Below are 57671 nucleotides of genomic sequence, written 5' to 3'. Positions count from 1 at the left end.
AGGCGGCATTCGCCGCTTGCGCGCGGGGGATGCGCTTGTAGACCTCCAGCGCGTTCAGCCCCATGATCTTGTTCTTCCAGGCAGGAGGGATTTGTAGCGTGTTGGCATCGTCGTAGTCCCAATGCGGATAATCAGAGGCAAACATCAGCGTGTTTTCACCGTCCATCGCCTCGAGAGTGGACCAGAGATGCTGAATATTTGCGGGCTGCTCCAGCGGCTGTGTGGAAAAGCGGATGTTGCGCCGGCAATATTCGGAAGGCAGCATCTTCAGCCATGGCGTCTCTTTGCGTAGGGCTTTGTAATCTGCGTCCAGGCGCCACAATACCGACGGCACCCAGGCCACGCCGCATTCGATGATGACGAAGTAGAGGTCCGGCCATTTTTCGAAGACGCCATGCGCAATCATGCTTGCGACGTGCGAAATTGCCGACATGTGCAGGATAGCATGGGTCTCCCAGAAGAATGTCGTCGGCGCAGGAGCAATCGCAGTCGAATTCACGCCGCCATGGCCGCCCAGATGTATGGCAAAGGGCAGCCCCACCTCGGCGCATGCTTCATAGATCGGATGGTAAAACGGATCGCCATAGGGCTTGACGGAGCCTTGCGAGGCAAGAACCTGAACCATGCGCGGATGATTGCCCAGGCGGCGTATCTCGGCGGCCGCGAGCTTCGGATCCTGTGGCGCGATGACGATCGAGCCCATGAAGCGGTCGTCCTTCGGCAGCCATTGGTCGATCTGGTAGTCATTATAGGCGCTGACGAGGGCGCTGGCATAATAGGGATTGGCGAGAGTGGAAGCCTCGATCGGCTCATCGCCAGTCAGGATCGCCACATCGACCTTGTACTTGTCGAGGTGCTTCTCCTTCATGATGAGATAGTTGTCGGCTTCCGTCTTCGGACGGACGTCCTTGCGGGAGAAGTCCTGCGGATGAAACCAGGGACGATGGCCATGCGGGAAGGCGCCAACGGGACCTGTCTTCTCGCCTTCAACGAACATGTCCTTCCATAGGCCGGAAAGGTAAGGCTCCAACACGGTCGCGCTTGACCAGTAATTGTGACAATCGCAGTCGACTATGAACACGTTGCTCAGCTCCGTAGCTTCAGCCTGGTCGATCTGCCGGCCGATTTCACCGAGTGCAGCTTCGGCCTTGAGTATTGTTTGATCAAGCTTATGATCCTGCGCAATATGATCGACTTTTTCGATCGGAGGTCGCGTGCAGCTAGATCACATCGAAACCTTTCTCGACATCATCGAGTCGCGAAACTTCAACCGCACCGCTGATCGGTTGGGATTGACCCAGTCGACGATCAGCACCCGCATCAAGAATCTGGAGAGTGCGATCGGGTCGGAGCTCTTTCAGCGCGGGCGCGCCGGTGCTGAGCCGACAGCCGCAGGGCGGCGGTTCGAGGTCTACGCCAGGTCCTTGCTGTCGACCTGGTCGCAAGCTCGACACGACGTACGAGCGTTCAACCGTTTCGAGGGCACCTTGCGCATCGCCGCACAGGTGGGCATGACCCGCTCGGTCCTGCCCGGATGGGTCGAGACATTGTGCCAGGCGCTTCCAAAATCCTCGATCCATGTCGAGTCGGATTATTCGAACCAGATGGTCAGCGACCTAAGCATGGGAAATCTGGATATCGCCGTCCTTTATGCGCCTCGCTACCTGCCTGAGATCGCCTACGAACATTTGATGGTGGAGGAATATGTGATGGTTTCGACGGCTGCCAGAACGCTGTCCGACGTCGACCCTGAAACCTACATTCGCCCGGGCTACACCGCCGTGCTGGAAAAGACGCACGCAGAACTCCTGGCCCAACTGGCGATCTGCCGGCTTTCGACGGGATCGGAAACTCTTGCTGAGATCATGCTGCGGCGAACGGGCGGCACCTGCTACATGCGCAGCGATGATGCGCGCAGGTTCACAGCTGAACTTCCATCGTTCCTCGTCGAGGGAGCGCCGACGCTGCACCAGCCAGTCCATACGGCGATACTTGCGCGCCGCAAACACGAACCCATTATTCGCAAAGGCATCCGAGCTCTCCAGGTGGCTGTCATGTCACTGGAAGTTTAATCGAAATTGCCGATCATAAAGGTAGGATTGCGCGGCTGTTCAGCGGGTTTTGAAATGGCATCTTGGCTCGACTTCAAACCCGAGTTGAACGATGAACGCACACGCCGCCTTTGGGCCTTCCGGCTTCGTCCCGACGAAGCGTCATCGGCAGTGGGCCCAGAGCACGCCGCAACTTGTGCTCTGCCGGCGCGTGATCGACGAAACGCACGATGTGAAAACATTCGTTCTCACACCCGCTTCAGATCGAATGTTCTGCTTCAGCGCCGGCCAGTATGTTCTGGTGCACCTGAGGATCAACGGTGCCGCCGTGACGCGCTCCTACTCTGTTTCGTCACCACCGACGCGACCGCTCGACCTTCAGATTACCGTGAAACGGACGCCGGGCGGGCTGGTTTCGAATTGGCTCCATGACAATTTGCTGCCGGGCGATGGGATCGAGATCGAAGGGCCGCTCGGCTCGTTCAATCTCGATGATCTGCCGCATGGAAAGTCCCTCTTCCTTTCAGGTGGCAGCGGGATAACTCCCGTCATGTCGATGCTGCGCGCATTTACCGACCGCGCAGCCGACCAGGATATCCGCTTCATTCATAGTGCGAGAACGCCGGACGACATCATCTTTCGGCTCGAACTGGACGCACTTGCCGCTCGCTTTCCCAATGTTCAAGTGACTTGCATTTGCGGTCAGGAAGACCCGGCATGGACGGGTCCAACGGGGCGAATTAATAGTGAGATACTTCTGACCTTGGTTCCCGATCTCCACAGCCGCACGGTTTTTGCCTGTGGGCCGGAATCCTACATGAAGGCGGCGCGCGACTGCGTCGGCGCAATCGGCCTCGCCCCTTCACAGTATCATGAGGAGAGCTTCGGAGGCGGGAACGTTTCGCGTTCGGTATCGGATTCAAAAGTTTCGTCTTCAGTCCGCTTCGCCCGCTCCGGCATTGCGCATCACTGCGCGCCCGGAGAGACCCTGCTGGAAGCGGCGCGCCAATGTGGCGTCTACGTCCCCACCGCCTGCCAGCAGGGAGTTTGCGGTACGTGCCGGATCGCCAAGCTGTCGGGCGAAGTCGTCATGGATGACCTAGGTGGGCTGACCTTGGAGGACAAATCGGCAGGCTACATCCTGGCGTGCTGCAGCCGCCCACAAGGCGACGTTTTGCTTGATCTCTAACTGTACCGCATCGCGGGACGAAATCGGATCACGCCTTTGCGTTCCACGACCAAGCCATCCTAATGCGACCGCAAGTGGTTAGCGTTTCGGAACCTGTTTTCCGCCTACCACTTTCACTAGCGAGATCGTCTCGTGCACAATCGCTAGGGAATGAGTGCCCAACGGGCTGTCTTTGCAACCAAGACAAAGGGCAAGTGGTGGTCAGCCCAGCCGGCTTCGCAGCTACTCGGATGCGGTGGCGAACTCGGTGACTTACAGCATCAAACGATGTCTGCCCGACTCGTAAAGTTGTCCGAGCCGAAAGGTGACGTCCCGCCAAACTAATAGGAAGCCGATCTGACAACAGAAGGCAAGAGCTCCTGGATCATCCTTTGCCGGCGCGGTCCGCCTGCGGCCACCCGATGCTTCGCAATTGAATAGTCGCTTCCCTCAACTCGCAGGGGACTCCCGGCGTCGGATTGAGGCAGGCCTAAGTGTTGGTAGCGGCCTTAGTATAGAGGCAATGACTACGCTCTCAACTTGGAGCGCCCAAACAGAGCCACGGAAAAGCCGTTCATTAGAACCCGGATCTCATGAGATCCGGAGCGTCCACTCTCCGCCACCGCAATTGAAATCCGCTGTTTGTGAATATCCAAACCAACAAATCAGGTACCTCCATGAGGCACGTCTCCTATGCAAGAGCCCTGTGCCGGCCAGCCGGCTTAACTACTTGCCTTTTTTAAGGGTTCGGCGCCTCGATGTTCCGGCATAGGCGGGGCGCTCGGCTCCCAGGTCTTTTGCTGACTTGTCGTCGCGCAAACCTTTGAACGCAGCCTGCCTAACATTGCCACCGCGTGTCCAGCCCGCCATTTCGATTTCTGCAACAAGTTCCGGTCTGGTCCAAAATATGGCCGGATCTTCTTTTGGGGCTCCATTGCCGGCGAAGGGCGACGTCTTAGCCTCGGCAGCCTTTAGACGTGGGAGAAGCTGCTTGACCTTCGCCTTACTGTAGCCCGTCCCTACCCGGCCAATGTAGGCGAAATGGTCACCGCGATTGACGCCAACCAACAACGACCGAAACTTGCCGTTGGTGGATGACCACCCCCCGATAATCACTTCATGGCCAGACCGACATTTTGATTTCGCCCAGCCATCGCTTCTGCCCGACACGTACACCGCATCGATCTTCTTCGAGATGATGCCCGCAACTCGCAGGGCCGCATGACCGCTATTTGCGAAGTGTTCCACATAACGGACGAGCTGACTGCCCTCCCCATGATGAACATTGCTTAGCATCTGTTTCAGGCGCTCCTTCCGGGCGCAGAGCGGCATTTGCCGCAACTCGCCAGCGTCATCGAACAATATGTCAAAGGCAAAGAAGACAAGGTCATTGGTTCTCCTCAGCGACAAAGCGGCCTGTAGGGCGGAAAAATCCGGCGCTCCGTTTTCGCCATGCGCCACGATCTCGCCATCGATGATGACATCGGGAAGGCTTGACGCCTCTTTTGCAATTGCCGCAAACTTGTAGGTCCAATCCAGGCCTTTGCGCGTCTTCAGCGTGACGGCGCCGGCTTGAACACGCAGCTGGATTCGATAGCCGTCGAGCTTAATCTCGTGGACCCACTCGCGCCCACCAGGGGGTCGGGACAGGGTCTCGCACATTTGAGGGGCGATGAACTCCGGCATTCTTGCCTCGGCAGTGCGCGAGGCAGCTTTCCGGTGGGGCTGGGACGGCTTTGCTTTTTTGGTAGCACGCTTGTCCCTGGGGGCGCCCGGGTTACTGTCCCACACGACGCCGCCATTGCCTGCTGCGAAGCCGCTCATCGCAAAAGGTTTTGTGCCTGCACGCTTTCCGGCGCCCATCGTCGCCACAGTTCGGCCGGAGGCCTCCGCCAAGACCGCTTCGCCATCACCGTCGCGAGCTTGTTGATCGCTATGCTTGATCAGTAGCCAGTTTGATCGTTTTACTGCCATGGTGCGCCGAGCATGCGTCCTCGTGGCGGCAACGACGGCAAATGCGGTGAAGAAGAGAATGCCTGGATCGGCGCCGCCACCTGACACTGAGCCGGCAACTATGCTGGCGAGGGAAGCGTTTCTGACGCTCGTCACGACTGCATCGGTCTCCGGGTCCACCCATTTGCGTACCCGGCCCATTCCGCGGACGACGACACCGAGCATGATGGTCATCAGGAGCGATCCGAAGACGCCAAGCTGGGACAGAACTGCGATCGGCCAGCTCGATGCCCTCGAACTGCCGAAACCGACGCCAAGGCCACTGGTGTCCAGGAAGGATTGCAGGCTCTTGATGTTCCAGTAGGTGCGCTCCTCGCCGGAGGCAGAATCCGCCTTGTTGATAATGGTGGCGTTTATTAGCTTGACGAACGGTTCTAGGACCTCGGCATTGTAGAGGCTGATGCCTATTATGGCCACCACGCCTGTGGCCATTAGCGCGGTTATCAGTATCTCCTCGCGCTGAACCTTCCCCCTGAGGACCGAAAGCAACGTCGAGAAGGCGACCGGAATGCACAGGAGAATCAGACCAGCGTAGGCGGTCGATGATGTCGACAGAATGGTCAGGAAGAGCAGGACGCCTGCCAGCCACTGGGCAAGGCGTGATTTAGTCTTTCTCCAGTACGTGTAGCAGAATGCCAAGCAGGCGAGGGAAACGCCAGCGAAGGAAGAGGCCTCCGAAAAAGGTCCCGTGATCCGAACGAATCCTGCCTCGACCGCCTCCGTTATAAGGGCGTAGTTCGCGGTTCTGATCGGGGAGAGCAAATCTCCCGCCCCAGCGTTCTTGCCAATGAAATCGACCAGCCCCATGCCTGTGTGCAGACCGCACCACAGAAAGAAGCCGCGGCGGACCTGATCGATCCTGTTGGAGTGCAGCAGCAGCGCACAAAGCGCGATGGCGGTGAGCCCGCCAAGAATGAAGTAGCCCGTCTGGGAAACGTTGCCCGAAACCGGCGCGAGAGAAGCTTCGACGACGGCGCCGCGGGTTTTCGACTGTACGAAGACGGCGGTCTGTCCTGCGAAGAATCTTGGAAACAGCCATGCTCCGATGATTGCGTACGCTATGAGGCTCGTGAGAACCCAAACAGGGCGGATGCTTCCGAATACGCTGCCAAGGTCGAACCAGATGCGACGCCTTGCAGTAACCGCCATGACGAGCAGGGCCGCAAACATGGTGTAGATCAGTGGAGATGATCCACCTAAAAAGGTCAGGGTCATGAGGGCCGTCGCGCCGAACGCCTGGGAAGCTATCAGGCCTATGATCAGCATTCCCCTGGAATAGTAGGCAACGACCAAAATAGCCGCGCACACCAGCAAGCCCGGTAAAGAGACCTGCATTGTTGATCGGCCCTCCCGCTTGGTTTGGCCCTGGTGTGCGCACGCAGGACGCTGTCCGACGGCTCATCTTTCGGCAGGTGGGTATTCCGGGCAAGAGAGCCAAAGGGCGTAGCCTAAGATCCCGCAACTGCAGGACGCGGCAGGCACTCCTCCTTACGGTGGATACTCGGAGGCTTAACCGCCCTTGCAGCACCCCTAGCTAGACGCAGTTTACCTCATTCAAACAGACGAGGACAGTGGGCCAGCCTGCCCCTAGGGTAAGAGGTCGTTCTGTCGAAATTATCCGGGAGATAATGGAGATTACATTGAAGGTGATGGGAAATAGAAGCAACCTCGTGATACTCCATGCAAACATTATTGCAGTTCATAAGCTCTCATCCCATAGGGGGGACATTGTCAAAGAACGAGTGGGGGAACGACGATTTTCTCGGTGTTACCGCAAAAATCTACAAACCCCATTCGGTGATATGCCGCCAGGATGACGACAACAGCGAGATATTCATCGTAAAATCGGGTTGGGCCATCCTTTACCAGGGATTACTGGACGGAGAACGGCAGATCATCGACACTCCTCTTAGGGGGGACATTGTCGGTTTCCGTGGTGCGGACGGACCCCGTCTAGCGTCACTGGCGGCCATAACCGAACTAGCCGTTTATGAAATTTCCAGTAAGGAACTGGTAGAGGCGATCTTGTCGGACGGCCGCCTCGGCAAGAAGATCGCCTACTCCCTGGCCCGCCTGAACGCCATCCTTGCCGAACATCTTATGAATACCGGGCGGCGGAACGCGATGAGGCGCACGGCCCATTTCCTGCTCGAGTTGGAGGAGAGGCTCTCCATGGTTGGGCTGTCGGCCCATGGAAGATATGATTGTCCCCTTACCCAAAATGAACTGGCCGACATTCTTGGAATGACCACCGTTCACGTCAACCGAACATTAAGGGAACTTCGCAAGGCCGATCTCGTCTCTTTCAAGTCAGGCCATGTAGAGGTGATCAACCGCAAGAAGCTGGTTGAAACAGCCGGATTCGATAAAGAGTATCTCAGGTAACGGGTATCTCTGTTCGAGCGGCAGCGCATCGGCCATCAGTAAATTTTCCGCTGGGAGACACGACGTTTGCGGACAACTGGTCGTGCGCCGCATACCTGGCAGGGCCGCGTATGTCTCGACGGCGGCAGCCGCGACGGCAACACGGTCTGTCGCGAGGACCGGCGCACTGCCGAAATATCTGCAAGTGCCCACATAGTACGGGTAGACCAAGCGTTCTCGAGCTAAAGCGTTGGGCCGCTTGGCCATCGCCAGCAGGCAGTCGAACGTCGATCGCTAGTGCCTGCGGCGGTCCATGCCTGCGTCTTCAGCCAGATTGCAGTCCAGCTCGGCATGGGATTGTCTGAAAATTATGAAAAGACAACCTATGTTAGAGACTGCTTAATAATAAACCTTACACTTCCCAAGCTGGTCTCGCTGAGGGCGGAGAACTGCAAAAGGGTTTAGTGGGGTAATCGAGCCTCGACCTTTCACAAGGCGTGGTATCAAACCTTCAATGCTAGGGAATGAGGATACTATATCGGCCGCCGCAAGGCGGCTTGTTCGGGAAAGAGTGGGTATTGATATGGATTCCACAGCAGAACTGCATAACTACACTTCGGCCAATCGGTCAGGAGTTCCGTCCGACGGAACGGAAAGCGTCCGCGGGCAAGCAGGCAGGGAATGTCTCCTCATCCTAGACGGAAGAGCCTTAGACCGCGAGTGTCTCGCATCGGCTCTCGTGGACCACGATCTCGGCATGCAGGTCGTCGCCATGGGTTCGATCGGCGAATGGCGCGTGAAGAAGGGTTCGGCCCTTCCCCTTGCAGCCATACTCTTCAACCTTGGCGGCCGGAAGGTCACCGATCATGGCATCGCAGACGAGATCAGTCATATTTCGTCCGAGTTCAAATCAGTTCCTGTGGTCATCCTGGCCGACACCGAAGAGCTTGCACAGATACTGACCGCTCTCGAATGCGGCGCACGCGGCTACATTCCGACCTCAGTCGGTATCGACGTCTGTGTCGAGGCTATCAACCTTGCGGCAGCGGGCGGCATCTTCGTGCCAGCGAGCAGTGTCCTTTCCATGCGGCACCTGATAGATTCGGGCAGTCGCGACACGCAGCCTTTGACAGGCATGTTCACGCTCAGGCAGGCCGAGGTTGCCCAAGCGCTTCGGCGCGGCAAGGCGAACAAGATCATCGCCTACGAACTGAATCTGCGCGAAAGCACCGTGAAGGTCCACATCCGAAATATCATGAAGAAGCTGAAGGCGACCAACCGCACGGAAGTCGCCTACAAGGTCAACGATCTCCTCGCGGAAGGAACTCTGGCTCAAGAGTGACCCAGGCATAATGCTGCCTGCCTTGGGTCCCGGAAGTCGAAGGGCCTCCGTCATGGGTCTTCGGCACGATCGTCAGTTTGCCCAGTTGAGCGTAAGTCGGGTTAATTGCTGCCGCGGAATCGGCCGCTCAATCTGCAGTCTAAGCAGGCTCGGGATAGGTGTGTCTGCCAACCCATCGTATGGCCTCCTCGATCGTGTCGAAATTCTTGTGCTGCCCACTCAGCAGCCCGAATCCCGTCTCGAGAAACCATTTGCCTTTCGTGGAGTAGACTTCCTCGTCGATCTGGGTAAGGACCGCCACCAGTTGGTCGCGTTTCCACACCAGAACTCCGGCTTCTCCGCCCTCGACCGTTCCGATCCGGACTTCGCTGAACGACAATCCAGAAGCTATTTTTGCTTTGCCCATTTTGATGTGAACCCCTCAAATTCAAAATGGTAGTAAAAATTCGTTATATTTAATGTATGTATTCTTTTTCTTATCAACTCAGGCGGTGAATACAAGCTGTTTCACTCGATCAATTCGTGGATCCACCCTTATTCACAGGAGAATATGGGCCAACTGCTAAAGAATTTTGATCTTCCGGAGCGTGAAGGCCTCGGCGAAATGCTCTGGTGCTCGGCATTCCATTCCGCGCAACCTCGCAAGCCCGGCGAATGTCTCGCGGTCGAACCAGTCCTTGGAGCGCTGCGTCCCGAAATGTTCGTAGAGGAGCTCGATCTTGCGCTTCAGCACGTCGGCCGTGAGCGGCACGTAGGCATTGGGCTGGCAAAGGTCGCCATCCCATTTCGGGATCTCGTACTCGAGCACTAGATGATCGCGGAAGACGTTCCAGGTCAGTTGGTTAACCTCCCGGTGGTCCTGATGGGCGTCGAACCTGGCGTGGGTTAACACTACGTCGGGATCAACCCGTGATCTTACATCCGTCAGCCACTGCTTGATCGATCGGCTATGGGCAGGGAAGTAGCTGTCTTCGAAATCCGCAACGTCGACAGTGGACGAGCTCGATCCTTCGAGGAACGCTTCGGCCGAAGCCCTGGCTTCCGCGACCCGTCGACCGCCTGCGCTCAGCACGCACCAGCGGACGTCCAGTTTGACGCCCGACGCGATCAGGCCGAGTATCGTGCCTCCCGCACCGATTTCGATGTCATCGGAATGGGCACCAAGGCAGAGGATCGAGAGTTCCTCCCCGCGACGTGCGAGGCCAAGCCCCCTCATGATACGGCCAGCAGCACATTGCGCCTGTTTTTCTCGGCGGTGACCTTCATATTCCAGGGCATGTCGCCCTTTTCGACCATGTCTTCGAGTGATTGCCAATCGCGCAGCGTGTCCATCGAACGCCAGAACCCTTCGTGCTTGTACGCCATCAGCTTGTTGTCAGCGATGAGTCGTCCGAAGGGTTCGAGAACGAGTTCCTCGCCGTCGCGTATGTAGTCGAAGATTTCGGGGCGGAATACGAAGTAGCCGCCATTGATCCAGATCTCCGACGTTTCCGTCGTGCGGAACTCGCGCACGCGGCCGTCTTCCGCGATGTCGGCCAAGTGGTATGTCAGCGGCGCGTGCACGGCAAGGAAGCAGCCGATCTTGCCGCTGGCCTCGAACTTCGCGATCATATCGTCGAGGTCGACATCGGTCAGGCCGTCGGAGTAGTTGGCCAGGAACATCCTCTCGTTCCTGACGTGATCCCGCGCGGCCCAGAGGCGCTCTCCGATGTTGCGCCAGATGCCTGTGTCGAGCAGGGTAATGCTCCAGTCCTTGACGATGTCGCCAAGCAGCTTCACGTCTTGGCCACCATGGGTGACCACGCAATCGGAAAAGGTCTGTGGCCGGGTGTTCAGAAAGAAATCCTTAATGACGGTTGCCTTGTAGCCCAGGCACAAGACGAATTCGTCGTGTCCGTAATCGCTGTACCACTGCATGACGTGGCGCAGGATCGGCTGCTGGCCGAGCGGAATCATCGGCTTCGGTATGCTTTCGGAATAGTCCCGGATCCGGGTCCCGCGGCCTCCGCAGAAAAGGATGACTTTCATCTTGGTAACTCCGATGAATCGATCACTGTCACGAAAGGAATTGGCACCACGAATTTCGCGCCCCAAGCGGCGACATGGTGCATCTGCTGGACGATCTCGTCCTTCAGGTTCCACGGAAGGATTAGGATGTAATCTGGCTTGGCCTGGTCGATCGCGTCGATGGGCTTGATTGGGATGTGCATGCCCGGCGTGAAGCGGCCGTGCTTATATGGATTGCGGTCCACCGTGAAATCGAGGAAGTCGGTGCCGATAGCGCAGTAGTTGAGCAGCGTGTTGCCCTTGCCAGGCGCGCCGTACCCGCAGATCTTCTTGCCTTCGTTTTTAGCCGAAATCAGGAACGCTAGGAGATCTCGCTTCGCGCGCTGCGCCTTGTAGCCGAAGGAGGTGTAGGTCGTCATTACAGTCAGCCCGTGCCTCTTTTCACGGTCGAGGAGTTCGCCGACATTGTGATCCACGGCCCAGCTGCTGCCCTCGTTGGCGAGATAAACACGCAGCGAGCCGCCATGGGTGGGCAGTTCCTCGACATCAATGAGCCGCAACCGGTGGCGGGCCGCCATCAGATCGATCGTCAGCAGCGAGAAATATGAAAAATGCTCGTGGTAGATGGTATCGAACTGGTTCTCGGCCATCAGCCGCTCGATGTGCGGGAACTCGAGAGTGATTACGCCCTCTGGTTTGAGAAGGATTTTCATTCCCGCGACGAAGTCGTTGAGGTTCGGCACCTGCGCCAGGACGTTGTTGCCAATGATGAGATCGGCGTGAAGCCCTTCGGCCGCCATTTCATTTGCCAGCCGCGCTCCAAAAAAGTCGACTCGGGTAGGCACGCCCTTCTCGACCGCAGCGCGCGCAACGTTGGCCGCCGGCTCGACGCCAAGCACGGGAACGCCGAGCGGCAGGAAGTGCTGCAGCAGGTAACCGTCGTTGCTTGCCAGTTCCACCGCAAAGCTGTGAGTTCCAAGCCCAAGCCGCTTCGTGATCGCCTCGCAATAGGCTTTCGAGTGGGCTACCCAACTTGTCGAGAAAGAAGAGAAGTAGGCATATTCGCTGAAGATGGTCTCGGGGCTCATGTACTCCTTGAGTTGCACCAGGTAGCAGCTGTCGCAGACCAGTACTTTGAGCGGGTAATAGAGTTCCATCTGGTCGAGCTGGTCCGGCCGCAGGAAGCCCTCGCAAGGAGGCGACATGCCTAGATCAACTAGTGTGTGGCACAGGCGCGATCCGCAAAGTCTGCAGCTGGCAGTCCGGCGTGCCCCGTTATGGTCGCGAACGATTTCGACAGCCTGAATGTTCATTCCGTGCTCCTGTCCCGCCGGTTTGAAAAGACGGAGACGCATTGGCCTGACCAAGAACCTTTGCCGCCGCACTCCGCAGGAGGTGCTTCTTTTATGGCAGCGGCAGCTTAGGACGGTGCGCGCGCGGGTTCGATTTGCCAATCCGTTGGGTTGCCTTAATCCTAATAGGCAAACCGTAGGGGCAGTGAAGCCGCCAAGACCCTCGATCGGGTAAGCGACCGGCCCGGCATACCGCTATCGGAGAAGCCACCTAAGACTTAGGTAGCTCTTCCAGCCCGAGCGGGCGATGCCAACAATTGGACTGCCGGCCCTTACCCGGCAACTGGGGCTAAGGTTGACATGCAGTTTACCGAAACGGAGCTGAAGGGTGTCTGGCTGATCGAGCCGACGCCGGTGATTGACGACCGCGGTTCCTTCACCCGCCTGTTCTGCGAAAAAGAAATGGCTGATTGCGGGCTGGTGACGCGCTTTGTCCAGCACAGCCGCGCTCATTCGGTCGAAAAGGGAACCCTCCGGGGGCTGCATTATCAAGAGGATCCGTATGCCGAGGTAAAGCTTGTCTCCTGTGTCCGCGGCGCGATTTTTGATGTCGTCGTGGACTTGCGCCTGAACTCGCCGACGCGGCACAGCTGGCTGAGCTTCGAGTTGACGCCCGAAAACATGAAACAGGTCTACATCCCTGCCGGGTTCGCCCACGGGCTCCAGACCCTGACGAAGGACGCCGAGGTCTCGTATCTCATATCGCAGTTCTATACACCCCACGCATCGAAAGGCGTCCGCTACAGCGACCCCGCCATTTCGATAAACTGGCCTTTGATGCCGACCGCGATGTCGGAGAAGGACAGGACGTGGCCGCTGGTCAAGAAGCCGGTCCCCTAATGAACCGAAAGACTGGAAGCGAAAGGTTCAACAGCGCTCATGCGGGCCCCTCGGCCAGGAGACCGTGATCTGACAGTAATCTCGCGGCGGCGGCCAATTCCCTGAATGGCAGACCCGAGCACTCCGCCATCGAAAGAAGCGAATGCTGTCCGTCGGCGAGATTGAGCACCCAAAGCAGGGACATCGAGGTTGCTCCCGAAGACTTCTGCCCTCCCAGGGCTGCGTAGAGGCCGCGTCTGCCGAGCTGTGGTTCGCCCTTGGGAAAAAGGTTCGAAGGCGTCCAGTCCCCTTCGACGATGTCGATCACATCCGTCAGAATCCGGAAGGAGTCTTCCAGGTGCTCCGGGCCGATGAAGTCGAGATTGTCGGCCGACGTGTGGTATTCGGGGAAGGTGCCGTGGACGCTTCGCTGAAACATGCCGACTGGAAGATTGAAGCCCGGCGAACAATATTGCCTCTCGTCATAGCCGTAAGGGGAGAAATCCATCAACTTTGCCCCTGCTTCCTGCCCGAGCACATGGGCCATGGCACGGTCGATGAAGGCGTCGCCTTGACGACTGCGCTTGTATGCCGGGCTAGCGGCATCGCCAACGCATGACAGCACCAAACCGTGGTCGATCAGATGTGTCCGGTCCTCGTTGAGCGACAGCCATGCAATGGAGCCGATCGTACCCGGAGCGAACAGGAAGCGGTAGCTGTATCTTGTTTTCCTTGCCTTCAGGCTTCTAGCAAGGGTTGCCAGCAGGGCCAGGCCTGAACAGTTGTCGTTGGCCAGTGACGGGTGGCAGATGTGTGCCGAAAGAAAGAATTCCCGCTCCGTCTGCCCGCAGTGCAGGTATTCGCCGTAAGTGAGACTGCCGTCCTTGAGTTCAGCATCGATCTCCACCCGATAGAGGCCGTCGGGCATCTTGGCGACACATTCGTAGGCCACGCAGAAGCCCCATGCCGGGGCGTAATAGCAGGTGCGGTATGGGATCACCTCTGGCTGTTCAGGCAGCGTATGGATGTGCGGCCGCAGTTCGTCGAGCGGCAGGACTCCCTTGAAGGGTACGCTGTAGTTGACGACGTGCAAGTTGGAGTCGGCGAAATCCACGACCGTTTTCCCGTCCGGGCCTGTGATGCTCGCCGAGCGGATGTTCCACTCCCTCGGAACAGTCCAGTCGAGCACCTGCGTCCCGGTGGGCACTTCGTGCCTTTCCAAATCAACGTGTCCCGATAGGATATCCAGCGTTTGTCGCACCCCATCTCCGGTGATGCTCCTGCAGATCGGAAAGAGACGTTCGACCAAGGCATAGATTTCCTGGCCGACGCCGAAAGAAGACGGCGGCGGCCCGAGTCCGTAGGGGTTCAGGTGTTCCATTCCCATTACTCGGCTGCGACATCCAGCGTTGTCGAACGTTCAGCGACCCGCATGCGCCCGACTAAAAGTCCGTTGGCCAAAAGGTACCGGATATGGCCGATGCGCTGGAAGCGGGGCCCCTCGAATTCCTCGAGAGTAACATTCGACTTGCGGTAAGCTTGGTAAAGCTGCTCGGCACCCTTACGCGCATCCCATTGCGGTTTGAAGGCAGGCAGGGTACGCGCAATTTTGTCGAAGCTGACGCGATAGGATCGTTTGTCGGGTCCAGCATCGGACGCGAATTCGAGTCGGCAGCCCGGCACGACCTCGGCGACGATCTTGGCTATATCGCGGATCCTGTAATTGTGATCCGTCCGACCCACATTGAAGGCTTCATTGTGAATGATCTCGCGCGGTGCTTCCAGTCCGGCAATAAACGCCCTGGAAAAGTCCTCGATGTGGACGATCGGCCGCCACGGTGTCCCGTCGGATTTCAGGAGGATCACCCCTCTGGTAACGGCCCAGGCGACAAGATTGTTCAGCACAATGTCGAAGCGGAGCCGGGGCGACAGCCCGTAGGCCGTGGCGGGCCGGAAATAGGTCGGAGAGAAGCTGCTGTCGGCCAGTTCGGAAATATCCCGTTCGGAAAGCACCTTGGACCAGCCGTAGGGCGTAACCGGCTTGAGCTCGCCCGTTTCGTCGACCATTCCGTCGCCCGCCTGTCCGTAATTGCTGCACGATGACGCGAAGAGGAAGCGCGACACGCCCGCCTCCTTGGCCGCCTTCGCGAAGCGGACGCTACCCTTGTGATTGATCTCGTAGGTGATGTCTGGATCGAAGTCGGACAGCGGGTCGTTGGAAAGAGCCGCCAGGTGAATGACGGCGTCGAATCCTTCGAGGTCGCGCGCTTGCACGTCCCTGACGTCCTTTTGGATGGACGGGACGGAAGCCTGCTCTCCTCCCCAAGCAAAGGTGCAGCGCCGGTACAGGTCGCTATCGTAGCCTGTTACCGAATGCCCAGCACGGAGCAGCATCGTCACCATCACCGAGCCGATATAGCCTTGATGACCGGTTACTATGACTTTCATCGCACACCTCTTCTCGGGCGGATATGATCACGCAGAGGCTACGTGGGCTGAGAGGAGTGGGGGAGAACGCCAATGGGCGATCAGGATGCCCCGTTGGACGAAGCCTTACCGTCGGCTACCTCTTTCGGGCGGTGAGCCCCTAGTCCTTTCGACGGCTTTTCCGTCAAAGGATGGTCGAGAGCAGGAATTCGTGCTGGACTTCGAGGCTCTCCCTGAATTTTTCGACGCTGTTACGGACCCTGCGCGCATGTTCTTTCCCGATGCGCCACAAGCCACTGCCTGATCAAGATTTCGACATCGAAGCTTTCGACGCGCTGGCAAGATTCTGACGGAACCGCTCTGACCGGGCAATTGGTCGTTCTTCAGCGCATAGCCCAGTGATATCAGGGGCTTTCCCGCCATCAGGGCGGCCACAATACTGGAAGCGGATCGCCACCACGAGATCGGTCAGGGCGAGTTGGCCGAAGACGTCGCGAAGGGAATGGACGGGTGGGCACGAAAGCCCTTGGGTATCAGTTTCGCCCAGGGCCGCCAGGACCGCCTCGACCGCGGGAGTATCACCTTCGTCGCCTGTGCGAGGGCGGACATTGTAGCCGCTGGCCAGGAGGTAGGTGACGAATATCGCTACTTTGGCAAATAAGATTCAGAGATGCCCAGCCCGCGCTCCTCGAAACCGCACCAGCCGCGGTAGTTCATTACGCCGACACCGACCGTGAGCGGGTGTGAAGGGTCGGCATTGGCAGATTGCGGAACGGGCAGCGTGAAAGCGAGATCGGGATCCATCGACTCCCGGCTGGTGTCGACGCCGACGCTTGCCATGAATTCCCTCGAGGCAGTGTCCCTGTAGCTCCGGTAGTCCGGCATGCGGGCCGCGCTTGTTATCAGCCATCGGCTGACGCGATGTCCCACCGGCCCGGCACCTACACTGACAAAAGCAATGCGCGTTCCGCGAGATGCGCTGCAAGGCACCATTTGAAGACGTCGAAGGGCATGCCCAACGGGCGGTCGCCGAAATAGTCAAGGATTCCCGTTCCAGGCACGACTATGACTTTCGCCTTGCGGATGTGCCGGACTGCACGGAGGAAATCCATCACCTTGCGGGGGATTTTCAGGAAAATGCAGTCGAGAAGGCCGGCGATCCCCTCTCCTCTCGCGATCCGCGCGTTGGGTCGCTTCTCCTTGAGGAACAGAGCATGGATTCGGGCGAGCCGTCATTGCCAAGGTTGCCGCAGCCGAACAGGCCCAAGATGGCGATGCCCGGTTCCCTGCCGCCGGCGGTTGCCGCTGCCTCGCCTTGCGGTCGTGGCAAGGCCGCGACCTCCCGTGGCTCACGTATGGCGCCCATTGGCTCTGCTCACTCAGGGTTCGGCACCGTGGAGGTTTCGCGGATGGCGGCGTGCCTGGATTTGAACTCCGCCGAAGTGATGATTCCGAAGGCCACGGCCTCACGCGTCATGGAACCCGCACGCAACTGGCGGGTGTAGCTTTCCAGTCCGTAACCGTCCGCGGGATGGTTCAGAAGCAGCAAATACAAAAAACCGACATAGTCGCGGTCCGTTAGGCCGATCGTGGCATATCTGGTTTCGTATTCGTCCGAGCGCATCATTTCCATGATCATGTCGGCGAGTTTGGTGTCTCCGCTTTCAAGTGCCGCCGACCATTGATTCACGCTGGCCGTGTCGCCCTTGTGGCCAAGGATGAGGCAGTAGACGAAACTTGCCTGCCGCACCTGCGTGGACTGGTCTGCAGCCATGGTCTCGGTGTCGCAGTCCCGATGCGGCTTGGTCAGCGGCAAAGGACCGCGGGTGAAGTCCCGTACCGTCTTGTAGGCAGGCTTCGGTTCACCGGTCACCCATTTGCCATCGGAGGGACCCACGAGCCTCACCAACCCCATATTGGCTTCGAAGCTCGGGGCCCAGTAGGTCTCATCGAGCAGTTCGTAGATGTGTGCGGCCTCGACCTTGTACTTCTCCTTGAGTTCGCGAAGCCGCGTCATTGCCTGCTTGATACCGTCGGCCTGCTGCCGCTCGCTGCGCTGACTTCCGGAAGGATTGTTGAATTCGGTGACCCAGATCGGCTTGCCATAACCAGAAATTTCGCGGAAAGCCCATTCTGGATCTTCGCCGTACATGTGCCAGACCGAGATATCCCAGGCGATCCCGTCGTGCTTCATCCGCGCGAACGCGCCGGTGTGGCCCCATCCGGCGGTGCCCAAAGCCTTCCTGATCCCCGGGTCGACCTCTGTCATGCCGTCGGACAGGCCTTTGAGGACGGCGCTCACCTTCACCCAGCGCGGGCCGAAGTAGTCGAGCGTTCCCATTCCTCCTGCCGGCCCCCATCCACATGGATATTGCGAGCCGTCGTCGCGTTTCTCACAGGGCTTGATGATGGCATAGTTCTCCATCTCGTTACCGAGTTCCCAAACCCGAATGTCGTTCTTGAACCTGGTGCCGAGGGTGACCGCCAGTCTCCGGGCATTCCCGTAGAGCTCGTCCGGGTTGTCCTTGTCCAGGTCGACTCCGGGCGTGATGAGGGGCAGGATCTCGATCCCTCTCGTCTTTCCCGCTTCGACAAGGTGGGCAAGGCTATCTACCTGGTCCTCTGCCGTGACGTTGACCCGGTACGATTTGAGGCCGAGATCCTTGATGAAATCGAGTTGCCTTTCGACCGGGATGCCCGGATAGGAAACTATTGGATGGCCATTGATGCCCCAGAGGAAATCGGCGGATGCAGGCGCAGCTGTTGCGAGCAGGCAGGCCGCAGCGATTGCAAGACGAAACGACACGGCACACGGGCCTCCCTACCCCACTTCGAAATTCGGGATAGTGGGGATTGCGTACGCTGGGCGCAATTTGCTCATACGGTTGAGTGGAAGCTCTCGTTACCGCTTTAGACGGTGTTCATTCTCTAGCCTATTTGGACGGCATGACCTTTAGACGGTGTTCATTCCCTAGCCTATTGGACGGCATGACCTTCACCCGGTTTGTCAGACTATCCGAGCGGGACGCAGAGGAAGTGAAAGATTCTCCGATTTCTGTCTGCCGGATCTCTTTAAAAGCGCGTTGCGCCTGGCAAGATTCACGCGGGGTACTTCAAGTCTCTGTTTTTGTGCAATGCTTGCGGTTGGCACTCTGGTCCGCTGCACTAATACTTGGTCCATACGAGGCGGCACGACCTCTCTTATCAGCCCGTTCAAATACCTCGGAGAATACCACTCGGATCCGAGAGAGAACATCCTTTCTCCTGAAAAGATGAGCAACGGGAGGGAGGACTGCCAAATGCGGCGACAGGCTGAAGGCGAACTTGAACAGACCAAAGGCCTCACGATACCTACCCCGGATCAGATGTGATACGGCCGACCAGTAGGCATCACAGGCCAAACTCACTCGCGCGAGCATAAGCAACTTGCCTGATTGGTTTTTGACCATGCTGTAGGACGATAAGAAGGTCTCGATGGCCATATACACGGAATCCAGTCTAAGCTTGAAGTCCTGCCAGTAAGCGCTCGAAATATTGCTCCTGTGCTCCCTTCGGATTCCCTGAATAGTATTTGTCTCAGCAACATCCCCGATACTGGCCAGCCGCATCAGCATCTCAAGGTCATTGGTGAACGGCAATTCCCTGATGTAATAGCCTGCACGTTTCTGCGCGACCGTTCGTACCAATATGAACCCGACCGGCCGTTGCAAGGGGCGGCGGCAGACATCCTCTATATATTCTGATCCAGAAATAATTGTCCAAGCCGGCGGCTCTGCAGCGGTCAACTCGGTCGGCAGAGCACCCTCGACATTAAGGATTTGTGCCCCCCCTTGCGCGACGGTTAGTGTAGGATGTTTCTCCATTATAGAGATGGCACGTGACAGACTGTCGGGCACAAGAATATCGTCGGAACAAAGTATCATAAAGTAATCCGCTCTCGCCTGGTCGATGCCTTCGTTCATGGAGGCCATAAGCCCGACATTGACCGGATGGGCGATAACTTGGATCCGCGGATCGGCGGCCGCTAAAGCACGGGCTACCTCGAGGCTGTTATCAGTCGACGCGTTGTCTATGACGAGCACGCGCAAATTCTCTACATCCTGCGACAGCACACTTTTGATACAGCCGGGCAGGAAGCGCCCGAACTGATAGTTCGGAATGACTACGTCGACGCTGGGCATGAGCACACTCCAGAAGATTATTGCACAGCGTCGGGAAACCGCTCCGCACTAGCGATCCGACATCTTCGCACCGAGCCGCTTTCGGTGGTCAGGAAACTTCTGCGTGGGCCCACGTTTGCATCGTAACAATAGGATAGCTACTGGTCCACTCAATCAAAAGTGGAGGGTAGCTACCGCTAATTCGGGGCCGGCTGTCAGAGTCTAGAGATGGTATGGTTTTGACACTAGGCAAATGACATTGTTCCGGAGCGCGCTGTGAACGGGGGTGCTGCATGTCACTGAGGGTCGGAGACTGGGTCGAGGTGCGGTCTAAGGAAGAAATCCTTCGTACACTCGACAAAAATGGTCGGCTTGAGAAGCTCCCTTTTATGCCACAAATGTTTCGATATTGTGGCCTCCGCTTTCGTGTTTACAAGCGCGCGCACAAGACGTGTGACACGATCAACTTTGCTGGCGGACGTAAGTTATCCGGCGTCATCCATCTTGAAAAACTGAGGTGCGACGGCAACGCGTTTGGAGGCTGTCAGGCGGCGTGCCTGGTTTTCTGGAAGGAGGCATGGCTTAAGCCTGTGGACTCGCCGTCCTCGAATGGGGCTGTCTCGCTTCCGACTAAGATGGCGGACGGAACGGGTTGCACAGAAAGCGATGTGCTGGCTGGTGCGCGCGCCAAGAATCAGCCTTTGTCGGGTGGTCCGAGATACTCATGCCAAGCCACAGAACTTCTGGAGGCGACTACCCCTCTTCCTTGGTGGGATGTTCGGCAATATGCGGAAGACTATGCATCGGGAAATGCCGGCGCATGGCGCCTCTTCGCCGGGTTCGTCTATGCAACGATATTCAGTTGCTATCATTACACGCGCCGTTTAGGCCTCACCAGGTTGTCCTTGGGTGTCAGCTGGGTTTATGACAAGGTGCAGCACCTCTATGGTGGCGTTCCTTTCCCGCGATATCGGGGATCAATCCCTACCGGCCAGCCGGTTCCGACTGTCAAGCTTGATCTCCAACCCGGCGAGTTGATCAGGGTTAGATCCTATGAAGAAATCCTCGCGACCTTGGATGCCGACAACAAGAGCCAGGGTCTTACTTTCGATGCGGAGATGGTTCCCTATTGCGGTCATATCTTCAAAGTCAGATCACGCGTGACAACGTTCGTTAATGAAAAGACCGGACTTCTTACCAATCTCAGAGGGCCGGCCGTTATCTTGGAGAAAGTCTGGTGCAACTCGCGGTATAGCGATTGCCGGATGCAGTGCCCAAGAGCCATCTATCCTTGGTGGCGAGAGATATGGCTCGAGAGGGCCTCTGGCGACATGACTGATCAGAGAAGGCACGCGCAGACCGCTCAAACGGAGCCAAGCGCACATGCAGCCAGTGATACATGACCGACAAGACCCCGACCGCGAAAGGCGAGCGCCGTAACCTTAAGAGCGAAGCCATTCAAAGTGGCGTTGCCAGGATGGTGAGCCAGGGCGCGAACCTGATGCTCAGGGTGGGCTACATTGCCACATTGGCACGCCTGCTCAGCCCTAACGATTTTGGTCTGGTCGCGATGGTGGTGGCACTCACAGGCATTTTGGATGTCTTCACCACCGCCGGGCTTTCCTCCGCGACAATCCAAAGGCATGAGATTTCGTTCGAGCAGGTCTCGGCCCTGTTCTGGATCAATGTACTGGTAGGGATCCTCCTCACACTGGTCTGCGCCGCAAGTGCCTACCTCATCTCCACCTTCTACCATGAGCCGCGCCTGCTCTGGATCACCATCGCGATCGCTCCAGGTTTCCTGCTTAACGCGGCCGGTGTGCAGCATGCCGCTCTGCTGGAGCGCAATCTGCGTTATGTCACCCTGAGCGGAATCGATACAGGCGCCCTGTGCCTGGGCATCATGGCCGGTGTGCTGCTGGCGTTCCGTGGCGATGGGTACTGGGCACTGATCGCCCCGACCCTTATCTCACCGGCGGTCAGCAGCCTGGGCTACTGGATCGCCACTGGGTGGATTCCTGGACTCCCTCGGCGCGGCGCCAATATCGGCTCGCTCTTGCATTTCGGTGGAATTGTCACGCTGAACGGCCTTGTCGTCTATATTGGCTACAATGCCGAGAAAGTCCTTCTCGGGCGGTTCTGGGGCGCCGGATCACTTGGATTATATGCCCGGGCCTTCCAGTTGATCGGCATTCCCACGGCGACCATCAACAGCGCCGTCGGTGCGGTACTGTTCTCGGCGTTATCGCGGATGCAGCATGATCCCGCGCGGTTACGGAACTTCTACCTCAAGGGATACTCGATCGTCATCGCGGTAACGGTTCCCATCACAATGTTCTCGTTCCTGTTCGCACACGAAATCATCACCGTGGTGCTAGGCTCGCAGTGGACGGAGGCGGCGACTATCTTCCGGCTGCTCACCCCTACCATCTTGGTGTTCGGGATCATCAACCCCACATATTGGCTGCTCATCTCGACCGGCAGGCAGAAGCGCAGCCTGTATCTGGCCTTTGCCATCGCCCCTCTCGTCATCGTTTCCTACTGCGTCGGGATTTCCTTCGGCCCCGAGGGAGTGGCTCTGAGCTACTCGACGGCGCTGCTGCTCTGGCTCTATCCCCACCTGGCGTGGAGCCTGCATCGTACGCCGGTTTCAGTCGGGGATCTGTTGCGGACGATCATGAGGCCGTGGATGTCCGGCATCGTGGCCTCGGCGGGTGCGCTGGCAGTCCAGCGCTATCTCGGCCCCGAGGTTCCTTCGCTTCTGCGGCTCGTGGCGGGAGGGGTGGTCCTGACCAGTATCTACGGATTCGTCTTGCTGTTCGTGTTGGGGCAGATCAAGCTGTTCCAGGATGTGCTGCTGAGCTTCCGAGGCGAGGCGCGGGCCGGCGCTTGAGGCAGTTGGCAATGGCGAGGCCTGGCGCGCAGGATGAATGTCTTGGCTGTGGAAACACGCCTTCGGATCGCCTGACGTTTTGGATAGATTGGCGCCGGGCGGCGAAACTCTTACTGCCCGAGAGAAGCCCCTAGGGGTAGGACATGGCTGCTATAGCAATCGTCCATAGCTATCCGTACGACGCTTTCTTCGGCGGGGACGGTGCCTATATTCAGGCCTTCGGCCAATATCTTTTGAAGTCCGGGCACGAGGTACACGGGTATGTATCCGACATAGCGCGCGGACGAAGGAGCCCAATCTGCAGGAGTGCATATGAAATAGAAGAATATTTTTCGTGGCAGGTTCGTAAAAGCATCAGGTTGGGCCGGAGGACATTTCTATCCACAGAACTGCTTGGCCTCAGAAATCTGGCCGGATCGTTCCTCGGACGGAGAGCCGCACCGGTTCCCCCAGGGACGGAATGTCCCGAGGGAGAAATTCAGTGGGTGCTGGAACGTATCGATGCACTGAGACCGGACGCAGTCATACTGTTCCATGAGGCGGTACATTTCGCTCCCTCTCTCTCTCGCAACGGTCACAGGATTTTCTCGCTCGTTGGCCATCTTCAGCACCGCAGTGGGGCGTCGCACTGGGAGGCTGGAGGAAACCATGGCGCGGGCAAAATCTTGGCTGAGGAGCAGAGACTGTCCCACTCGCTGAACGCGGCGGAGTGCGTCGGTTTCAACAGCAATGATGACGCTTCCTACGCCCGCGACCGACTCGGGGTAAGACACGTGATCCCTCTCGGCATGGGCTTCAGCAATCACGAAAAGCCGCCGGAAAGCAATGAGCCCGTCGTCCTCTTTGTTGGGAATGCCACAGACCCGAATCGTGCCGCGCTCTCGTGGTTCCTGTCGGAGATCTGGCCAGCGGTTCGAATCTTCTGCCCCACGGCAAGGTTTCGGATCGTCGGAACTATTGCCTCCACGCGTGAGGCTACGCCGGAGGCGGACGGCCTCGAGCGTGTGGGGCCGCTCCCGGACCTTGGTCCCGAATATCGACGCGCCCAGCTTGTCGTGGCTCCGCTCGTATCCGGTACTGCCGGCGTCAAGATCAAGGTGGCCGAAGCCATGTCTTACGGCCGCCCCCTCGTGACGACCTCAATAGGGGTGGACGCCGGTGACGCCCATCAACTCGATGAGGGAGCGATCGTCGCTAACGGCGCTGCAGACTTCGCGCAGGCGGTCATCGCGCTGTTGAGCAATACGGAACTCCGGCGTCAGAAATCCGAAGGTACTGCCCGTGTCTTCGCCAATCTCTTTTCTTACGATGCGTGCTATGGCCCGTTCCTGTCCTGGCTCGGCAAGGTAGGCCAGGTGGCTGAAAACAAGCCGCCTTCATAGATGGCGTAGGGAGGCAGGGCCTTCTCGAGCCTTAGTTGGATTGACGGAGCGATGTGACTCGGAGCGGGCAGGCAAAGAACACACGACTGATAGGGTGGCCGGCAGGCCCGCGGCGTCTGGTCCGTGCGGGTCGGTCCATTCGTTCATCGTGCTCTCCTGGAGATCAATCCGCGGACTGGCAGCCGCTTAACTGTCGAACTCCCCGAAATCGCCTTGGAGTGAAGAAGCGCAAGCATGCTTTCCGAGGCATGGCTTTTCGACAGCGTCTGCCTTGGCCAGCTCTCAAGCACGCAACCGCTATGTTGCCGGAGGGTGGCGGGCTGGTGCAAAACTCAATCATAATGTTGGTCCGCTACTCGGCTTCCCTGCCTTTCCTCACTCAATCCCCTTTCTGGCCATCTCGCGATCGGTGTCGTCGGCTACGCACTTGTCGTCGGATCGGGAAAAGCAGGTCCGCGTGTTGGGGGCATCGCGGCCTCCGGGGGAAATCGGCCGTCCACTCGACGACTGCAGATAGGGGGCTGCGTTTTGCACCGCTACTCCTTTAGACGGGGGCCTTCCCTAGCCTTTTAGACGGCATGACCTTCCAACCGGTGTGTCGGACTATCCGTGCCGCATCCAGGCGGCCGCGCCCGGCCTGTTGGGGAAGAAGGGCACGCATGCTTTCTGTAAAACGCGACTCCTTATGAGCACAGGTGAACGCTACGTCCTGCTCGTTACGAATTTTGTCACTGCAGCCGTAGTCTCGCGAATATTGACGCCCGAGGAGATCAGGTCTCGGTGATCGGCATGGCCATCCTGGCGATTGTCATGTCCATTTAGGGAGTTCTCCAGTTCGAACTTCCTCATCCAGCGCGACGAACTGAGCCGCGAGGATATCGGGGGCCTTCATGGTGATATTCATCCTTACGGGAATCATCGCCGCCGTTCTTGTCGCCGTTCCCCTGGCGTGGCGTCGCTTTACGGGGAGCCGAATCTTGTTTCCTACTTACGGGTCATCTCGATCTGCCTTTTCCTCGACGCCTCATTCATCCTGATCAACGCTCTCCTGCGGCGGGAAATCCTTCGGCAAGGTAGCGGCCATCAACATAACAGGGACCACGACGGGTTCCGCGGCAACAATCGCGCTGGCGTTGGCGGGCTTCACCTACATGAGCTTCGCCTGGGGCTGGTTGATCGGCAGCGGTCTTGCCGCAGGCGTCGCCCTCGCCTTGCGACCCCATTTCTGGATGTTCAAGCCGTCCCTGGTCAACTGGCGCGGAATGACCTCGTTCGGTGGATACAACGGCGTTGTCGCCATACTTTACGGCATCTTTGACGCCCTGCCCCTACTCCTGTTGGGGCGCCTCGTGTCACCGCATACGGCAGCCTTGTTCAGCAGAACCCTCTTGATCGGCCACATACCCGACAAACTGGTCCTCGGAGGTGCCATGACGGTCGTGCTGCCCGCCTTCTCCGCCGAGGTTAGGCAAGGCAGGGATTTGAAGGGCCCGTATCTCGCCGCCCTTTCTCTTGTCACCGCACTCCGCTGGCCCGCTCTCCTCGTGCTTTCGGTTCTGGCTTACCCCGTCGTGGTCGTGCTCAGTCATCAATGGATCGAGGTCGCTCCGCTCGTGCAAGTCGTCGCAGTCGCGCTCCTCTTCTCCTTCAGTTTCGAACTCAATTACCCGGTGATGGTTGCGGTGGATGCGACTTGTTTATCGCGCACTGATCGTCTTCCCGCTTTCCGGCATTCTCCTGTCCATAGCCGTGATCTTCGGCGGACTGCAGGCGGCCGCCTGGTGCATGCTGGTGACCTTCCTTTCCAGGCATACGTTGCCTTGAGCTTCGTTCGGCGCAGGCTGGGACTGAGACGCAGGGACATCGCTGCAGCGCTATGGAGAAGCGCTGTCGTGGCCATGGCGAGCGCGGCTGCTCCGCTGTCCGTGATCGCTTTGTCAGGCTCCGGCTTCGCCCTTTTGTTCGGGCAGGCATTCGGGGCGGGATTGTTTGCGTTGAGCGGATGGGCAACAGCATTGATTCTTACCCGACATCCGCTCTTTGACGAGATAATGAAGACCATCCCGGTATTCCGGCGAGCCAAGCTCCGCCCGGGTGAATGAGGCTTGCGCATAGGAGAATGTTCTGTCAGCAACTCCTTCGGAAACAAAAGGCTCTGCGATAGTCCTTATTTGTAACGAGAACTATTTGCTGCCGACCTTCTCGGCGGCTCTTTCGGCTGATCACCACACAGCGGCTGATGTGCCGGTCTATATATTCGTGGTCAATTCCGATCCCGGATGGGCCAGCCAGTTCGACCATGCGGTGGCGGGCACCAAGATCAGGATAGAGGCGGCTCATCTATCTCAGCTCGAGGAAGCAACCCGGTTCCACCGCGACAGATATCTGCCCGCGATCGCACTGGCTCGGCTCTGGTTCGACGGGTTGCTCGACCAGGAAATAGACAGATTCTTCTACATCGACGGAGACACGATGGTCGACGGAGAGTTGGACAGCCTCTTGGCTGTGCGGCCTTCCCCCGGAAGGATCATGGCGGCCCCGGATGTAATGCGCATGTTCATGGACGAGAAAAGCCGGGGCAAGAAGCACGAGCTCGCCTACCTGAACGGCTTGGACTGCGATGCAGACAGCTACTTCAATTCGGGTGTGATCTACACGTCGCGCGAGGCTTGGAACAGCATCGTTCCGGAGGCGCTGGAATTCCTATTCGAGCACCCTGAAGGCTGCCGCTCGTCAGATCAGAGCGCGCTGAATCACGCCGCCTACGGCCGCGTTGATATGCTGCCGCTCACATACAACTACCAGAGCGAGCACATGATGGTCCTCGACCCGCGTAGGAACGGGTTCGCGCCGGCAATTTGGCACTTCACCGGCGGGCCAAACCCTTGGGATAGGCCGGGATGGCCTTGGGACGAGTATTTTAACAGATTCCACCGGATGGCAGAGCTGCTGCTCGTAGACTGCGATGTGAAAACGCCGAAGCCGCCTGAGGCTCAGATGCGCGCGGGAATTTCGCATAGGCGGCGGACAAAAAACAGGCTCAACTGGATCTACCCATGGCGCAAGATCACGAGGAAGGCAAAAATCCTGCGACTCTTATCTGCCGGATCCCTTTAATTCCGACTTTTTCCGGAAGGGCCGCTGTTGCGCGTTTGAGCGCCTTCGCTCCGTGGCCGAGCGTGTCTGCTGCGAGAATGTCGTCGGCGCAAAGGTTCATGAAGTAGTCGGCCTCGGCCCTGTCGATGGGTTCGTTGAAGGAGACGTTGCGCCCAAGGTTTTTCTCGTGGCAAACGACTTCAACCCTCGGGTCCTGTGCCGCAAGACCTTGCCACCCCGATGCTATCGTCCGTCGAAGCGTTGTCGATGATGATCTCCCTGAGGCGTTCGACATCCTGGGACAGCACGCTGCCGACACACTCGGACAGAAAATGCTCGTAGTTGTAGCACGGTATAACGACGTCGAGGCTTGCCAATTGGCTCTCCCGCTAGCCCTTCACTGTTTTCGGCTTCCTGGCTCTGCTTGCCGCAGATTGCCAGCCGGTCAATTGCGGAACTCCCCAAAATCAGCGTCGACCTGTATCATGAGTTCGAGGTATTTCCACGCAATCCATCGCCAGGAATAACTGCTCGCCCTGGCGTATCCCTTGGTGATGAACCGCTCCCGCAACGCTGGGTCGAGCATCAGCAGGCGGACGGTTTCGGCCCACAAATGGACGTCGTCGGGATCGGCATAGAGAGCCGAATCCTCACAGATTTCGGGAAGACACGGCGAGGTCGAGGCCACGACCGGGCAGCCCGACGCCATCGCTTCGACGGCGGGTAGCCCGAAACCCTCGATCCGTGACGGGAACAGGAAGCACAGGGCGCCTTCGAGCGCCTTCTTAAAGTCGTCGTCCCCTATGCGGCCAAGGAGGACGATGTTCCCGGGCATTTCCGGGACGTACCGCAGGACCGTGTTCTCATTGACATCGCCGGGCATCCAGAGATCGAGACCCATCCCATCGAGGAGCGGGGCCAGCTTGGCGAGAAGCCCCATGTTCTTGTATTCTTGGTCCCGCCTTCCAAGACAGAGGACGTACGGCCTGCCGCGGTCCACGGTCAGTGACGATCTTGCTGCATTCCATCTCTTGGCATGGTCGCTGCCGTTGTAAGTGACGACGATGTTTTCCGCTGGCGCGATCCCGAATTTGACAAGATGGCTGCGCGAGAGTTGCGAGACCGTCGTAATGCGGGCGGCTCGCCTGCCAAGTGCCGGCAAGATCAGTCGGTGCGCCCACCTGAAACCCCGCCCGTAGCTCGACGGCATGAGCCTAGTGTGCATATCATGGATGCACGCGATCTGGCGCTTCAGCACGATGGGAGCGAGGTTGCAAAAGCTTAGCAATCCTCCGGGCACGTGCCAGGGCAACTGCGCCTGCACCCACAATTGGGGAAGTCGCGGCAAGTTGAATTCGGGAACGACTCGGGTGGAGATGGCGTTGAGGCGGAAAGGTTCGGAAAGCGGACGCGGCACCACGAGATCGATCTCCAGATCGCGACCAAGCGGGTGCCCTTCCGAAATGAGGGCGTCGAGAGCCATGGTCACCTCGCTGGCGTAGCGAGCTATTCCGGTCGGCCTGAGCGTGGTGAAGTCGCCGTTTATCGTCCAACGCCGCCTCGCAGTTTCGCTGTCCGCCCACGTCCTGCCGGGATGCGCGACCAGATATTCGGAATGTTCGGCAAGCGATCTCGCCAGCACTGTGTCGGCGCTGTTTCTGTTCACCTGTTTGGGCCGTCTTGGTGGCCACTTTGTCGTATCGGTTTCGAGATTGCCCATGTCGCTCCCCCGCCCTTTCGGCGTCGCGAGCCAGACTAGCATTCTCGGGGGTGCAAGGGTCCTCAGACGTTTGAGGTAGGCACACTATCCCCCTCGCCTATCTGGATGATTCCCGGTCAGCCCCGATGACCCAATGGCCGTGATGACCGCCCGTCTTCGCGGCTGCACACTGAGGGTTAAAAAGGGGAACGCATGGCACGGCGTTGGACGATAAATGGGCGTTTTCTTTCCCAACCGACGACAGGCGTCCAGCGCTATGCGCGCGAGGTCGTCCGTTCGCTCGACGCTTTGATCGCGGAACAGGAGCCTCTCGCGCGCGGTCTCGAAGTCGGACTACATTGTCCACCGGGGTCGGGCGACATCCCCCTCGTTTCCATCGAACGCCGCGAGATCGGCAGCAGGAGGGGGCATGTCTGGGAGCAGGTGCAGCTCCCGTCATCGCTAGACGGCAGCGGACTGCTCAGCCTCTGTAACACCGGACCGCTGCTTTCCCACAAGCACATCGTCTGCATTCATGACGCAAACGTCTGGAACGCTCCGCAGAGCTATTCCATCGCCTTTAGAATAGTGTACAGGAATCTGTTGCCATGCCTCGGCAAGACGGCGTGGGGTATTTCGACGGTTTCCGATTACTCGTTGGGCGAACTGGTCCGCCGCCGCATCATCCGGGAGCAACAGGCTTTCGTGGCGCCAAACGGCCACGAGCATGCTTTGCGGTGGAAGCCTGAACACTCGGCAGAGACACGCCTGGCGGCCTCGCGGGAAACCATCGTTATGATCGGCAGTGCCGCACCCCACAAGAATGTGGAGCTCATCCTGAACATGGCTGACCATCTTGGCGAGGCCGGACTCAGGATCGCGATTGTCGGGATGTCGGATTCCCGTGTTTTTAGATCACCATCAGCCCGGGCCGAAGCCCGAAACATTCACTGGCTAGGGCGCATTTCCGATGGCGAGTTGGCGGCCCTCCTTAGGGACTCACTGTGTCTAGCTTTCCCCTCCCTTTCAGAGGGCTTCGGCCTCCCGGTCCTCGAGGCGATGGCGGTCGGCTGCCCTGTGGTGGTTTCCGACCGCGCCAGCCTGCCGGAAGTCTGCGGGAGCGCAGCCCTGTTTGCACCTCCCGACGACCCGGAAGCATGGTTCGAAAGCTTCGTGCAGCTTCACGGTTCTCAGGCCTTGCGACTCCAGTTGATAGGCAAGGGCAGGGCGAGAGCCTCGGCATACAGTTGGAGGGCTACGGCCTTACGCTATCTCGGGGTAATGGCTGCCGCCGACGGTATCGATACGGAAACGAAGGTCGTCAGAGCGCGCGAACTTACGTGATCTCGTGAAGTGCCTGGACAGCTCCGAGCGATTCCAGGATCGCGCGGTCGAAGTTCTCTTCGGAGAAGCGTCCTGCATTCCTGGCGCAGGCGCGGGGCGTGATCGCATAGCTGTTCTCTTCGAACCATTCGACTGCCTCCTTGAGGTGATCGACAGTTTGAGCCTTGAACAGCACTCCTGTCGGTTCGAGGGATGATCCAAGGCGCTGCACGATGTCTGCCGCCCCACCGCGGCCGAAGGCAATCAGTGGCGTTCCGCAGGCCTGCGCCTCGGCCAGCGCTATGCCGAAATCCTCGCAGCCCGCAAAGACCATGGCCTTTGCCCGCGCCAAGGTGTCCACATAGTCTTTCCGAGGCAGATAACCCGAGAAGGTGACGTTCGAGCCGGCAAGCGCTCGCAGACTGGATGATTGCTGCCCTTCGCCAACGATGATTAGCCGCCGCGACGGCATTTCGTTGAAGGCCCGGATGACGAGGTCGGTGCGCTTGTAAGGGGCGAGGAAGGACGCCGAAACGTAGTAGTCGTCCTTGTCCTCCACGCAGGGCAGTTCTCCCAGAGAGACCGGCGGGAAAACGACGCGTGCCTGGCGCCCATAAATGTGCTGGATTCGGGAGCGGACGTAGTTCGAATTCGCGAGCATCATATCCGGGCCGTGCGCGGTTCTCGTGTCCCATGTCCTCAGCCGATGGAGCATGTACCGATAGAGCATTCCCTTGGGACCGAAACCAAGCCGCGCTTGCTGAAGATAAGAAAACTGTTCGTCCCAGGCGTAGCGGACGGGGCTGTGCACATAACAAAGGTGCGGTTGGTCCGGCCTGGTGATCACGCCGCGCGAAAATGCGGCTGACGACGAGATCACCGCGTCGTAACCTGTCACATCGAACTGTTCGATCAGGAAGGGGCAAAAGAAGAAGAGAGATCTATAGAATTTGTGCACCATTGGTATGCGGTTGGCTGCGGACGTATGGAATTCTACGTCGCGGAAATATTTCTCCTTTACATCGGCTGGCAAGAAATCGAAAAGCGTGAAGACTTCGGCATTAGGAAACTGCTTGCAAATTTGCGCCAGAACCCGTTCACCTCCCCGGAAATTCGGGCACCAGTCATGAACGACCGCGATCTTCGCGTACCTGTCGACGCCGGGCCCCGGCGCGGCGGGCAACTCCTCGATCGGCACGTTGACCTTGGCCGCGATGGCCAAATCGGAAGAGCGTTCGTGGAGCATGGTTCGCCTAGCCTCAGCAGGCCAGCAGTTTCCATTCCGTGTTATGGCTCCGGCAAGTTGTCCGATCGGTTACAGGTTGATCCGGGTGCATGCCTGCCTAGTACATATGGCTGTGGGGCATTCACCGGCTGTACTCCGAAAGCCTGTGTCCCGAGGTAGGCCAAGCTCCTGCCGTCCCCTTTTATGCAGGCTGTCTCGGTCCTCTCGTCGGCTTACGGTCCGCGGGAACCGAAACGGGATCCAGCATGAGACTCGCCGTAATCATCCCGACTCTTGGCCGCAGCGGACAGGTCGCGCGCCTGCTCAGATATTTGGGTGGCCAGACGAGACTTCCCGACGAGGTCATAGTGTCGGCGCCCGACGCCGCGCATGTCGAGCTGCCGGAAAGCTGTCCTTTCCTTTTGTCGCTCGTTTTCGGGCCGATAGGATCGTCTGCCCAGCGGAACACGGCTCTTGTACCCTCCCTGGAGCGCTTCGATATCATCACATTCTTCGACGACGATTTCGTTCCGTCCGCCGAATACCTGGAGCAGGTCGAGAAGGCTTTCGTTGAAAATAGCGGCTGGGCGGTGGTGACGGGCGCGGTCGTCAGGGACGGGGCCAACAACGCGGGGCTCACCTGGGAAGACGCCGAAGCCGCCCTGCGGGAGGCCGAGGGTAAAAAACAAGACGGACCATCGGTGGTCGACCATCTCGGCGCATACGGATGTAACATGTCCTTCCGTTCCTCGTTTGTGGACGACTTGCGCTTCGACGAACGGCTCGTCCTCTATGGTTGGCAGGAAGACATCGACTTCACCAGCCAGATGAGGTCCCGGGGCCGAGTGGTCTGCGTGACTTCAATCACGGGCGTGCATCTCGGCATCAAGACAGGGCGTGTCAGCGGAGAGCGGTTCGGATACTCCCAGGTTGCGAATGCGATCTACCTGATCAAGAAGGGCACTGTTCCGGCCTCTTTCGCGCTTCCCCTGATGTTCAGGAACATAGCGGCCAACCTCGCAAAGAGCCTGTGGCCCGAGCCGTTTGTCGATCGGAGGGGCAGGCTCAGGGGCAACATGCTTGCGATCCTGCACGTGGCTACAGGACGGATCGAACCCGAATACATCCTGAAAATCTGATGTGAGGAAGACAATGCGAAAATGGCTGGTCAGGGTGGTGGCGGCTTCACACGTGGCCGCGGCCTGCCCCTTGCCGACGGTGGCTGCCGAGTATCTCCTGGGACCGCAGGATAAGGTCAGGCTCAAAATTTACGAGTGGCGCGCATCACGCGATGTGATCTTCGAATGGACGGCTCTCAACGACGATTTCGTTGTCGGCGCCGACGGCACGCTCTTCCTTCCATTTGCGGGCCAGATACGCGCGCAAGGCACCGCCCCCGGCGACCTCGCCCGCGCGATCAGCGACCGCCTGACGCAGCATATGGGCCTCGGCCGCCAGCCGGATGTCGCCGTCGAAATCGTCCAGTACAGACCGTTCTACATAGTCGGCCACGTCGCGCAGCCCGGCGAGTTTCCCTATAGGCCCGGACTGACGGTGCTGCAGGCGGTGGGGATCGCGGGCGGCCTGCGGACACGCGAGGAAGACGTCTTGAGACTCGAGCGTGAAGTGATCGCGGGCCAAGGTGACGTGGGATTGCTGGCGCTGACCAACGTCAGCTTGCTTGCCCGCAAGGCGCGACTGGAATCCGAACTGGCTGGCAGCAACGACATCTCTTTCCCTGCAGAACTGAAGAACAGGGCTTCGAATGGAACGGTCGGGTTGACGATGGAGCAGGAGCGCAAGATCTTCGCTGTTCGCAAAGACGCGCTGACGACGCAACTCCGTGCACTTCACGAACTCAGGGAGTTCCTGGAAAACGAACTGGTCTCGCTCGAGAAGCAGCTGACCTTCCACGACAAACGGGTCGAACTCGTCCAGAAGGAGCTTGCGGGCGTTTCGACCCTTGTCGAGAAAGGGCTTGCGGTTGCTCCGCGGGAATTCTCTCTGGCGGGAATGGTCGCCCAGATGCAAAGCGACAGGTTGGCTGCCGAGACCTCGCTCTTGCGGGTCAGGCAGGAGATAAGCAAGACTGACATCGAGATCCTCGACCTCAGCAATCGCCATACCAGCGAGGTCGCCGAGACGTTGAGGGAGACGCAGCTACAGCTCAATGAAGTCGGCAGTAAAGTCGACACCGCAGTACAGTTGCTGCACGAAACCGAGGTCACGGCCCCTGCTCTGCTCGCCCTCAGGGAACGCTCCGAAAGGGCCAAGCCGATCTTCAAGATCGTGAGGACGTCCGACAGCGGCACGGAAGAACTCACGGTTGAGGAAACGACGCCGGTCGAGCCCGGCGATACCGTGAAGATCGAGATCCCACTGCCGCAGTCAGGCTTGGCTGCGCTGCCTGCAGGCGGCAGCTCTCAGGCGGAGCCGATACCCGTTCTGGACGCCAACTGATCAAGTTGTATGGTCCAGCGCGGCCTTCGCCTCGTTCGCTCGTTGACCGGTCACCCACAGAATTGACGCGTTGGCGTGAACCGGGGCAGTTGCCATGTACTTTGAGGCACCCTATCAGGGAGCCGCCAAACGTGACAGAAATCACCACCCTGACTGAACCTTCCCTGGCGCAAAGAGCCAATTGGTCCGCGGATACCAGTGGAGACATCGGTGCTCATAAGTGTAGTGGCCGTATCGGCGGTCGGCGTTATGTTGGGAGTGCGGTTCAAGGCTCCCGCCCTTATCGCGGCCACCGGCCTGCTACTGATCGGGAGTTTTGTCTGGAATTCCCTAGGGCTGCCGGGCTACGTGACCGTCGCCAAATTCCTGATCCTGGCATTCGCATTGGCCTGCGCTTATATCGTAGGTCTGTTCCTTTCCGTGCACCGGAGGCGGAACGAACGGTGATCCTTGCGGACTTCAGCAAGCTCTGTCGATGCGAATGACCGCGAACACGGTCCTGAACAGGATCACGACGTCGACCCAGACCGACCAGTTCCGCACGTACTCGCTGTCCAGCGCCACGCGGTTGGCGTAGTCCATGCTGCTTCTTCCGCTCACCTGCCACAGGCCAGTGAGTCCCGGCCGCGTCCGAAGGTATTCCCCCAGGTGGTCGCCGTACCGTTTGAGTTCGTCATTCACGATGGGCCTTGGACCCACACAGCTCATGTCGCCGCGGATGATGTTGAAGAGCTGGGGGAGTTCGTCCAGGCTTGACTTGCGAAGCATCCACCCAAGGAATGTGACGCGAGGATCGTCCCGGATCTTGTGGGTTTCCTCCCATTCCAAGACGACTCCCGGATTGGCTTTGAGATATGCTTTTAGAACTTCTTCCGAATTGGCAACCATCGAGCGGAACTTGTAACAATTGAACGGTTTCCCGCCGAAGCCAACTCGGCTGTGCGAAAACACTGCTGGGCCTCCCGCCGTCACCCTGATCAACAGGGCGACGACGATCATCACTGGCGCCGCGATCACAAGTGCCATGATCGCTACGACCAGATCCATGATCCGCTTCAGGAGACCTCCCAAGGGAGGCTCCGTCGCTCGTGTACTGGTGGCGGGCGACAGGTCTGTCAACACTGTCCCGGCACTGTCCTGGTCGGTCGCGGGAATAACGGGCAGTGCTATCGTTCTGCTGTCGGTCGCCGACAGTCGAGGTGACTGAACCCAGATCGGGGTTCCCTGATGCGACGGCTTCTCGACGGCATTCGTTGTCATGGGAGGGTCGCTGTTTCGAATTGTTCTCCACACTTTTCCAAGGTCGGAGCTCGTCGGCAAGAAAGGCAAAGGAGGTAGCGTGGCGGTCCTGAACTATCCCCCTAATCCCACGCTAATCCCAAGGAATGATCCCCCACACGCTTTTTGCGACTTTCGAAGGAGAATACCTCGCCATCCGTTCATGCTTTGCGGTGCTTGGCGCGCGCCTTCGTCAGAAGCACGCCAAGGACGGGCGTCCTGCTGGCCTGCAGCGTTCTGACTAGTCCCCGCAACGTTTCGACGTGTACCTTACCCCACTCGGCGAGGATGACCACGCCGTCCAGGACGGATCCGACCATCAGCATGTCGGCTCCCGAGGCAAGTGTCGGCAAGTCGAAGATGACAATGTCGTAGGGGGTAATGTCGCAGGCGGCAAGGTCCGAGAGAAACGCCTCCATATTACGTGGTGCCAGCAGGTTCTTGGCCTGGACGACCGAACTTGGAAGCAGGTCGAACGACCGCCCCGGAGCGCAGACGATGTTGAGCCGGACAGGATCTTGGAACGGTTTGTCCAGGGCGCCCGATGGGCCGAGTAGCCGCTTGGTCATAGCCGGCCGCCAGACGTCGGCGTCGATCACCAATGTCTTCAGGCCGGACATCGCGTAAAGGGTGGCAAGATTGCAGGCAACGGAACTCTTCGAACTGTCATTGGATACAGCGGTTAACCCAAGGAATTTGATCGGGTGGTTGGTTTCCGCAAGGCTGATTTCGGTCCTCGCTTTCCTGAGGCTCTGGCTGTATCGGGAGTGCGGATATCTTGCCACTTCGTCGACGTGGCCTGATGCCCTCCTCCTGCTGATGGCCGGTAGTTCTCCGACGCATTCCACACCTAGATTCTCCCGGATGCGTCGGGGCGACCTTACGGTCCAGTCGAGCGTATGCCTTGCTAACGAAACGCCGATACCGAGAATGAACCCGGAAACCGCCGCGAAAGCCAGCATCAGCTTCGGCCTTGGAGCGCTCGGCTGGAGCGGCGCCGTCGCAGCTGTAATCACCCTTGCGTCTGCAACCGGGTATGACTGCTGGCTCACCGAGTTGGTGTATGCCTGCAGGAAGCTTTCATACATCTTCTGGTAGGTTTCGGCAGTTACCTCAAGCTCCTCAAGCGTCGGGACGGTGTTTGCCCCGTCCTCCGGTTCGCCTTCTTCGCCGACGCTGTAATCGTGCCGTGAACGGAACTCCTGCGCTTTCGCCATGGCCCTGTTCATCTGGGTGCGCAATTGGCGAAGGCGCTTCTCCAGCCATGCGCCGCCTTCCCTTGCTGCCTCGGCCTTTGTTTCGATCTGCTCACGCACGAAAGCATCGGCAGTGGCGTTCGCAATCCTGGCTGCGCCTTCGGGATCAAGTGAGGTGAAGGATATGTTGATGGCGTAGGAAACGCCGACTCTGCGGATGTCGAGGCCTTGGCGGAAAATCAACATGGTGCGCCGGGACTTCTGGTAATCGGTCAGCATCACAGGCGTCTCAGGCACGTCCAAGCCAGAAAACTCCCAAAGCGAGGTGAGCCAAGCGCTTTTCTGGAGCTCGAAAGCTTCAACCAGGATCGCTTTTATTTTCCTGATTCTCTCCACCAAAATCGGAACCTGTGGACGGTTGAACTTGGGATCGTCAACGAGTTTCAACCGATCGAGGACCATGACCGCAATCTTTTCCGACTGCATGACTGCGATCTGGCTTTCCACTTGGGCAGTGTCCAATGACAGATTGACTTCGCCCCCCTCCTGCAGGTGTTGCGGCAGTTTCGGCTCGATCAGGATTTGTGTGCTGGCAGTGAAAGCTGGGTCGGTGGTCAAATTGTGAAACCAGGCCACCAAGACAGCTGCGGCCACACAGGCAATGATCGTTCCGAAATAGCGCCTCAGAAATCCGGCTATATCGGCGAGGCTGATAAACTCCTGACTAGCGGAAGGCTGCAAGTCAGTTGTCGAGGCCCATTGGTGGGGGGATATGCGATCCAATCACGTTCTCCAGCACGCGTGCGGAAAAATCCTGCGCGCACGCCGTCTCGACGCAAGCGGTCCATGGCATTCGGCCGATGTTTTCATGAAAGCGAAGGCCCGGCGTTCCCAGAGTGCCGCAAAAGGCTACCCCTGCGCCAGGAAAGGTAAACGCCGCCAATGGGCGTATAGCCTACGCCCTATGGGAGGGGAGAATGCGCGGCAGGCCTCGTTCTCGATCTGTCGACAAATGATATTGCGGTTCCAACGAGACCCGCCGTCCGCGGTTGATCGCTACATTCCGCGTGAGGTATCGATCTTCGCGCACATACGTTCGGGGTCTCGCCGTTTTCGATCGCCTCCAGTGCGAACGGCGCACAGTCCGTCATCCTTCTTCGCACGGGGGGCGGAGTTCCGCGGATGCCGTTGGATTTCCTTGAATGCCTTCGAGAAGGCGAGCCAAGCGTCAGAAACACCTTTCGCCGACATTCTCGCGGACAAGGAACCCGCGGGCCGCGGCATCTTGCAACGCATCCTTGTCGTCGGCGCCCGAGCAGAGTGCAGCTTCAGGAATACACTACCACGCCTGGACGCGTCATCATTTCGGCCATCGGCATGGATGCTCCCATTGGATGAGGGGGCGCGAACCAGCGTGTTAGGACTACTCGAATTCATGAGGGGGCCTGCGCCCGGCAGCGTGCTAGGGCTGTTCCGCGCCAGGGCGGAGCAAGATGGTGCTGGTCTCCGGCGCGACGTCGCGAGATGTTCGGGGCTCTCGATGCCGAGCGGCGCCGCAATCCAGAGGTCGGAGCCTACAACCAGACATTCTGAGAGGGACTGGACCATGCCGGAGCGGATCGTAAGTTTTGTCATGAGCGGGGGCGTCGGCTCACGGCTGTGGCCGCTCTCGCGCGAAGATAATCCCAAGCAATTCCACAACCTTTCGGGCGACGGCTCCATGCTTGCGAAGACTGTCCGGCGCCTCAAGGCGCGGAGGGACGGCGAGACGCCGATCTACCTGATAGCTTCCGAGCGGCATGCCGACCGTGTTATCTCGGACATCGGTCCGCTTGGCCTAAATGGCGGCAGACCGATTTTCGAACCCGTCGGCCGCAATACCGCCGCGGCGGTGGCCATAGCCACTTTGCACACGATCTCCGGATATGGCGGTGACGCGCTTGTGCTCGTGGTCCCCTCCGACCATCAGATATCGACCGAAACGCAATTCTGGGAAACCGTCGAGGCGGGCATACCCGCCGCCGATTCAGGAAGCATTGTCATTTTCGGCATCAGGCCGACGCATCCCGAAACCGGGTACGGCTACATCGAGGTTACGGCAAATAGTGACGGCGGGGCCGCCGTTTCCGTTTTGCACTTTGTCGAAAAGCCCAATGCCGAGACGGCCCGCAAATATGTGTCTTCGGGAAGATTCTACTGGAACGCCGGCATCTTCCTGTTTCGTGCCGACACGATGCGGAAGGCATTTCTCGACTTCCGGCCGGACATCTGGGACACCGCGGAACGGGCCTATAAAACTGCACGGACCGACGTCTCGGGCATCTACCTGCCCCAGGGCTTCTATTCGGCTGTCCCATCGACGTCGATCGACTACGCAGTCATGGAGCATGCACGCGGTATTGCGATGGTCACGGCTTCCTTCCGCTGGAACGACCTTGGATCGTGGCAATCGCTGCTGGAAGCCAGCCCGACGGACCGCGACGGCAATGTCGTAATCGGCGACGTTGTCGCCCTGGATTGCGGCAACTCCTATCTCCGGAGCCAGGGCAGACTGCTGACAGTCATCGGAATGAAAAATGTGGCGGTGGTGACAACACCGGACGCGGTTTTCGTCGCTCCTGTCAGCCACAGCCAGAATGTCAAGAAAGTCGTCGAACAACTCGAGAAGAGCGGACGACTCGAGACGAAGTTCACGGCGTCGGAAGACCGGGTCATCATCAGCGGGTCATGGCGCAAGCGCGTCGAGCACTGGCTCTTCAACGAAACCCTGCCGCTGTGGTCCACTGCAGGTGTCGACGATGTGTATGGCGGCTTCCACGAGGCTCTCGGTTTCGATGCAAGGCCGCTGGGGAAACGCAAGCGCATGCGCACGATGGCTCGCCAGATTTACGCGTTCGCGGTGGCCAAAGAACGCGGCTGGGTCGGTCCGGCCGACAAGCTCATCGACCACGGCATCGACTTCATCGCGAGACACGGCCGCACCGATCGCGGTGGCTGGGTGCGCACCCTTAATTCCGACGGTAGCGTGGCTGACCCGGCGGAGGACGCCTACGATCATTCCTGCGTTCTCCTGGCGCTTGCCCATGCTCATCGATGCGGCCATCAGGACGCCCTACGGCTGGCACAAGAGACGTTCCATTTCATCGACACCCATCTCGAGGACGATAACCTCAACGGCTTTCTCGAACCCTCCGGCCGGGACGGGGTGCGGTTCTCGAACCCGCATATGCACATGCTGGAATCCTTCCTTGCTTGGCATGGGGTCACCGGCGACCGTGCATATCTCCGTCGGGCGGCACGCATCGTCGATCTCTTTCGGTGCCATTTCTTCGACCAGGAGAGCTGGACGCTTGGGGAACATTTCGATGTCGAGTGGCTACCGTTGCCGGGAGACGAGGGACAGTGGACCGAACCAGGGCACCATTTCGAATGGGCCTCGCTCCTCGTCGATTTCGCGCGGGCGAGCGGGCAGAGAGACTTGGCAGCGTACGCAAGGAAGCTCTATTCGTCGGCGATCGCCAGCGGATTGAACCGGGCCACGGGGCTGGCTTATGCAGCCGTGTCGCGGCAGGGAATGCCCTTCGACCGGCTCTCCCGCAGCTGGCCGCAATGCGAAGCCATCAAGGCGTCCATCGCCCTGGACGGAATTGGCGGGCCCGATCTGAAACCAGAGATCGAAGCTCGTGTCGCCCGCCTCTTCAAATGGCATATCGATCCCGCACCGCTTGGCTTGTGGGTCGACAGGATTGACGAGCGCGGAAGGTCACTGGCGACTGAGGTCCCCGCGAGCATTTTCTACCATCTCGTGACGGCCTTGATGCAGTATCTGGACAAGACCGGAGGACAAGTCGAACCATTCCCGCTACCAGCTTTGGATATGAGCAAGGCCGTTCCGAAGCAGGTTTACGGCTGACCCAACTGTCCGCCATGTGCGAAAACTAGATACCGCGCATGGCGGCGCGACTGGGGTCAGGGAAAACCGCGCCCGACTTCGGCCCAAGGACTGTTAGCCGTCGATTCGGCATGCCGCGGCAAGCGTATACCGGCTTCGTACCGACCGCTCGGACAACCGTCGATGAACGTTTGGAAACAGCCCGTCACGGACTCAGACATGCCTAACAAACGGTTAACCGTCCTCATCGCTGAGCCGGTTGGTAGAGACGAAACCCGCTAGCCGCCCTGAGGTCCCTTCATGGCCCCCCACTGGTTCAACCCTCCGGTCCCCGTCAAGACCGAGCGTCCCGGGATCATCCGCAACGTCAACAATGCCGAGGCAGCCGGCGAGGAGCTGATGAAGTGGACCATCCGTGGCCCTTGGTGGGACCTCGCGGTGCGCGTTTGCATCGCAGTGATTTTCGACGAGATGGAACCTGAGGAGGCCCGCAAGGCATTCCTGGCTGCTGCAAAAGAGGAGGGGACGTTACTCCCCCCAAGGACAACTAGCTAAATTGGATTGCGGTATGAGGTTCTATGTGTCTCTGACCAACACCGCCTTCGCGAAAGGAGCCCGCCGCGGTGAGGGAGAGGCGACGGACCCCCCACAGCGGCTGCACATCCACGAAGAATCGACCGCTGCGAGCTCTAAACCCGCGAGGGCCTACATCGTTCCCTCATCCGCGCCTACGCGAGTTGCGGCTGACTGGGAAGGGACGCCCCGAACATGACAAAGAGAAACAAAGAAGATTATCAGTCCGTCTCCAAAGCAGTTCGGAAACTGATCCGTTCTGAAGACAATCGTCGTCACATGCACAAGCTGTTAAGGCTAGAAGTCGAACCAGAACTGCCGCCGACCCTAGCGTCATTACTCGCGGCTATTGATCGGGCCAAACAGGGGCCGACCGAAGAAGGTAGCGGGCTGGCTAAGCGTTAAACAGAGGCTCGCTCCGTGCTGGTTTCTCTGATCCCCTCTTAGAAAATTCCTACAAACATTCCCCTTGATTTTTCCCGACAGAGGATCATCAATGTTCCCTTGGGTATCGCTGAGGTGGAGGCCTTGGATGAACGTTCGGACGAACTGCCGACCCAACAAAGTGACTGCCAATGAGCTTGTTGAAGAGCTGATTTTAGAAGACCGGCGCGGCCAAATCATTTCCGTCAAAGAGACTATCGCAGCGGTGCGTCGAGACGGGCCACATCTGGCGGAAACTGACTGCGATCTGGTGGGGCTTATTGTCGATTTTGCCCCAGCCTTTGGCCTGTTCGTCGCGTTCGACCTTCGCGAATAGCGGCATGGCGCTCTCCATTGGTTCAACCCTCCGGTGTACGTCGGGACGACCGACCCAGGTTGTGGGACGAAAGGCGGATCGAGGAGCGCTCTATAGGGTCGAGAGGGGCATGGGAGGTCCTCGCGCGAGCCAATATATCCGATCACCGGCTCAGAAACTCTAGCCAAACATTCCTGACAGTTGCGGCCCAGCACCGTACCAATGTACGATTCATACATGGCATTGATGTCGGTCAGGGAGGGAGTAGAGTCCCCTTCGGCGTGTCCCTGGGGAGGGTTGGCCCATCCGCGCAGCATCCGGTTCAGCCGCTTCCGGCCGGTAAGTCTCCTGCCTGAGTGCAAGCGCCAGTTCACCGAGCCACCGTTCGACCCCATAGGCTTCGATGTCCGCAAAGTCCCGACCATCTGCGCCCGGCGCGCCCTTGTTGGAGCGGCACTGGGCATAGGCGTACGCCAGAATATCCTCGCGGCTGATCTTGTTGTACAGGGCATAGAAACGATAACCGGCTTCTGCCTTCGCTTTCGCATGTAACGCCGTCTGAAAGTTCCTGAACACTTTTCGGAGTTGATAGGTTGCCCAATCGCCAGGTCCCTCTCCGCTTATTGCGTTCGTCTTGAACTGAGGTGCCTTCCCTCCACCGGCGTTACCCGGCTTCAGCGGTACTACGAACCTCTCCGCCACCCCAGGGCGCCCGGCCTGTCCCTCGCGGGCATCCGGTTGGTCATCCCTGACCACGTCCTGGGGCTTCCCGTGTTGCGTGCACTTTCCTTGTGTACATGCTGCCGCCACTACCCCGGTGCAGCAGATGGGCTCAAACGTCGCTCAAATTCACCCATCCGTATCAGCCTTCCCCGAAAGGGCTGTCGGGTCGGCCTGCACATCGACCTTTTCGAGGCTTGCTCAGCGTTCACTCACGTTGCGGCCTGCACACTCGCGCGGTCACCAATTCGTGACCCGCTAATCGACGGCTTCAGCCATTTCGTCACCTCCATGACTGCTCCGATTGCTTCCGGCTGGAGCGGTTGCCGGGTGGGGCTTGCACCCACTGGAAAGTGCCGCCTTGTCACGGCGCACACCCCTAATGGTCATTCCGGAGGCGAGATTGCAGGTCCGAATCGGATTGAGAAAACGGACGTTCGGCCATCCATCTGCGCCGACCGTCGCGCCACCCCGCTGGCGAGACGCCCGTGAGCCTCTTGAAACTCCGACTGAAGGCCGCCTCCGCCGGCCTACAAGCCTACGGTGAAGGCCGCCTTGTCGCCTTGGGACGAACATTGCAAGTCCGGGGAATAATCCTGGGAGGAGTCCTATGACGATTCCGCGCGTGGAAGTGATCACCTTGGTGCAGCGCCGGCGGCGCTGGTCGCGGGCGGTGAAGGAGCGGCTGGTTGCGGCGCGTTCGAGCCAGGCGTCACGGTATCGGAGGATACGCAGTATCGTGTGCCGGCTACGTCAACCGATTTGCGACATCTCCCAAATTTCTCATGAAATGTTGGGGATAACCGTACTGGCCGCATTGCGACGGAATGGGTGTCCACTACACGATTAGGCCTTGGTGGGGTTAACCGCAAGAATGTTGAGAGAACGAGGTGCCCATCAATGGCTGCGACGGATCTTCCTGGCGATTGGACCGGACAGTACAAGGGATCGAAACTGAACCTCTCGGGGTTCAAGCTCTCCTTTTCTGACGAGTTCAACACGCTTGATGTCGTGCCGAACAACGGCACCGGCAAGTGGTTCGCGCCGGTACACTCCCCCTACGGGGCCGCCACGTTCATGTCGCCGGTGGGGGCAACGAATCCGTTCTCTGTCTCTGACGGGAAGCTGACCATTACCATGAAGCAGGCGGGCGGCGTCTGGCAGTCGGGAACGATGCAAACGGTTAACAGCGCCGGCCAGGGTTTCGCGCAAGTGAACGGGTATTTCGAGATGCGCGCCGCCTTTCACGGCGGGGCGGGAGCCTGGCCGGCCTTCTGGATGCTGCCGCAGGATACCTCCGTACCGCGTCCTGAGGTCGATATCGTTGAAGCGTATGGCGGCGATCCTGATGGTCATCACCGGGCGGTGCACTTGCGCACTTCGGAAAGTTACGCTCGGGGCGACTATACGCGCCTGGCCGATTCGATGTTCGACGGGGCGTTTCACACCTATGGCGCGAGGATCACGACGGACTGGATCACCGTCTACTATGACGGCCAAGAGTTGAGCCGCTTTCCAATGAGCGAGTTCTTCCGCACGCCACTTTATATGGTGGTCTCGCTGGCCATGAATCCCAAAGAGGTCGAGCAGGCGTCCGGCACGTACAAGATGGTGGTCGACTACGTCCGCGCCTATGCCGCGCCGAACGTGATGGAGCAGCACCTGACCGGGACGGGTGCGGCGGATATCCTGAAGGGCGGCAATTTTGATGACGTTCTGGACGGCAGAGGTGGTGCTGACAGAATGTCCGGCGGTCTGGGCAACGATACCTACCGCGTCGATAACGCATTCGACGTAGTCATTGAGGCTGAGGGCGCCGGAATCGATCTGGTCTCCAGCCTGATATCGTATTCGCTGTCCGGCCGGCAAATAGAGCAGCTCACGCTCACCGGCGTTGCCGACATCGACGCGATGGGTAACGAACTCGACAACACGCTGGTCGGCAACGCCGGCAGGAACCTGCTATCCGGCGGGGTCGGAATCGACAAGATGGAGGGCGGCGCAGGCAACGATACCTACTATGTTGACAATGCGCTCGACCGCGTGGTCGAGGGCGACGCGGCGGGCAACGACCGGGTATTCAGCTCGATCACCTATTCACTGCCCAGCCATGTCGAAAATATGACTCTCACGGGCGTCGCCAACATCAACGCCCAAGGCAATTCTTCCGACAACGAGCTGACCGGGAACAATGGGAACAACCGGTTATCTAGCTATGATGGCGCGGACCGGCTCGATGGCGGGACCGGGGCCGACCTGTTGAATGGCGGTGCCGGCAACGATACCTATTATGTGGACAATGTACTGGACAACGTCATCGACGAAGCGGGCCTCGACCAGATTTTCAGCTTGGTCACGTACTCACTGGCGGTCGATCGCCGGCTGGTAGAAAATCTGCATCTGACCGGAAACGCCAACGTCGGAGCCACGGGAAATTCCCTCGACAACGTGCTCGACGGCAACGACAGCGACAACAACCTGGACGGCGGCCGAGGCAATGATTCCGTGCTTGGGCGGGGTGGCAACGATGCACTAACGGGCGGTCTGGGCATTGACCAGCTTACTGGGGGCGGCGGCAACGATTCCTTCGTTTTCAGCGCGCCGCTCTCAGTGGCAAACCGCGACATCATCACTGATTTCAACCATACGGCCGATACATTCAGGCTCCAGAATGCGGTAATGCAGGAGCTGGGAGCCACCGGAGCCCTCGAGCCAAGGTATTTCTTCGCTGGAACTAGCGCGCACGACGCCGACGACCACATCGTCTATGACAAGGCTACGGGTGCGTTGTTTTACGATTCCAACGGAAACGTCGCAGGCGGCGTGACACAGCTCGCGACGCTGACGAACAGGCCGACGCTGCTGGCCGACGATTTTTTCGTGATCTGATCCGGCGCCTACAGCGGTGCGCGTGAAAACGAGATCTCACGGTACACGACAGTCAGGGTGAGAACGGGATGATGTGTTTGGATTGAAGATTCCTCAGCAAAAGGATCTTCGCCCATGCCACTGATTCATTCCGCTCTCATCGAGACGTTAGGTTGGCACTTTGCATTGAGCAAGAGCCGGCTTGTGACGCTTGCAGTGCTGATCGCCGGGCTTGCCCAGTCGCGCAGCGTCAACCTTTCGCATCTGGCCGTGCATCTGTGCGGCCCGGTGTGCCATGCCTCGAAATATCGGCGGCTACAGCGGTTCTTCCAGTTCGTCCGGCTCGACCAAGCCGTGGCGGCGCGGCTCGTAGTGTACATGCTCAACCTGGAGCGACGAAAGTATCTGGCGCTCGATCGCAACCAACTGGAAGCTCGGATCGCGCGACATCAACATCCTGATGCTGGCGATCGTCACAAGGCGCTTCCGGGTGCCGCTGCTGTTTGCCTTACTACCGCATCAGGGCAACTCCGACACGGGTCACCGCATCGCACTGATGCGCCGTTATCTTAGCCTGTTTCCTGCTGCCTCCATCCGCTGCCTGCTCGCCGATCGTGAGTTCATCGGCGCCGAATGGATGGATTTCCCCAACGAAAACAATATCCCCTTTGCCATCCGGGTGAAGGTCGACATGACCGTCACCCTCGAGGACGGTCGCTCATGGTCGCTCGCCACGCTCTTGCGGCGCAGGCGGGCCTGATGCGCAACCCTCGTCGGGTACATCAACGGCACAGTAGGCGCCACGCGCGAGCCTCTTCGTCTTGCCGCCAAACGCCTTGGCAACGGCGAATGGCTGATCGTGGCCACCAATCGCCCGATCCGAAGCAGGCCCTCAACGACTACCGAAAGCGGTGGGGTATCGAATGCCTGTTCGGTGATACCAAGACACGAGGCCTCAATCTCGAGGACACCCACATCACCAATCCCGAGAAGTTCGCAAGCCTCATCGTCGTCGTCGTCGTCATGCTCGCCATCACATGGGCCTATCGATGCGCCACCCAGACCCATGGGCATAAAGGCCATACCGCGCAAAAGCCACGGTAGACGGGAGAAGTCGTGGTTCCGTATCGGTCTCGACGCGCTGAGGAACTGGATACTCAACAGCCCCAAAGCAGCTGCCCATGCATGGCTCGCAAAAGCACCCCGACGATCGATTACGGTCTCAAAACACGCCTGAGTCGTGTACCGTGACCGAGATCACCGCGCACCGCTGTAGCTTCTTGTTTGCGCATCGCTTTGTTCGAAAAACCGGTGACCACTTTTTCGAGCGCTGCTCTAGTTCTACTGCGTCATAAACTGTGTTGGATGTCTTTGGCAGCAGGGATATCGTGTGATGTTATTCCTACAACGTCGCTCCGACTGATCCAGTGCCCGTTCGTGACAGCTAGCGAGAACAGCGCCCATAAGCTCCGGCAAGGCCGCTGGTGGCTTTTCCCGTGGTGGGCGAAGGAGATGCCGAACGCCTGATTTCAGGCGTTCGCGATCGACTTCCAGCGCGCCAGCCGCTCTGCGATCAACTCCGCGCGCTGGCGATCGTCGTTTCCGTCCAGGATGGCCAATCCGCCGGATCGGCGCCCAGGTAGACACCGGATGTCCGCGCGTTCACGCCCTCGGGGCCGTCCGAACGGGTCGTAAAATACCCGGCGGCGCGATCGACGCACTCCAGCAGGATCTCTCCCCTACCGCACAATTGCGGTGCGCTAGGGTCGCGGGGCCGTTCTCGGTTCCAGTAGTAGAATACGCCGGCAGGCTCCTTCCTCTCCTTCAGGGCTTCGCTCCAGTATCTGGCGGACAGAGTGCCGTCCTCCAGCCATGAGCGGCCACGCAGCTCCAGCGTACTGTCGAGGGCTCGCGAGATGCGCAGGAGGCCTACGGCGGAAGGCTCCCGCGGGCCCGCGCGCCGAGAGGGAGAATTGCCACCACAGGCCCTCAATGCGTGCGACGCGGCCCTCGCTCTCGATCGCCTTTCGAAGCTTCTGGTTGATGGTCCTCATCTCGGCAGCCTTTGTCGCTTCGCCGTATCGTACGCACGTCAATCCGAGGAGATCGGTCGGAAGCTTCGAACCCCTCGCATGCAGTATGAAGGTTCGGCGCGAGCCGAGGACGCTGCTGAAAGACCGGCTTCGAAGACGACATGGTCGCGCGGAGAAGCCTGGCCGGAACCAGCGGAAGGGGAAGCGTGCAGGCTGGCCGTCGTCCAGTCGTCGCGGGCGAACACGAACGCCGCGAAGTCCACTTCACGCGTAAGCTCGAGGAGACGGGTCAGCGTGGTCGTGCCTGGATTGAAGGATGTCGTCCAGGGATCGACATGCGCGACGTCTTCGAGGCCGCGCGTAAGCGCCTGCACCAGCTTCATCTGCGCTCCCGACGAGCCAAGGAAAATGCGGGGCTTGTTCATCTATTCCCTCACTACAGCAGGTCGTACCACCGCCGTCCCCGCTGCCACGGTGTCTTAACCACGCTGAATGCGCAAGACACGCACGGAAACGATCCCCGCCCGCGGCCGAATCTGTAGGGTACTTGTGGAGAGCAGCCACCGAGAGAACTGCACTTGCGTGCGCGTTCAGCGTTAGGCTGTCGCGACCTGAAATGACCTGCCGAGGTGGAAGGAGCCCCGCTAGTTGGCGACGGCTCGCAAGGGCTAGTCCCGATTTGAACCGCTGAGGACCTTTGCCACCTATGCGCCACCGATCTTCGTCGAGGGCGCATTCATCGCCGCCTCTGGCGGCTTCATCTCCATCGCCGTGGCGATCGGCATCTCGGTCTGGCGGGCGCGCGAGGCGAAGAACGTCGAGACATACGGATCGGCGCGCTGGGCGAAACCGAATGAGGTCAAGTCCGCCGGTCTGCTCGGGCTGACGGCGTGGTACTCGGCATGTTCGATCGCGATTATCTCCGTCACGACGGGCCGGAACATGTTCTGTGCTTCGCGCCGACGAGAAGCGGCAAAGGCGTCGGCCTCGTCGTGCCATCGCTTCTCACCAGGTCGGGCTCGGCCATCGTGCACGATATCAAGGGTGAGAACTGGCAGCTCGCTGCAGGCTTTCGCGCCAGGCACGCCAGGCACGGGCGGGTGCTGCTGTTCGATCCCACGAACAGGAAGTCCTCCGCCTACAACCCGCTTCTCGAAGTGCGCCGCGGCGAGTGGGAGGTGCGTGACGTCCAGAATGTCGCCGACGTGCTGGTCGATCCCGAAGGCTCGCTCGAAAAGCGCAATCACTGGGAGAAGACCAGCCACTCACTGCTCGTCGGGGCGATCCTGCACGTACTCTACTCCGAGCCCGACAAGACGCTGGCCGGCGTCGCGGGATTCCTGTCAGACCCAAAGCGGCCGATCGAGACCACTCTGGCAGCGATGATGACGACGCCGCATCTCGGAGAGATCGCCTCGCATCCCGTCGTCGCCTCAACGGCGCGCGAGCTCTTGAACAAATCCGACAACGAGCGGTCTGGCATTCTCTCCACCGCGATGTCGCTCACGCCGTGCTGCTGCTGGACCGAGCCGGATGGCACACCACCGGCAATCTCGTCTGGCCAAAAAACATCACGCCGATCCTGCTGCCATCGCGCTCTCCGGAGCTCAATCTGGTCGAGCAGGTCTGGCAACATCTGCGCGCCAACTTCCTCTCCAACCGCGTCTTCGACACATATGGCGACATCATCGACGCTGCCTGCGACGCATGGAAAAGGCTTGCCGCAAAGCCCGACGCAATCACCTCAATCGGAATGCGGAAGTGGGCACATTCAGGTCATTTATGAGGGCCGTTGGTATAAGTTAGCGTAGCGCCCTGCCCTCCCCTAGGCCTGCAAAGCCCTCACCCTAGATTCGGCGGCGGCATCTTGAAAAGACATGCACACGGCGGGATTACGCCTGTACGAACATTGGCCCTGCACCGGAAAGCAGACACGCGCAATGCGATTGCGAGCAGACGGGTTCGCGAATGTCGCGATCAACCGTGAGGCTGGTGCACATTCATCTCGACCTATCTTGATCACGCAGGATTACCCCTGCGTACCCGTCTGGCGGCCCCACTTGGAACTACATGCCGGAAAACGGTAGCCATCCATGAAGAAGGGGAACGCTTTCGTCGTAAAGCTGAGCAAGAGGACCATCAAACGTGCTGCCTGATAGTTATCGGCTCTTGGCCGGCGCAGGTTCAAATCAGGGACGCGCAACCACCGATACCGACATTCACTGATCGTAGTGATCTGAAAAAACTGAGCCGCATCTTGTTACCGGTAGTCTTAAGGCCCGCTCCCCTCATCACGACGCTGGAAGCAGACGACGCACGCCCAAGACTGGCTCGCGCGCAGCGCCGACGGCCGATGGTCGCCAGCCACGTCTCGCCGAACGGCCCCATGTTCACGGCCGTTGGCCGCGTCGAAACCTCGTGATCGAGCGGCAAAAGCGGCAGCACCAGTTCGCCGAAGCGATAGGCTTCCTCCAGATGCGGATAGTCGGGCAGGATGAAGGTATCGATCCCAATGCGCGGTATTCGTCGATCCGCTCCGCCATTGTCGCCGCGTCGCCGACCAGGGCGGTGCCGGCGCCACCGCGCTAGGCCGACGGCCGGCCCTCAGGGTTCGGGCTGATTTCGAGTTTGTCGCGACGGCCCCCGTGCAGCCGGCCCATGCGCGACTGGCCGACGGAATCCATGCGCGAAAACCTTCTGCGCCTTTGAAAGGCTCCGATGACTCAGAAACCCTGCGCTCTCAATTAACCCAATTCTGTCTCATTGGCGCTGACGCCGGTGAGAAGGCGCATATGTCCGGTGCGGCGACTTACGACGCCGACGAGAAGGACTTTACCGAGGGATGCGAGGACGACCGGCACCACTTCCGGTTTCATTGTCTCCCCGGAGCATGCCACAGAGATGCTCGAGCACGTGGGATATGCATCATTGAACGATCAAAGGCGATCTCGCCAAGAGCAACAGACTCTAACGCGGCGCGATTGAGGATCGTCAGCGAGCCGTGGTCGTATCGGGTCATATACCGCCGTTCCCATTCTCTCAGGCAACGATTCACTTTCGCTCGAGAAGCCGGGACCATTGCCGCGAGGTCGGTCTGCGAAATGTGGATACTCAGAGCTCTATCCACGGTAGTCGTGCTGTGCGGCCTCTCTGTCAATCGCAAGAGCGTGCTCGCCAATCGAGTGGATAGGGCACTGGCCGCACTTTGGATCACTCGCTCCTGCGCGTCGTGGGTTGCTTCGCACAAGTACGGGATCACCTTTAATGCGAGATCGGGGTGTTTGTCGAAGACCCTAACCATGAAAGCTACTTCGATTTGCAGCAAGTCGCTGTCCGCAACTGACTCAGCATTCATGTTACTTCTTCGCGTGATGAACAACCTAGTCAGGTCGAAAGTGTCACCGGGACCAAGATCTGCAAAGATGAATTCACGTCCATCCGAGATGGGAGCACTAAGCCGAATTTTTCCTTGAATTATGTAGTAAATATAAATTGGCACGTCGCCAAGGCGAGTTAAGACTTTATTCTTCGGAACCCTTCGTAGAATGGCCACTTTCGCCAGTTCACTAAGAATACTTGGGTCAAATTGCTGAAATAAGCGTATTTTATCGAGCTGTTTGACCCGGACCTCAGCGCCGCAATCTGCCATGGCTCCTGCCCCCCTGATAGGGTAAAGCGCCCCGGTCCCCAAAAGCGTTGCCTTGACTACCTCTTAGAACGAGCCCGATTTCGGGCCGTTCTCGCGCAAGAGCGCTCAGACAGAAGTGTTACCATATTAGGATAGCATAAAATAGGCACTCCTATGTGCCCGGGGTAACAGCGACCCTGTCTCTGAGAGAGTTTAAATCAAATGTGATCGACTGAAAGCCGTTGGGATAACCCCCTTCTATGGGACGGCGTGTGCCATGCCCCAAGAAGGAGAAGGGATACAACAGGATTCGGGGGCTTGTCTCCATGCGGCATGCACCAACCCAGGCGTCGCGTGCGTTCTTGAAGCGGAGCGTAGAACCGCTACGGCTTCCTGTGGGAGCAGTTTGCGTGTTTCTTGCAACTGCTGATTTCCTCCTTGGAGAGACGATACTTCTTGCGTCAAATGACGTCTATCATAGGTACGTCGGCGTGAGCCCGCCAGATATTTGGGAGACGATTTATCTAAGTGTTACCGCCGGCCTATTGCTTGTCGCATTCATGGGGGCCAGAGGCGCCTACACGATCAGTGGCATCCTGGACGATCACCGCGTGATCAAAACACTCTTCACCGGGTGGTTATTCGTTTTCTTTTCAATTCTCTGGCTCGCCTTTCTCACGAAGACGACGTCGACGTTCTCCCGCGGTTCCTTGACGCTGGCGTTTGCGGTCGGATTCCCAACCCTGCTGCCTGGCCACGTGGTTCTAGCGCGTGTGCTGAAACGGCTTCTGGCCGCCGAGAAGCTCGTCCTGCGCACAGTTTATCTGTTTTACGCTGGCGGTCCTGGAATGGAAAAGGGGATAATCGGCAAGCTCGGGCAACAGGGCATCGCGGTTTGCGGTGTTTCGAACATCGAGAACCATGATGGCACGATCGCAGCACGACCGGTGCAAGCCGCCGTCGCAGCTGCGCAGGCTGCGTTCCGTAGTGACCCGTATGGGGCAGTTTATCTCTTTTGCCCTTGGGATCAGCGGAAGTTGATCGCAGGCATCCTGGACGAAATGTCCCGCCTCCCGCTGCCGATCTATCTTTTCGCCGATGCCTACATAGACAAGATTCTGGCCGGATGCCCGCTGCACACCGGCTGGCAGCGAGCCTTCGAAGTCCAGCGCGCGCCTTTGAGGCCTGCCGAACGCCTGCTGAAGCGGTTATTCGACATTGCCTTTGCATCACTGCTACTGCTCTTCCTGTTTCCGTTGATGGCCGTAGTCGCGTGTGCCATCGCGCTCGAGAGCGGTCGCCCAGTGCTGTTTCGGCAGACGCGGCGGGGTTTTTGTGGTAAGCCATTCAATATTTACAAGTTCCGATCAATGACCGTGCAGGAGAACGGTGCGGAAATTCGCCAGGCTCAGCGTAATGATGCGCGGGTTACCCGACTTGGCCGAATATTGCGCCAGTCAAATATCGACGAGCTGCCGCAGTTATTTAATGTGCTTCGGGGGGAAATGTCCCTCGTGGGGCCGCGACCCCACGCCGTCGCTCATGACGATACCTATAGTGCGATTATTGCGAGCTATGCTTATCGCCATCGTGTAAAACCCGGTTTGACAGGCTGGGCTCAGATCAATGGCTTTCGAGGGGAAACGAAGGAGCTGTGGAGGATGGAAAAACGCGTAGAGCATGACCTCTGGTACATACAGTCCTGGAGCGTGCAGCTCGATCTCAAGATAATTTGGACAACCGCTGTACTGGTGCTTTCGGATCGTAATGTCTATTGATGTATAGCAGCTTCTCAGAGACCGTTTTGAAAATCGGCTGACTATGGGTTCCGTCTGGGGCTGGGTTATGATTCAAGCTTTGGATGCGGACAGAGCCGTGGCCGGATGGCCCAGATCCGCCAAGAAGACCTTGCGCTACCCGTCTGATTTGACGGATGAGGAGTGGGAGCAGTTCGCGCCGCTGATGCCCAAGCCTGGGCGGCGTGGCCGTCCGCGCGAGGTTGATTTTCGCGAGGTGATCAATGCGGTGCGCTACCTGGTCCGTTCGGGTTGCGGCTGGCGGATGCTGCCGATCCACTTTGGACCCTGGCAGACGGTCTATGGCTGGTTTCGAGAGCTGGCGCGGCGGTTTCTGTTCCAGACCGTCCACGATGTGGCGCTGATCCTGGATCGTGAGCGGGCCGGACGCGAGGCGAGCCCGTCGGCGGTGATCGACAGCCAGTCTGTCAAGGCTCCGCAAGCTGGAACAAGGGGTTACGACGCCGGAAAGAAGATCGTCGGCCGCAAGCGACACATTGCCGTCGATACGGATGGGCGGCTCTTGATGGTCAATCTCACCACCGCCGATATCTCCGACAGCGCCGGCGCTCAGGCGATCTTGGATGGTATCCACCAGCGCTGGCCCTGGGTGAAGCATCTGTTCGTCGACGGCGCTTATGATCGGCTAAAGCTCATGGACAAGGCCGCCTATCTCGACTTCGTGGTCGAGATCATCCGTCGATCCGATGACCAGAAGGGCTTCGAAGTCTTGCCCCGACGCTGGGTCGTCGAGCGGGCCTTCGGCTGGATGACAAGATGGCGCCGCCTCGTGCGCGACTACGAGCAGCGCATCGATGTCTCGCAAGCCATGATCCTTGGCGCAATGGACGGCAATCTCATCCGCCGAAACGCTCATCCGTGAATTTCAAAACGGACTCTTAACTCTGTGTCCATGGAACCGGTAGCAGGCCGTAGAGCGGCCTCTCACATTAACTGCGCATTCTAAGGGACAGTTCACGGTGAATGGATGGGGGCACACCTCGCTCCAGACAACCAAAGGCTACGCCCACACGCCGAAGCACCTTCAGGACAATCTGAGCGTCTCTGAGGACGCGGAACAGGTCGATGCCGCGCTGCACCTTGGCATGACGCGCGAGACCGACCGCACCGGCACGGCTGTCTTGTAGCATCGCCGGGAAGACTTGACAGGTCCTACCGAGCGCTCGCACCTTTGGGCATTGGAATACCTCTCCTGCCTGACTGGCTGCGGGACAGCTGCTTGAGAGAGCGGGTGAGCGGTGCCTCTACCCACAAATGCAGGCCAACGCTGAAGAGGCAGACAGCGGCAAATGCGGCGAACAAATAAAAAGTGGCTGAGAAAATGGAACCAGCCGGAAGCACTTTTGCCGAAAGAAAGTACACGCCGTGCAGAATCAGCGGATGGATTAGGTAGGTCGCGTAGCTCGCAGACCCCAGCAGGAGAGCGCCTCGATGCGACGCCCGATGGTTTGAACGCTCAAGCATCAACGCTCCGGCGACGATGACCGTCGCTGGTAGGCCAAGCCGCATGAGCCTGATTTCCCCGGTGCGCGTAACCTCGACCCCCAAGTACCAGTCCTGGGCAATCAGCACAGCAATGGCTACCCCAATCGCGAGGACACTCAGTGTTGCTCCGTGGGGCAGGTCGAGTGCCCGTGACTTCAGATATAAGAGCCCCAGCAAACAGCCGAGCGCGAACTCAAGTAGGATGGCATTCGTATAGTACTCGATCACAAAAGATTGTGGCTTGAATACTACGCCCATGAACCAAAACGACAGAAAGGCCACCGACAAAATGGTAGTTGCCCGACTAATTCGCCCCGAAAGCAGGAAAAGGCCGAAGAAGAAATAGAAAAAGGCCTCGTAGATCAGTGTCCATGCCGGAACGAGTATGGGCTCCGAAACGCCGTCGAGCCGTATATTCGGCAGTAAGAACAGGGATGTCAGCAGGTCGGAGCCGTCCCAATTGTGCAGTCCTGACGGACTGAAGCCGACAGAGCTGACGGCTATTATCGCGAAAGTGGTGATCCAGTATAGCGGCAATATCCGGATGAGTCGGTCACGCCAGAACGCGGCGGGGCCACAGTGGCTTCTGTCGCTCGCATAAACCATGATGAAGCCAGATATGACGAAGAATATATCGACACCCGCAGCCCCCAGATGTGAATGAACGGGAAGCGGGTGCAGGCGCTCGATGAACGATTGGGCATGGTACAAAACCACCGCATAGGCGGCGACAGCCCGAAGCACCTGGAGATTGTTCAGCATCAGAGCCTGGCTCTCGCGCTCGCGACAATCATTTAGTCTGACCGGAGGTGATTTCGGAGGCAATTACCTCTTTCGACGCCTCGCATGCGACGTCATACCTCCTATTGGGGAGACGGCGCTGCGCCTAGGCTCGCCCTTTCTGTCAATCGGCCCGGAATTATTCCACGCCGAAATACACAAGGCCTCGCATTGGACTGGCCACGGTATTCGAATGGGACATTCGCCGCCGAGCAAGGCAATGCCAAGGCGGCTCACCGCGGCATTTGGCAGGGCCGGTTCGATCAACCTTGGGATTGCCGTGCGGCGAACGCCGACAAGGTCGAGACAGTCAGCGAGCGATCCACCGGGTTCGGGCTTCTCAGAGACCGTTTTGAAAATCGGCTGACTATGGGTTCCGTCTGGGGCTGGGTTATGATTCAAGCTTTGGATGCGGACAGAGCAGAGCCGTGGCCGGATGGCCCAGATCCGCCAAGAAGACCTTGCGCTACCGTACGCCTCCGGCGAAGGCCGCCTTGCGCGAGCATGGCACGGTAGCGAAGCTGCGCTCTTAAGGTCGTCCTTACGAGCGTAGTTAGCAGCACGGCATGAGCCAGATGACGATATTGACCGGGCCGGAGCGCCGTCGTCGTTGGAGTGAAGAGGATCAGTGCCGGATACTGGCCGCGGCATTCGCGCCCGGGGCCACAGTGGCGGCGGTGGCGCGTCAGTACGATGTCGCGACCAGCCTGATCTATAAGTGGCGCCGCACGGTGAGAGCCCGCGAGACGGGCTTTGCCGAAGTTGTCGTGGTTCCCGATGAACCTGTCGCCGCTTCGGTGCCGGGGGCGCCACCAGCGGTGATCGAGCTGGAGATCGCCGGCAAGGCGCGGCTGCGGATACCGCTGACCACGCCGCCGACACTGGCGGCGGCGATGGTGAAGGCGCTGGGCGTTTCATGATCCCGGTTCCGAGCCAGGTGCGGATCTGGTTGGCGGTCGGCCGGACCGATATGCGTCGCGGGATGCAAGGCCTCGCTCTGCAGGTTCAGGAGACGTTAGGCCGGGATCCGCATGCCGGCGATATTTATGTCTTCCGCGGCCGCAGCGGCAATCTGATCAAGATTATCTGGCATGATGGGCTCGGCATGTCGCTATATGCAAAACGGCTCGAGAAGGGCCGGTTTCTATGGCCGTCGCCGGCGGACGGCACGGTTTCCATATCGCCTTCTCAGTTGGCGTACATGCTCGACGGGATCGATTGGCGCAACCCGCGCCACACGTTCCGCCCCCAGCGCGCGGGCTGAGTTTTTCTTTGAGTTTGCGCCATTTTCCGCGAGTCAGCGGACGCGTTTTATGATTCATTCCAGGGCATGGTTGCCACCGCCAGGATGCTGTTCCGGACGATATCGGCGCGCTGAGAGCAGCGCTGACCGCGGCGCTGGCCAGAGCCGAAGACGAGGCCGCGCGCGCTGCGCTGGTCGAGGCCGAACTGGCGGTCGCCAGGGCCAAGGCATCGGATGATGCGGCGCTGATCGCACATCAGGATCTGACGATCCGGAAGCTGCAGCGGGCGCTGCATGGTCAGAGTTCTGAACGCTCAGCCCGTCTGCACGACCAGATGGAGCTCACCTTCGAGGAACTCGAGAGCACGGCGACGGAAGACGAGATCGCCGCCGAACAGGCCGCGGCCCGGACCACCGAGGTGGCGCCTTATGTGCGCAAACGACCAGCGCGCCAGCCATTTCCCGAGCACCTGCCGCGCGAACGCGTGGTCGAGCCGGCGCCGGCCGTTTGCCATTGCTGCGGCGGTCATCGGCTGCGCAAGCTGGGTGAGGATATCACCGAGACGCTGGAGGTGGTGCCGCGGCAATGGAAGGTGATCCAGCACGTGCGGGAGAAGTTCACCTGCCGCGACTGCGAGACGATCAGCCAGGCTCCGGCGCCCTTCCACGCCACCCCGCGCGGCTGGGCCGGTCCCGGCCTGCTGGCGATGATCCTGTTCGAGAAGTTCGGCCAGCATCAGCCGCTTAACCGCCAGGCCGAACGCTATGCCCGCGAAGGCGTGCCGCTCAGCCTGTCGACGCTCGCCGACCAGGTCGGCGCCGGCGCCGCGGCGCTGATGCCGCTGTTCAAGCGGCTCGAAGCCCATGTGCTGGCCGCTTCGCGTCTGCACGGCGACGACACGACGGTGCCGGTCCTGGCCAAGGGCAAGACCGATACCGGCCGATTATGGACCTATGTGCGCGATGACCGACCGTTCGGCGGCGCCGATCCGCCGGCGGCGGTGTTCTATTATTCCCGCGATCGCCGAGGCGAACATCCCGCGGCGCATCTCGCCGGCTGGAGCGGCATTCTGCAGGCCGATCCCTTTGGCGACTATGGCGATCTCTATGCGACAGGCCGTCAGCCGGCGCCTGTTCTGGAAGCCAGCTGCTGGGCCCACAGCCGGCGCAAAGTGTTCGAGCTGGCCGATATCGAAGCGGCAGTGCGCAAGAAGGCGCGCGGCGACAAGCCTAACCTGGTCTATCCGCTAGCGGTCGAAGCCGTGAATCGCATCGATGCCCTGTTCGATATCGAACGCGCGATCAACGGCCTGTCGCCAGGCCAACGCCTCGCCGTGCGCCAAGAGCGGAGCGCACCGCTGGTCACCGAGCTCGAGCGCTGGATGATCGAGACGCGCGACAAGCTCTCGCGCGGGCACGATCTGACCAAGGCCTTCAACTACATGCTGCGCCGCTGGTCATCCTTCACCCGGTTCCTCGACGATGGGCGGATCTGCCTATCCAACAATGCAGCCGAGCGAGCCCTGCGCGGCATCGTCATCTCGGGGTCATTCTGCCCATGTTGGGCAGGAGGTCGAGGTCCATTACCGTTGGCACCCGTATTTCGGACGTCGGCTTCGCTGCGAGAACAGCGAAGAG

46 protein-coding genes and 6 pseudogenes (1 of these 52 running past the window's edge) are annotated in these 57671 nt (G+C 59.2%); 29 read left to right on the top strand and 23 right to left on the bottom strand.

All coding sequences use genetic code 11. The features are described from left to right. On the bottom strand, positions 1-1081 hold the 5' portion of the coding sequence (locus NKH78_RS28620) for an amidohydrolase family protein (protein WP_352507560.1). 2 nt of this gene lie to the left of the window's left edge; 1081 of the gene's 1083 nt are visible here — the first part of the coding sequence; it begins with the start codon at positions 1079-1081; the stop codon is cut by the window's left edge — 1 of its three bases falls inside, at position 1. A gap of 133 nt (positions 1082-1214) precedes the next feature. Between NKH78_RS28620 and NKH78_RS28615 the strand changes: the two genes are divergently transcribed. Continuing rightward, the gene (locus tag NKH78_RS28615; RefSeq protein ID WP_352738793.1) at positions 1215-2072 is read left to right on the top strand and encodes a LysR family transcriptional regulator; all 858 of its coding nucleotides are present in this window, start codon (positions 1215-1217) and stop codon (positions 2070-2072) included. 91 nt (positions 2073-2163) lie between these two features. Continuing rightward, the gene (locus tag NKH78_RS28610) at positions 2164-3240 is read left to right on the top strand and encodes an FAD-binding oxidoreductase (protein ID WP_352778703.1); all 1077 of its coding nucleotides are present in this window, start codon (positions 2164-2166) and stop codon (positions 3238-3240) included. Positions 3241-3945: 705 nt separating this feature from the next. Here NKH78_RS28610 and ligD read toward each other — a convergent pair. Then, positions 3946-6567, bottom strand: coding sequence for a non-homologous end-joining DNA ligase (gene ligD / locus NKH78_RS28605; RefSeq protein ID WP_352738788.1), 2622 nt, complete (start codon positions 6565-6567; stop codon positions 3946-3948). Positions 6568-6960: 393 nt separating this feature from the next. On the opposite strand from ligD, the gene NKH78_RS28600 reads away from it, so the two are divergent. Both NKH78_RS28600 and NKH78_RS28595 read left to right on the top strand, forming a co-directional pair. Then, positions 6961-7617: a Crp/Fnr family transcriptional regulator gene (locus tag NKH78_RS28600; RefSeq protein WP_352507556.1), complete on the top strand. Its 657-nt coding sequence runs from the start codon at positions 6961-6963 to the stop codon at positions 7615-7617. 562 nt (positions 7618-8179) lie between these two features. After that, a complete protein-coding gene (locus NKH78_RS28595; protein ID WP_352507591.1) occupies positions 8180-8938 on the top strand; it encodes a LuxR C-terminal-related transcriptional regulator in 759 nt (252 codons plus the stop codon). A 139-nt stretch (positions 8939-9077) separates the two neighbouring features. Here the strand turns inward: NKH78_RS28595 and NKH78_RS28590 are convergent, their stop codons facing one another. The 4 genes from NKH78_RS28590 to NKH78_RS28575 form a co-directional block, all read right to left on the bottom strand. After that, positions 9078-9344 (bottom strand): hypothetical protein, encoded by a 267-nt coding sequence (locus tag NKH78_RS28590; protein WP_352507555.1) that lies wholly within the window; start codon positions 9342-9344, stop codon positions 9078-9080. A 156-nt stretch (positions 9345-9500) separates the two neighbouring features. Continuing rightward, positions 9501-10154, bottom strand: coding sequence for a PIG-L deacetylase family protein (locus tag NKH78_RS28585; RefSeq protein WP_352507554.1), 654 nt, complete (start codon positions 10152-10154; stop codon positions 9501-9503). Next, a complete protein-coding gene (locus tag NKH78_RS28580; protein ID WP_352507553.1) occupies positions 10151-10966 on the bottom strand; it encodes a sugar phosphate nucleotidyltransferase in 816 nt (271 codons plus the stop codon). The genes NKH78_RS28585 and NKH78_RS28580 overlap by 4 nt, the downstream gene beginning before the upstream one ends. After that, positions 10963-12258, bottom strand: a complete 1296-nt coding sequence (locus NKH78_RS28575; RefSeq protein ID WP_352738787.1) for a methyltransferase domain-containing protein — start codon at positions 12256-12258, stop codon at positions 10963-10965. The genes NKH78_RS28580 and NKH78_RS28575 overlap by 4 nt, the downstream gene beginning before the upstream one ends. A 339-nt stretch (positions 12259-12597) precedes the next feature. On the opposite strand from NKH78_RS28575, the gene rfbC reads away from it, so the two are divergent. Further along, positions 12598-13137, top strand: coding sequence for a dTDP-4-dehydrorhamnose 3,5-epimerase (gene rfbC / locus NKH78_RS28570; protein ID WP_352507552.1), 540 nt, complete (start codon positions 12598-12600; stop codon positions 13135-13137). Positions 13138-13174: 37 nt separating this feature from the next. On the opposite strand, the gene NKH78_RS28565 is transcribed toward rfbC, so the two are convergent. From NKH78_RS28565 to NKH78_RS28545, 5 genes are all read right to left on the bottom strand, one after another. Beyond that, the gene (locus NKH78_RS28565; RefSeq protein WP_352507551.1) at positions 13175-14497 is read right to left on the bottom strand and encodes a DUF4910 domain-containing protein; all 1323 of its coding nucleotides are present in this window, start codon (positions 14495-14497) and stop codon (positions 13175-13177) included. Between the two features lie 5 nt (positions 14498-14502). Then, the gene (locus tag NKH78_RS28560; protein ID WP_352705765.1) at positions 14503-15564 is read right to left on the bottom strand and encodes an NAD-dependent epimerase/dehydratase family protein; all 1062 of its coding nucleotides are present in this window, start codon (positions 15562-15564) and stop codon (positions 14503-14505) included. 624 nt (positions 15565-16188) lie between these two features. After that, positions 16189-16536 (bottom strand): polysaccharide pyruvyl transferase family protein, encoded by a 348-nt coding sequence (locus NKH78_RS28555; RefSeq protein WP_352507548.1) that lies wholly within the window; start codon positions 16534-16536, stop codon positions 16189-16191. 382 nt (positions 16537-16918) lie between these two features. Next, on the bottom strand, positions 16919-18349 hold the full coding sequence (locus NKH78_RS28550; RefSeq protein WP_352507547.1) for a DUF4214 domain-containing protein: 1431 nt from the start codon (positions 18347-18349) through the stop codon (positions 16919-16921). Positions 18350-18656: 307 nt separating this feature from the next. After that, positions 18657-19724: a glycosyltransferase family 2 protein gene (locus NKH78_RS28545; protein ID WP_352507546.1), complete on the bottom strand. Its 1068-nt coding sequence runs from the start codon at positions 19722-19724 to the stop codon at positions 18657-18659. A 272-nt stretch (positions 19725-19996) separates the two neighbouring features. Between NKH78_RS28545 and NKH78_RS28540 the strand changes: the two genes are divergently transcribed. From NKH78_RS28540 to NKH78_RS28520, 5 genes are all read left to right on the top strand, one after another. Beyond that, positions 19997-21106, top strand: a complete 1110-nt coding sequence (locus tag NKH78_RS28540; protein WP_352507545.1) for a hypothetical protein — start codon at positions 19997-19999, stop codon at positions 21104-21106. Continuing rightward, the gene (locus NKH78_RS28535; RefSeq protein WP_352507544.1) at positions 21103-22596 is read left to right on the top strand and encodes a lipopolysaccharide biosynthesis protein; all 1494 of its coding nucleotides are present in this window, start codon (positions 21103-21105) and stop codon (positions 22594-22596) included. Before NKH78_RS28540 ends, NKH78_RS28535 begins: the two co-directional genes overlap by 4 nt. A gap of 485 nt (positions 22597-23081) precedes the next feature. After that, positions 23082-23978, top strand: a complete 897-nt coding sequence (locus NKH78_RS28530; RefSeq protein WP_352507543.1) for a glycosyltransferase — start codon at positions 23082-23084, stop codon at positions 23976-23978. Positions 23979-25060: 1082 nt separating this feature from the next. Then, positions 25061-26080, top strand: a complete 1020-nt coding sequence (locus NKH78_RS28525) for an oligosaccharide flippase family protein (protein ID WP_502899871.1) — start codon at positions 25061-25063, stop codon at positions 26078-26080. Between the two features lie 22 nt (positions 26081-26102). Beyond that, positions 26103-27095 carry a glycosyltransferase family 8 protein gene (locus NKH78_RS28520; protein ID WP_352507589.1) on the top strand — a complete coding sequence of 331 codons (993 nt, stop codon included), beginning with the start codon at positions 26103-26105 and terminating at the stop codon, positions 27093-27095. On the opposite strand, the pseudogene NKH78_RS28515 reads toward NKH78_RS28520, so the two are convergent. Next, a pseudogene (locus tag NKH78_RS28515) lies at positions 27046-27451 on the bottom strand (glycosyltransferase family 2 protein). The gene NKH78_RS28520 and the pseudogene NKH78_RS28515 sit on opposite strands and share 50 nt — an antisense overlap. Before the next feature lie 68 nt (positions 27452-27519). After that, complete coding sequence (locus NKH78_RS28510; protein ID WP_352507542.1) at positions 27520-28557, bottom strand: glycosyltransferase family 4 protein; 1038 nt, start codon at positions 28555-28557, stop codon at positions 27520-27522. A gap of 429 nt (positions 28558-28986) precedes the next feature. Here NKH78_RS28510 and NKH78_RS28505 point away from each other — a divergent pair, with 429 nt between their 5' ends. Beyond that, positions 28987-30117 carry a glycosyltransferase family 4 protein gene (locus NKH78_RS28505; protein WP_352507541.1) on the top strand — a complete coding sequence of 377 codons (1131 nt, stop codon included), beginning with the start codon at positions 28987-28989 and terminating at the stop codon, positions 30115-30117. Here NKH78_RS28505 and NKH78_RS28500 read toward each other — a convergent pair. Beyond that, on the bottom strand, positions 30110-31342 hold the full coding sequence (locus NKH78_RS28500; RefSeq protein ID WP_352884847.1) for a glycosyltransferase: 1233 nt from the start codon (positions 31340-31342) through the stop codon (positions 30110-30112). The two genes, NKH78_RS28505 and NKH78_RS28500, sit on opposite strands and share 8 nt — an antisense overlap. Positions 31343-31587: 245 nt before the next feature. Here NKH78_RS28500 and NKH78_RS28495 point away from each other — a divergent pair, with 245 nt between their 5' ends. The 3 genes and pseudogenes from NKH78_RS28495 to NKH78_RS28485 all read left to right on the top strand — a co-directional run bounded on the left by NKH78_RS28495 (position 31588) and on the right by NKH78_RS28485 (position 33781). Next, positions 31588-32460: a glycosyltransferase family 2 protein gene (locus NKH78_RS28495; RefSeq protein ID WP_352705783.1), complete on the top strand. Its 873-nt coding sequence runs from the start codon at positions 31588-31590 to the stop codon at positions 32458-32460. A 13-nt stretch (positions 32461-32473) separates the two neighbouring features. Then, a pseudogene (locus NKH78_RS28490) lies at positions 32474-32872 on the top strand (polysaccharide biosynthesis/export family protein); the annotation flags it as partial. A gap of 3 nt (positions 32873-32875) precedes the next feature. Next, on the top strand, positions 32876-33781 hold the full coding sequence (locus tag NKH78_RS28485) for an HlyD family secretion protein (RefSeq protein ID WP_352507592.1): 906 nt from the start codon (positions 32876-32878) through the stop codon (positions 33779-33781). A gap of 459 nt (positions 33782-34240) precedes the next feature. Here the strand turns inward: NKH78_RS28485 and NKH78_RS28480 are convergent, their stop codons facing one another. Continuing rightward, entirely contained in the window at positions 34241-34903 is a 663-nt protein-coding gene (locus tag NKH78_RS28480) for a sugar transferase (protein WP_502899870.1), read from the bottom strand. Positions 34904-35220: 317 nt separating this feature from the next. Then, positions 35221-37038 (bottom strand): GumC family protein, encoded by a 1818-nt coding sequence (locus NKH78_RS28475; protein ID WP_352507537.1) that lies wholly within the window; start codon positions 37036-37038, stop codon positions 35221-35223. 823 nt (positions 37039-37861) lie between these two features. Between NKH78_RS28475 and NKH78_RS28470 the strand changes: the two genes are divergently transcribed. The 4 genes from NKH78_RS28470 to NKH78_RS28455 all read left to right on the top strand — a co-directional run bounded on the left by NKH78_RS28470 (position 37862) and on the right by NKH78_RS28455 (position 41480). After that, positions 37862-40168, top strand: a complete 2307-nt coding sequence (locus NKH78_RS28470; protein ID WP_352705822.1) for an AGE family epimerase/isomerase — start codon at positions 37862-37864, stop codon at positions 40166-40168. A gap of 279 nt (positions 40169-40447) precedes the next feature. After that, positions 40448-40702 carry a DUF982 domain-containing protein gene (locus NKH78_RS28465; RefSeq protein WP_352705790.1) on the top strand — a complete coding sequence of 85 codons (255 nt, stop codon included), beginning with the start codon at positions 40448-40450 and terminating at the stop codon, positions 40700-40702. A 213-nt stretch (positions 40703-40915) separates the two neighbouring features. Next, entirely contained in the window at positions 40916-41125 is a 210-nt protein-coding gene (locus NKH78_RS28460; RefSeq protein WP_352738777.1) for a hypothetical protein, read from the top strand. Between the two features lie 127 nt (positions 41126-41252). Beyond that, positions 41253-41480, top strand: a complete 228-nt coding sequence (locus tag NKH78_RS28455; RefSeq protein ID WP_352705795.1) for a hypothetical protein — start codon at positions 41253-41255, stop codon at positions 41478-41480. Positions 41481-41690: 210 nt separating this feature from the next. Here the strand turns inward: NKH78_RS28455 and NKH78_RS28450 are convergent, their stop codons facing one another. After that, entirely contained in the window at positions 41691-42215 is a 525-nt protein-coding gene (locus NKH78_RS28450; RefSeq protein ID WP_352778700.1) for a hypothetical protein, read from the bottom strand. 864 nt (positions 42216-43079) lie between these two features. On the opposite strand from NKH78_RS28450, the gene NKH78_RS28445 reads away from it, so the two are divergent. Then, positions 43080-45068, top strand: coding sequence for a family 16 glycosylhydrolase (locus NKH78_RS28445; protein WP_352738771.1), 1989 nt, complete (start codon positions 43080-43082; stop codon positions 45066-45068). Between the two features lie 294 nt (positions 45069-45362). On the opposite strand, the gene NKH78_RS28440 is transcribed toward NKH78_RS28445, so the two are convergent. Next, positions 45363-45524: a hypothetical protein gene (locus tag NKH78_RS28440; protein ID WP_352738770.1), complete on the bottom strand. Its 162-nt coding sequence runs from the start codon at positions 45522-45524 to the stop codon at positions 45363-45365. Between NKH78_RS28440 and NKH78_RS28435 the strand changes: the two genes are divergently transcribed. Together NKH78_RS28435 and NKH78_RS28430 are read left to right on the top strand one after the other, a co-directional pair. Beyond that, positions 45508-45807, top strand: a complete 300-nt coding sequence (locus NKH78_RS28435; protein WP_352738768.1) for a hypothetical protein — start codon at positions 45508-45510, stop codon at positions 45805-45807. The two genes, NKH78_RS28440 and NKH78_RS28435, sit on opposite strands and share 17 nt — an antisense overlap. Next, entirely contained in the window at positions 45768-46151 is a 384-nt protein-coding gene (locus NKH78_RS28430; protein ID WP_352738766.1) for a transposase, read from the top strand. The genes NKH78_RS28435 and NKH78_RS28430 overlap by 40 nt, the downstream gene beginning before the upstream one ends. Before the next feature lie 988 nt (positions 46152-47139). On the opposite strand, the gene NKH78_RS28425 is transcribed toward NKH78_RS28430, so the two are convergent. Next, positions 47140-47505 carry a TIR domain-containing protein gene (locus NKH78_RS28425; protein WP_352738763.1) on the bottom strand — a complete coding sequence of 122 codons (366 nt, stop codon included), beginning with the start codon at positions 47503-47505 and terminating at the stop codon, positions 47140-47142. A 271-nt stretch (positions 47506-47776) separates the two neighbouring features. Between NKH78_RS28425 and NKH78_RS28420 the strand changes: the two are divergent. Beyond that, positions 47777-48582 (top strand): annotated as a pseudogene (locus NKH78_RS28420) (type IV secretory system conjugative DNA transfer family protein); the annotation flags it as partial. Then, positions 48582-48866, top strand: a pseudogene (locus tag NKH78_RS28415) (transposase); the annotation flags it as partial. The pseudogenes NKH78_RS28420 and NKH78_RS28415, both read left to right, overlap by 1 nt. Positions 48867-49352: 486 nt before the next feature. Here the strand turns inward: NKH78_RS28415 and NKH78_RS28410 are convergent. Together NKH78_RS28410 and NKH78_RS28405 are read right to left on the bottom strand one after the other, a co-directional pair. Next, positions 49353-49773, bottom strand: a pseudogene (locus tag NKH78_RS28410) (hypothetical protein); the annotation flags it as partial. A 179-nt stretch (positions 49774-49952) separates the two neighbouring features. Beyond that, complete coding sequence (locus NKH78_RS28405) at positions 49953-50729, bottom strand: Crp/Fnr family transcriptional regulator (RefSeq protein WP_352738761.1); 777 nt, start codon at positions 50727-50729, stop codon at positions 49953-49955. A 389-nt stretch (positions 50730-51118) separates the two neighbouring features. Here NKH78_RS28405 and NKH78_RS28400 point away from each other — a divergent pair, with 389 nt between their 5' ends. From NKH78_RS28400 to NKH78_RS28390, 3 genes and pseudogenes are all read left to right on the top strand, one after another. Then, complete coding sequence (locus NKH78_RS28400; RefSeq protein ID WP_352884845.1) at positions 51119-52486, top strand: exopolysaccharide biosynthesis polyprenyl glycosylphosphotransferase; 1368 nt, start codon at positions 51119-51121, stop codon at positions 52484-52486. Positions 52487-52591: 105 nt separating this feature from the next. Then, positions 52592-53387, top strand: a pseudogene (locus NKH78_RS28395) (IS5 family transposase). A gap of 97 nt (positions 53388-53484) precedes the next feature. Further along, a complete protein-coding gene (locus NKH78_RS28390; protein WP_352507946.1) occupies positions 53485-53652 on the top strand; it encodes a hypothetical protein in 168 nt (55 codons plus the stop codon). Between the two features lie 25 nt (positions 53653-53677). Here the strand turns inward: NKH78_RS28390 and NKH78_RS28385 are convergent, their stop codons facing one another. Then, entirely contained in the window at positions 53678-54772 is a 1095-nt protein-coding gene (locus tag NKH78_RS28385) for an acyltransferase family protein (protein WP_352507945.1), read from the bottom strand. A gap of 584 nt (positions 54773-55356) precedes the next feature. Between NKH78_RS28385 and tnpA the strand changes: the two genes are divergently transcribed. Together tnpA and tnpB are read left to right on the top strand one after the other, a co-directional pair. Then, positions 55357-55710, top strand: a complete 354-nt coding sequence (gene tnpA, locus NKH78_RS28380; protein ID WP_352778697.1) for an IS66-like element accessory protein TnpA — start codon at positions 55357-55359, stop codon at positions 55708-55710. Then, complete coding sequence (gene tnpB, locus NKH78_RS28375) at positions 55707-56054, top strand: IS66 family insertion sequence element accessory protein TnpB (RefSeq protein WP_352884843.1); 348 nt, start codon at positions 55707-55709, stop codon at positions 56052-56054. The genes tnpA and tnpB overlap by 4 nt, the downstream gene beginning before the upstream one ends. 47 nt (positions 56055-56101) lie before the next feature. Here tnpB and NKH78_RS32740 read toward each other — a convergent pair whose 3' ends face one another. After that, positions 56102-56329, bottom strand: coding sequence for a hypothetical protein (locus tag NKH78_RS32740; protein ID WP_502899865.1), 228 nt, complete (start codon positions 56327-56329; stop codon positions 56102-56104). Here NKH78_RS32740 and tnpC point away from each other — a divergent pair. Then, the coding region (gene tnpC / locus NKH78_RS28370; protein WP_502899869.1) for an IS66 family transposase at positions 56225-57671 on the top strand (1447 nt) is incomplete at its 3' end. The genes NKH78_RS32740 and tnpC overlap by 105 nt on opposite strands.

Source organism: Mesorhizobium sp. M0910 (genome assembly GCF_040319465.1).
Lineage (GTDB): Bacteria > Pseudomonadota > Alphaproteobacteria > Rhizobiales > Rhizobiaceae > Mesorhizobium.
The sequence above is the reverse complement of the archived record's forward strand: the minus strand, read 5'-3'. Positions and strand labels throughout refer to the sequence as shown.

What these genes read in the sequence shown, in the direction of transcription:
- NKH78_RS28435 (WP_352738768.1), top strand. Translation starts at nt 45,508, where the DNA reads ATGCTGGCGATCGTCACAAGGCGCTTCCGGGTGCCGCTGCTGTTTGCC.
- NKH78_RS28580 (WP_352507553.1), bottom strand. Translation starts at nt 10,966, where the DNA reads ATGAAAGTCATCCTTTTCTGCGGAGGCCGCGGGACCCGGATCCGGGAC.
- NKH78_RS28425 (WP_352738763.1), bottom strand. Translation starts at nt 47,505, where the DNA reads ATGAACAAGCCCCGCATTTTCCTTGGCTCGTCGGGAGCGCAGATGAAG.
- NKH78_RS28590 (WP_352507555.1), bottom strand. Translation starts at nt 9,344, where the DNA reads ATGGGCAAAGCAAAAATAGCTTCTGGATTGTCGTTCAGCGAAGTCCGG.
- NKH78_RS28545 (WP_352507546.1), bottom strand. Translation starts at nt 19,724, where the DNA reads ATGCCCAGCGTCGACGTAGTCATTCCGAACTATCAGTTCGGGCGCTTC.
- NKH78_RS28430 (WP_352738766.1), top strand. Translation starts at nt 45,768, where the DNA reads ATGGTCGCTCGCCACGCTCTTGCGGCGCAGGCGGGCCTGATGCGCAAC.
- NKH78_RS28505 (WP_352507541.1), top strand. Translation starts at nt 28,987, where the DNA reads ATGGCACGGCGTTGGACGATAAATGGGCGTTTTCTTTCCCAACCGACG.
- NKH78_RS28565 (WP_352507551.1), bottom strand. Translation starts at nt 14,497, where the DNA reads ATGGAACACCTGAACCCCTACGGACTCGGGCCGCCGCCGTCTTCTTTC.
- rfbC (WP_352507552.1), top strand. Translation starts at nt 12,598, where the DNA reads ATGCAGTTTACCGAAACGGAGCTGAAGGGTGTCTGGCTGATCGAGCCG.
- tnpB (WP_352884843.1), top strand. Translation starts at nt 55,707, where the DNA reads ATGATCCCGGTTCCGAGCCAGGTGCGGATCTGGTTGGCGGTCGGCCGG.
- NKH78_RS28405 (WP_352738761.1), bottom strand. Translation starts at nt 50,729, where the DNA reads ATGGCAGATTGCGGCGCTGAGGTCCGGGTCAAACAGCTCGATAAAATA.
- NKH78_RS28460 (WP_352738777.1), top strand. Translation starts at nt 40,916, where the DNA reads ATGACAAAGAGAAACAAAGAAGATTATCAGTCCGTCTCCAAAGCAGTT.
- NKH78_RS32740 (WP_502899865.1), bottom strand. Translation starts at nt 56,329, where the DNA reads ATGCAGCGCCCGCTGCAGCTTCCGGATCGTCAGATCCTGATGTGCGAT.
- NKH78_RS28595 (WP_352507591.1), top strand. Translation starts at nt 8,180, where the DNA reads ATGGATTCCACAGCAGAACTGCATAACTACACTTCGGCCAATCGGTCA.
- NKH78_RS28495 (WP_352705783.1), top strand. Translation starts at nt 31,588, where the DNA reads ATGAGACTCGCCGTAATCATCCCGACTCTTGGCCGCAGCGGACAGGTC.
- NKH78_RS28510 (WP_352507542.1), bottom strand. Translation starts at nt 28,557, where the DNA reads ATGGCTCTCGACGCCCTCATTTCGGAAGGGCACCCGCTTGGTCGCGAT.
- ligD (WP_352738788.1), bottom strand. Translation starts at nt 6,567, where the DNA reads ATGCAGGTCTCTTTACCGGGCTTGCTGGTGTGCGCGGCTATTTTGGTC.
- NKH78_RS28540 (WP_352507545.1), top strand. Translation starts at nt 19,997, where the DNA reads ATGTCACTGAGGGTCGGAGACTGGGTCGAGGTGCGGTCTAAGGAAGAA.
- NKH78_RS28385 (WP_352507945.1), bottom strand. Translation starts at nt 54,772, where the DNA reads ATGCTGAACAATCTCCAGGTGCTTCGGGCTGTCGCCGCCTATGCGGTG.
- NKH78_RS28465 (WP_352705790.1), top strand. Translation starts at nt 40,448, where the DNA reads ATGGCCCCCCACTGGTTCAACCCTCCGGTCCCCGTCAAGACCGAGCGT.
- NKH78_RS28585 (WP_352507554.1), bottom strand. Translation starts at nt 10,154, where the DNA reads ATGAGGGGGCTTGGCCTCGCACGTCGCGGGGAGGAACTCTCGATCCTC.
- NKH78_RS28575 (WP_352738787.1), bottom strand. Translation starts at nt 12,258, where the DNA reads ATGAACATTCAGGCTGTCGAAATCGTTCGCGACCATAACGGGGCACGC.
- NKH78_RS28560 (WP_352705765.1), bottom strand. Translation starts at nt 15,564, where the DNA reads ATGAAAGTCATAGTAACCGGTCATCAAGGCTATATCGGCTCGGTGATG.
- NKH78_RS28445 (WP_352738771.1), top strand. Translation starts at nt 43,080, where the DNA reads ATGGCTGCGACGGATCTTCCTGGCGATTGGACCGGACAGTACAAGGGA.
- NKH78_RS28500 (WP_352884847.1), bottom strand. Translation starts at nt 31,342, where the DNA reads ATGCTCCACGAACGCTCTTCCGATTTGGCCATCGCGGCCAAGGTCAAC.
- NKH78_RS28455 (WP_352705795.1), top strand. Translation starts at nt 41,253, where the DNA reads ATGAACGTTCGGACGAACTGCCGACCCAACAAAGTGACTGCCAATGAG.
- tnpA (WP_352778697.1), top strand. Translation starts at nt 55,357, where the DNA reads ATGAGCCAGATGACGATATTGACCGGGCCGGAGCGCCGTCGTCGTTGG.
- NKH78_RS28555 (WP_352507548.1), bottom strand. Translation starts at nt 16,536, where the DNA reads ATGGTGCCTTGCAGCGCATCTCGCGGAACGCGCATTGCTTTTGTCAGT.
- NKH78_RS28535 (WP_352507544.1), top strand. Translation starts at nt 21,103, where the DNA reads ATGACCGACAAGACCCCGACCGCGAAAGGCGAGCGCCGTAACCTTAAG.
- NKH78_RS28610 (WP_352778703.1), top strand. Translation starts at nt 2,164, where the DNA reads ATGAACGCACACGCCGCCTTTGGGCCTTCCGGCTTCGTCCCGACGAAG.
- NKH78_RS28470 (WP_352705822.1), top strand. Translation starts at nt 37,862, where the DNA reads ATGCCGGAGCGGATCGTAAGTTTTGTCATGAGCGGGGGCGTCGGCTCA.